Here is a 56,473-nt window from a genome sequence, read left to right as displayed (position 1 = left end):
TGGCCACTCGGGCACACCGCCTCGAACGACGCGTCGGATCTCCACTGGTGAGCTCCTTGGCGACGACGTAAACAATACCTGATGGCCAGGGGTGCTCCGCCACCTCATTGATCAGCAGCCGGAGGGTGCGGCGGTGGCTAGGCTTTGCGCTGTATCCCACGCACATTCGACGCAAGGAGCCACACGTCATGGCCGACTCCAGTTTCGACATCGTCTCGAAGGTCGAGCGGCAGGAGGTCGACAACGCCCTCAACCAGGCCGCCAAGGAGATCTCCCAGCGTTACGACTTCAAGGGCACGGGCGCCTCGATCTCGTGGTCCGGCGAGAAGATCCTGATGGAGGCGAACGGCGAGGAGCGGGTCAAGGCGATCCTCGACATCTTCCAGTCCAAGCTGGTCAAGCGGGGCATCTCGCTGAAGTCGCTGGACGCCGGTGAGCCGCAGCTCTCCGGCAAGGAGTACAAGATCTTCGCCACCATCGAGGAGGGCATCTCCCAGGAGAACGCCAAGAAGGTGGCGAAGGTCATCCGCGACGAGGGCCCGAAGGGCGTCAAGGCGCAGGTCCAGGGTGACGAGCTGCGCGTCAGCTCGAAGAGCCGCGACGACCTCCAGGCCGTACAGACGCTGTTGAAGGACAAGGACCTCGACTTCGCCATCCAGTTCGTGAACTACCGCTGAGGAAACCCCCTGCCCGTGGCACTCCCGCTGGGTGCCGGGTCAGCTTGACGCGCACAACGAGGGCGCAATCGTCGAGGCAGCCTCGATGGTTGCCCTCGTTGTGCCCTCGTCAGGCCCGACGGCGCTGTCGGTGGCGCTCATTACGCTTCCCGCATGGCCACTCATCGCACCAAGGTGCCCCGTCCGTTAGCCCGGCAACTCTTCGTCGAGGTCGGCCACCGGTGCGCGATACCGACGTGTCGCGCGACTCCTCTGGAGATCGCGCACATCGTGCCCTGGCACCGCGTCCAGAGGCACGACTTTCAGAACATGATCGTTCTGTGCCCGAACTGCCACACCCGCTTCGATCGCGGAGACATCGACCGCCAGGCCATGTTCCACTACAAGGAGCTGCTGCGGCTCCCGAACCCCAACCGTGTGGCGCCCGACGACCCTTCCCCCAGAGCCGGTCTCATCCGGGCGTACCGGATGTTCCAGAGCGAGACGATCAGATGGGAAGAGTCCATCTCCCTTCTGGTCTCGGCAGTCTGTCTTTCCTCCTTCGGCTTTCCCACCGGCAATCTGGGGCCCGTCCGCATCGCGGCGTCCGTCGCCCGCGCGGCCACCGACAAGCTGGGCGAACTAGGGGATGAGGACGTCGCCGAGGCGGCGAACAACGTCTTCGACTGGTACCGGTGCTGGGCAAGCGATGTGTTCGACCTCTTGCCTTCCGCCTTCAACGCGACCGAAGACGACTATGAGGACCGACGGGAGGAGAGGTTCATGCTCTTCGCCGATCTCCATGAGGAGGTCTGCGCCGCGCTGGACCTGGACCCCACGGAGCTGGACTTCTTCGAAGCCAGGAGAGACGACCAAGAGCTCCCCAAGGTCTCCCTCGGCACCCGCGGCTTCTGGGAGGCGGACGAGTGACCGTGCCGCAGCCGGGCCTCCCGGCTCCTGGGCCTACCAAGCCCTGAGCGTGATGTCCGAATGCCGCCAGCCGTCGGGCGGCGGACGGGCGCAGACTGGGTTGTGGGCGGGGGATCGAAGAAGCTCGGGGAAGAGCGGGAAAGCAGGCGGTCGTGACGACGGTGTACACGCGGGTGGCCAGTCCGCTGGGCCAGTTGCTGCTGGTGGGCGAGTCGGACGGGACGGCCGACGGACTGCGGCTGGTGTCGTTGTCCGTGCCCGGGCAGAAGGGCGGTGCGGTCATCCGGGACGGGTGGTCCGAGGCGCCCGAGCTGTTCGCGGGGATCGTCGCGCAGGTGGAGGCGTACTTCGCGGGGCGGTCGGCGCGGTTCGACGTGCCGTTCGCCGAGGGCGCGGGTACGGAGTTCCAGCGGCGCGTCTGGAAGGTGCTGGAGTCGATTCCGTACGGTCAGACCCTGTCGTACGGGGAGGTCGCCGCGCAGGTCGGGGCCTCCGGTGCGGGGGTGCGGGCGGTGGGGACGGCGATCGGGCGCAACCCGTTGCTGGTCGTGCGGCCGTGTCACCGGGTGATCGGGGCGGACGGGGCGCTGCGGGGGTACGCGGGTGGCCTGGAGCGCAAGCAGGTGCTGCTGGGGCTCGAAGGGGCCGCGTGCGTGGAGGGCGTTGCGGGGACCGACGGCGCCCCGCGGGTGCGGGCCGACGGCTGAGGGTGGTGTGACGAATGGCTTCGCGTGGGGTTCCGGCCACTTCGGGCGGGCTCTTTCCGCGGCCCCGGCAGGTGGTCGCGCCGGGTGCCGTGCACGTGCCCGAGTGGCTCCCGGTGGAGCGCCGGCGGGAGTTGGTGGCGGCGTGCCGGGAGTGGGCGCGGGGGCCGGTTCCCTTGCGGCACACGGTGTTGCCGGGCGGCGGCGTGATGTCGGTGCGGACGGTGTGCCTGGGGTGGCACTGGCAGCCGTACCGGTACACGCGCACCGCCGACGATGTGAACGGCGCCCCGGTGGCCGCGATGCCACGGTGGCTGGTCGAATTGGGGCGTGCGGCGGTGGCGGAGGCGTACGAGGACGAGGGCGCGGCGGAGGCGTTCACTCCGGACACCGCGCTGATCAACTTCTATGACGACGCGGCGCGGATGGGTATGCACCAGGACAGGGAGGAGCGTTCGGGTGCTCCTGTGGTGTCGTTGAGCATCGGGGCGGCGTGCGTGTTCCGCTTCGGGAACACCGAGGGTCGCGGGCAGCCCTACACGGACGTGGAGTTGGTCTCCGGGGACCTCTTCGTCTTCGGCGGTCCGTCGCGCTTCGCGTTTCACGGGGTGCCGAAGGTCCACGTCGGAACAGCCGACCCGGCCGCGGGGATGCGGGCGGGCCGGCTGAATGTGACGTTGCGGGAGACCGGGCTGAGTTGAGCCCCGGGAGCGGTCAGCGCCGTTCGCGGGAGTTGCCGAAGAGCAGCCGGTAGAGGATCAGCAGGACCAGGGAGCCGGCGATGGCGGCGATCCAGGTCGCGGTGTCGTAGAAGTCGTTGCTGATGGGACGGTCGAGGAACTGACTGGAGAGCCAGCCTCCGACGAAGGCACCGGCGATCCCGATGAGGGTGGTCCCGACGATGCCGCCCGGGTCGCGGCCCGGGAGCAGGATTTTGGCTATGACTCCGGCGAGCAGCCCAAGAATGATCCAACCGACAATGCTCATGTCGCTGCTCCTACCCCTTGCTTGGTCTTGGAACACAAGACGCAGCGAGCGTGCGTTCGGTTGCGAGGGCTGCCGTCGGCGGGCGGGGCGGGGACGGGGCGATGGGCGGGCGGGGAACGGGGCGGCGGGCAGGTCAGCGGTCACGGCGGCTATCGCGGTGTGCCGCCCGGCCGCTCCCGGTCCGGCCGACCACCGTCGCGTAGGGCCGTCTCCAGTACGCGGATGTCCTCGGCGTCCTTGGCCCGGCGCGGGCGGCCCGGGATCCAGACCGGCGTCATCCGCTTGATCTCCATCTGGACGGCCGGGCTGATGACCGGACAGGCCGTCGGGCCGATGCGGCCGAGCGGGCCTTCGAGCATGCCGTCCGGCCACCGTTCGCCGGCCCAGGGCCCGCCCGCGACCACGGCATGGCCGGAGCCGCCCTCCTCCAGCAGGGCGAAGCTGCTCTCCTCGCCCTGCCTCTCGAAGTCGCGCTGCTGGTCGGCGGGTGGGCCGGGGAGATGCTCCCAGCCCGACCGCAGCAGCTCATCGGTGAGCGGGGCGGCGTCCCGCTTCCGGGCGAACCAGTCGAGGTCCGTGTGGTCGCGGGTGAGCGAACCGAGGAAGAAGTCCACGGACCGGCCGCCCGGAGCCAGAGCTCCACGCCGAGCGCGCCGGCGATCCGGACCGTCCCGGCGATCAGCCGGAGCTGTCGCTCCGTGCGCTGCCTGGCCAGGAGCCCGGAGCGTACGCGGTCGCTCCGGGCTCGTCAGCTGCTTTCCCGGGTCCTAAGGGGCGACGAACGGCTGGTCCGTGGGGACGATCTCCTTGCCGAAGGGCATCAGCGAGACGGGGATCAGCTTGAAGTTGGCGATGCCCAGGGGGATGCCGATGATCGTGATGCAGAGGGCGATGCCGGTGGTGATGTGGCCGAGCGCGAGCCACCATCCGGCGAGGATCAGCCAGAGGACGTTGCCGGCGCAGGAGGGCGATCCGGCGTCCCTGCGGTCGACGACCGTGTAGCCGAAGGGCCAGAGCGCGTAGATGCCGATCCTGAAGGCGGCGACGCCGAACGGGATACCGATGATCGTGATGCAGAGCAGAACGCCTGCGAGGAGATAGCCGAGGAACATCCAGAACCCGCACAGCACGAGCCAGATGATGTTCAGGATGGTTTTCATGGGCGGCGACCTGCCATCTGTTCCAGTCGGGCGATGCGCTCCGCCATCGGCGGATGGGTGGAGAACATCTTGGCCATCCCCTGTCCGGGACGGAAGGGGTTCGCGATCATCATGTGGCTCGCGGTCTCGATCCTGGGCTCCGGGGGCAGCGGAAGCTGTTTCGTTCCTGCGTCCAGTTTGCGCAGGGCGCTGGCGAGGGCGAGCGGGTCCCCGGTGAGCTGCGCTCCGGACGCGTCGGCCTCGTACTCACGGGAGCGGCTGACGGCGAGCTGGATGACGGAGGCGGCGAGCGGGCCCAGGATCATGATCAGGAGCATGCCCAGGAGGCCGGGGCCTTCGTCGTCGTTGGAGCGGCCGATGGGGATGAGCCAGGCGAAGTTGACCAGGAACATGACGACGGAGGCGAGGGCTCCGGCGACGGAGGAGATGAGGATGTCCCGGTTGTAGACATGGCTCAGCTCGTGGCCCAGGACGCCGCGCAGCTCCCGCTCGTCGAGGATCTGGAGGATGCCCTCGGTGCAGCAGACGGCCGCGTTGCGCGGATTGCGGCCGGTGGCGAAGGCGTTGGGCGCCTGGGTCGGGGAGATGTACAGGCGGGGCATCGGCTGACGGGCCGCGGTGGAGAGCTCGCGGACGATCCGGTAGAGCTGGGGCGCCTCGAACTCGCTGACGGGGCGGGCCCGCATGGCGCGCAGGGCCAGCTTGTCGCTGTTCCAGTAGGCGTACGCGTTGGTGCCGACGGCCACGACGAGAGCGATGACGAGGCCCGTACGTCCGAAGAAGCTGCCGATGATGATGATGAGTGCGGACAGGCCCCCGAGGAGTACGGCGGTTTTCAGCCCGTTGTGCCGGCGGTGCACGGTACGCCCTCCAAGTGGTGCGGCAGGGGAACCCTTTGCATGGTGGTGCTCCACTCCCCCAGTGGAGCCTCCCGTACTGGTCAACGCCAGGCGAGGGGAGCTAGTTCCCTTGTGCGTGCGGGTGGAGGGCGGAGCCTCTCCGGCGCGATCCGGCCGGTTCCGGCTCCTGGCCCGTACGGCGCGGCACTGGGCCGTACGGGTGTCGGGGCGTGCGGGTGTCAGCGCTGGGCCGGGAGTGCAGCTCGGCGTGAGGCGGGCGGTCGGCTCAGCGCTGGACGGGCAGCTTGGCGAGGGAGAGCGCCTCGGGGTCGGGCTCCACCTCGCTGGTGCAGTGGGCGCAGCGGGAGGCGACGGCGGGGATCGCGCTGAAGCAGCGCGGGCAGTCGCGGAGGGCGGCCTTGATGTCGACCTCCTCCTCCTTGGCGAAGCGGTTCTGCACCTTGGCCATGGGGACCACGACACAGAAGTAGAGGACCGCGGCGGTGATGAGGAAGGCGATGGCGGCGCTGAGGAAGAGACCGTAGGGGAACTCGACCCCGTCGGCCTTGAAGGTGGCCTTGCTGAAGTCGCCGGTGCCACGGGTGATGACGCCGATGAGCGGAACGATGAAAGCGTTGCTGAAGCCGGTGACCACGGCGGTGAAGGCTGCTCCGACGGCGAGGCCGATCGCCATCGAGATGACGTTTCCGCGCAGGATGAAGTCCTTGAACCCGTTCAGCACTGCTCTCTCTCCTCTATGGATTTCGTACGTCTTCGCCGTGTACGTGACGTGGGCAGCCACGACCTTGCCCTGTGGCGGCCGCCCTGGGCAAACCGATCTTTCGCCTTCGGAGAGCCTCAGAAGAGGGCGACGGCGGCGAACCTCAGGATGAGCTGCGGGGCCCCGGAGAGGAGGATTCCGGCGGCGGCGGTGAGGGCGATGGCCGTGGTGAGCGGGGCAGGTGCCCGGAATCGGTGCGTCGGCTCGGCGGTCGGTGTTCCGGCGGTCGCTTCGGCGGTGTCCGGGCCCCTGAAGAGGATCGCGGTCCACTGAAGGTAGTAGTAGAGAGCGATCACCACGTTGACGGCCATGACGACGGCGAGCCAGCCGAGCCCGGCGTCGTCGGCCGCCGAGAAGACGGTGACCTTCGCGAAGAGCCCGATGATGCCGGGCGGCAGTCCGGCCAGGCAGAGCAGGAAGAAGCCGAGCGCGAGGGCGGCGAGCGGCCGGGTGGCGTACAGGCCCCGGTAGTCGGCGACGCGGTTGCCGGGCTTCGTACGGGCGACGAGGGCCGCGACGGCGAAGGCGCCCAGGTTCACGACGGCGTACATGAGGGCGTACGCGACGGTGGAGCCGATCTGTTCGTCGCTGGAGTACGCGGCGGCGGCGATCGGGACGAGCAGATAGCCGGCCTGGGCGACGGAGGACCAGGCGAGGAGCCGTACGGCGCTGCGCGCGCGGTCGGCCCTCTGGCGGATCGCGGCGACGTTGCCGACGGTCATGGTCAGGGCGGCCAGGACGGCGACGGCGGGTCCCCAGACATCGGCATAAGAAGGGAACGCGACAACGGTGACGAGGATGAGGCCCGAGAAACCGACGGTCTTGCCGACGACGGAGAGGTAGGCGGCGATCGGCAGGGGCGCGCCCACATAGGTGTCGGGGACCCAGAAGTGGAAGGGGGCCGCGGCGGTCTTGAAGGCGAAGCCGACGAGGGTGAGGACGACGCCGGTCTTGGCGAGGGTGTCCAGGGCCGGAGGTACGTCGTCCAGATGGGCGGCGATCTCCGTGAGGTGGAGGGTCCCCGTGGTCGCGTACACGAAGCTGACGCCCAGGAGCATCACGGCGGTGGCGACGACGGAGGAGAGGAAGAACTTGAGCGCGGCTTCGGAGGAGCGCCGGTCGCCGCGCTTGATGCCCACGAGGGCGAAGGCCGGCAGCGAGGCGACCTCCAGGGCGACGACGAGGGTGGCGAGGTCGCGGGAGGCGGGCAGGAGGGCGGCGCCCGCGGCGGAGGCGAGGAGCAGGAACCAGTATTCGCCCGCCGGGAGCTTCCGCGTGTCGTCGAGGGAGAGCAGCGCGGTGAGGAACGCCCCGCCGAGCACGAGGGCCTGGATCACCAGGGCGAAGTGGTCGGCGGTATAGCTGCACGCCTGGGCGCCGGTCGTGACGCAGAAGGTGGCGCGGTCTCCGGCGCGCAGCGGGATGAGGAGGGCGAGTGCGGCGGCGAGCGCGGTGAGGGTTCCGTAGCCGAGGACCTTCTTGCGGTGCCCGGGGAGGAAGAGATCGGCGACGAGGACGAGCAGGGCGGCCAGCGCGGTGAGGGTGGGGGGTGCGATGGCGAGCCAGTCGACGGTCTGGACGACGCGGGGGGCGGCGTCGGCCGCCGTGGTGAAGGCGGCGGTGCTGAGGTCCGCGGTCACGACTTGCCTCCTGCGAGGAGCTTCTGCACGGCCGGGTCGGTGAGGCCGAGGAGGACGGCGGGCCAGAGTCCGGCGAGAACGGTGAGGGCGGCGAGCGGGGTCCAGGCGGCGGCTTCGTAGCGCTGGATGTCGGCGAGCTGCGGGGGGCTTCCGGCAGCCGTGGGCCGTCCGGGGGCAGGCGCCGGGGCCGGGGTGCGGTCGTCGGGCGAGAGCCGGGAGTGGGGCGTGTGCTCGCCCATGCAGACGCGGCGGACCACGATGAGCATGTACGCGGCGGTGAGCAGGGTGCCGGACGCGCCGATGGCCATGAAGGTGCGGAACGCCGGGCGGCTGAGGCCCTCGGCGGGGCTGTAGGCGCCGAACAGGGTGAGCATCTCGCCCCAGAAACCGGCGAGCCCGGGCAGTCCGAGCGAGGCGACGGCGGCGAAGGCGAGCAGGGCGCCGAGGCGGGGGGCCCGGCCGTAGAGGGCGGCTCCGGTGGCGCCGGCGAGGGTGTCCAGATCGGCGGTGCCGTAGCGGTCCTTGATCGCGCCGACCAGGAAGAACAACAGGCCGGTGATGAGGCCGTGGGCGATGTTGGCGAAGAGCGCGCCGTTGACTCCGGTGGGCGTCATGGTGGCGATGCCGAGCAGCACGAAGCCCATGTGGCCGACGGAGGAGTACGCGATGAGCCGCTTGAGGTCGCCCTTGGCACCGTTACGGGCCAGGGCCAGGCAGGCGAGCGATCCGTAGACGATGCCGACGACGGCGAAGGCGGCGAGGTACGGCGCGAAGGTACGCATCCCGTCGGGCGCGATGGGGAGCAGGATCCGGACGAACCCGTACGTTCCCATCTTCAGCAGGACGCCCGCCAGGAGCACGGAGCCGACGGTCGGGGCGGCGGTGTGGGCGTCGGGGAGCCAGCTGTGCAGGGGCCACATCGGGGTCTTCACGGCGAGTCCGAGGCCGATCGCGAGAACGGCGATGACCTGCACGGATGTGGTGAGGCCACGGCCGTTGTCAGTGGCGAGTGCCACCATGTCGAAGGTGCCGCTCCTCAGCCCGATGAGGAGCAGGCCCAGCAGCATGACGACCGAGCCGAGCAGCGTGTAGAGGATGAACTTCCAGGCGGCGGCCTGCCGCTGGTCACCGCCCCAGCGGGCGATGAGGAAGTACATCGGGATGAGGACCATCTCGAAGGCGAGGAAGAAGAGCAGCAGGTCGAGGACGGCGAAGGTGGCGAGGGTGCCGGATTCCAGGACGAGGACGAGGGCGGTGAACGCCTTCGCCGAGGGGCCCGCGGGCAGCTTGAAGTAGCTGTACAGCGCGCAGAGGAAGGTCAGCAGCGCGGTCAGGAGCAGGAGGGGGAGCGAGATGCCGTCGATGCCGAGGTGGATGCGGACGTCGAGTGCCGGGATCCAGCTGATGTCGGTGGTCGCCTGCATCGTGGCGGGGTGGTCGTGGTCGAAGCCGACGGCTAGGACGATCGCGGCGAGGAGGACGGCGCCGGTCACGGTCACGCCGTGGCGCAGCACGGCCTGGTCGGGGTTCCTGCCCCTGAGTCCGGGCGGGGCGGGGAGCAGGGCCGCGACGGCGCCGAGCAGCGGGGCGACGACGATGAACGCGAGAAGGAACTGCATCACGGACGGGCTGATATCGATCACGGTCACGACCCCGCGTTGACGTTGGCGAAGACGACGGCGGCGATCGCCAGGACGAGGGAACCGGCGAGCAGGACGCTGAGATAGGTCTGCACGTTGCCGGTCTGGGCACGGCGTACGGCGGTGCCGAGGAGCCGGGTGGCGGCGCCCGATCCGTTGACATAGGTGTCGACGACCGAGCGGTCCAGGAAGCGCACGAGGCGGGCGGCCTGCTGGACGGGCCGGACGAACACCGCCGTGTACAGGGCGTCGAGGTGGAAGCCGGTGACCGCGTGGCGGTGGAGCGGGCCCAGGAGGAGGCGTCCGGGGTCGGCCGGGTCGACGGCGTCCGCGATGGTGCCGTAGGCAGCGGTGTGCGACGTCATGGCCTCGGCTTCGACGAGGGCGGGTTCGGCGCCGGGGTGGGCGGCGACGGCCCCGATGGGGGTGCGGGCGGCGAGCGCCGTGGTGTGGCGCCAGGCGCCATAGGTGACGAGCCCGCCGACGAGGCCGACGCCGGTGGAGAGGACGGCCGTGGTGAGGGACGGGGTGAGGGCGTGGCCGTCGAACCAGTCGCCCAGCACGCCCGCGGTCAGCCCGAAGGCGATGGTGGGGACGGCCAGGATCCACAGGACGGAGGTCATGGCGAGCGGCTGGCGGCCGTGGTCGGGTACTTCGGCGCCGCGCCCCTTGAAGGCGAGGAGCCAGAGGCGGGTGGCGTAGGCGGCGGTGAGGACGGCGGCCAGCAGCCCGGCGACGAGGATCGTCCAGCCCGCGGCGGCGGGGGCGGCGGTCCGGTCCCCCATGGCGGTGTGCTCGGCGGCGACGAGGACGGCTTCCTTGGAGAAGAAGCCGGCGAACGGCGGGATGGCGGCGAGCGCGAGGAGGGCGACGGTCATCGTCCAGTAGGCGTCGGGAATCCGGCGCGCGAGGCCGCCCATGCGGGACATGGCGGCGAGTGAGTTGGTGCCGGCGGCGTGGATGACGACGCCGGCCGCGAGGAAGAGGACCGCTTTGAACGCACCGTGCGAGATCAGGTGGAAGACGGCGGCACCCCGGTCGGCGACGGCCAGGGCACCGGACATGTAGCCGAGCTGGCCGATCGTCGAGTAGGCGAGGACGCGTTTGATGTCGTCCTGGGCGAGGGCGGCGAGCCCGGAGCCGACCATCGTCACGGCCGCCATCACGGCGAGGACGACCAGGGCCGCGCCGGAGGCGGCGAAGACGGGGAGCAGCCGGGCCACGAAGTAGATCCCGGCGGCGACCATCGTCGCGGCGTGGATGAGCGCGGAGACGGGGGTGGGGCCGGCCATCGCGTCGGGCAGCCAGGTGTGCAGGGGGAACTGGGCGGACTTTCCGGCGACGCCTGCCAGGAGCAGCAGGGCGATGAGGGTGGGGTGGTCCAGGCCGCCGTTGGTGACGGCCGCCAGGATCTTGGTGATCCGGAAGCTGCCGGTGTCGGCGGCCAGGGCGAACAGGCCGATCAGGAAGGGGACATCGCCGAGCTTGGTGACGAGGAAGGCCTTGAGGGAGGCGGCACGCGCTTCGGGCGTCTCCCAGTAGTGGCCGACCAGGAAGTACGAGCAGATGCCCATGATCTCCCAGCCGACCAGGAGCACCATCAGGTCGCCGGAGTAGACGACGAGCAGCATCGCGGAGGTGAAGAGGGAGACCAGGGCCGCGTAGGAGGGGTAGCGGGCGTCGTCGCGGAGGTAGGCCGTGGAGTAGAGCTGTACGCAGGTGGCGACGAGCCCGACGAGGACGGCGACCAGGACCGCGAAGCCGTCCAGGTGCAGGGCCAGGTCGATGGGGACCGACCCGGTGGGGGTGAGCTGGGTGGCCGCGTCGATGGCACGGCCGCCGCCTTGGCGGACGGCGACGATCACGGCGAGGACGGCCGCGGTGAGCGTCGGCAGGATCGCCAGGGGGCGGACGAAGCCGGGGGCGGTGCGGCCGAGCGCGAGTCCGGCGACGGCGCCGAGGAAGGGCAGGAGCGGGACGAGGGCGGCGAGGGTCGTCGTGGTCACGAGGTGGCCTCTGCGTTCTTGGTGGTCCCTGCGTTCGTGGTGTTCCCCGCGCTCGCGGCTTGCGCTGCCTTTTCGGCGTGGCCGTCGGCTGCGGCGTCGGCGGTGTCAGCGGCGGCGGCCTCGGCGTCGAGGATCTCGGCGTCGTCGGTCTCGGCGGTGTCGCGGAGGCGGTCGATGTCGGAGGAGCCGCGGTTGCGGTGGACGGCCAGCACGATCGCGAGGCCGATACCGATCTCGGCGGCGGCGATGGCGATGGTGAAGAGGGTGAGGGCCTGGCCGGAGTGGAGGGTGTCGCGGAGCCAGACGTCGAAGGCGACGAGGTTGAGGTTGACGGCGTTGAGCATCAGCTCGACCGACATCAGGACCAGGATCGCGTTGCGGCGGGCGAGGACGCCGTAGAGGCCGGTGCAGAAGAGGAGGGCGGCGAGTACGGCGGGATAGGCGAGGTGCATCAGCTCCGCTCCTCCGTTCCGCGGCCTTGGCCCTTGCCCCGAGCCTCGCTCCGGTCCTTGTCCTGTCGGGTGGAAGAGACCGAGGCCGACCGGATCGCCGTGTCCTTGTCGTGCTTGCGGGACAGCACGATGGCGCCGACGAGGGCGGCGAGCAGCAGGACGGAGAGCGCCTCGAAGGGGAGGACCCAGTTCCGGAAGAGGAAGGCTCCGGTGACGGCGGTGGAGCCCTGGGCCGGTCCTTCGAGGTCGATCCAGGTGGTACGGAAGGCGTCCACGACGACCCAGACGAGCGCGGCCGCCGAGGCGAGGGCCACCCCCAGGGCGACCCACCGGTTGCCCGAATCGGCTTCCGGGGAGCGGCCGATGGGGGCCCGGGTGAGCATCAGGCCGAAGAGGAGGAGGACGACGATGGAACCGACGTAGATCAGTACCTGCACCCAGGCGATGAACTCCGCGGTGAGCAGGAGGTATTCGACGGCCAGTCCGCCGAGCGCCACGACGAGCCAGAGGGCGGCGTGCACCAGTTGCCGGGTGGTGACGGTGATGACGGCGGCGCCGAGGGTGGCGAGGCCGACGAGGACGAAGGCGATCTCGACGCCGGTCGGGGAGAGGAAGCCGGGGTGGTCGGCGGCGGCTGCGGCGAGCACGGTGGGTGCGGTGTGCGGCGTCACGGGGTTCCTCCCTTCGCGTCGGAGGCAGGGTCGGGATCGGGGTTCTTCCGGGGTGCCTGGGCGGCGAGTTTGTCGGCCGTCTTGCGGGCGGCGGCGATCTCCTTCGGCTCCTCCGCCCCGGGGTCGAGGGCGGGCGGCTCCGGCACGGTCCACATCCACTCGCGGAGCTTGTCCCGCTCATGGGTGAGCTCGTGGATGTCCGTCTCCGCGTACTCGAACTCGGGTGACCAGAAGAGGGCGTCGAAGGGGCAGACCTCGATGCAGATACCGCAGTACATGCAGAGGGAGAAGTCGATGGCGAAGCGGTCGAGGACGTTACGGCTGCGCTCGCGTCCGCCGGGCGCGGCGGGCGGCACCGTCTCCTTGTGGGAGTCGATGTAGATGCACCAGTCGGGGCACTCACGGGCGCAGAGCATGCAGACCGTGCAGTTCTCCTCGAACAGCCCGATGACACCACGGGAGCGGGGCGGGAGTTCGGGCTGGGTGTCGGGGTACTGCGCGGTGACGGTCTTCTTCGTCATCGTGCGCAGGGTGACGGCGAGGCCCTTGGCCAGGCCTGATCCGGGGATCGGGGGCATCAGCTGATCGCCACCTTCACGATGCCGGTGAGCGCGATCTGCGCGAGGGCGAGGGGGACGAGGGTGGTCCAGGCGAGTCTCTGCAACTGGTCCTCACGCAGACGCGGGTAGCTGACGCGCAGCCAGATGACGACGAACGCGAGGAGGGCGGTCTTGAGGAGGGTCCAGAGCCAGCCGAGTCCGTCGGCGCCGAACGGGCCGTGCCAGCCGCCGAGGAAGAGGACGGTGGTCAGGGCGCAGAGGATGACGATGCCCGCGTACTCGGCGAGGAGGAACAGGGCGAAGCGCAGCCCCGTGTACTCGGTGTAGGCGCCGAAGATGATCTCGGAGTCGGCGACCGGCATGTCGAAGGGAGGGCGCTGGAGTTCGGCGAGACCGGCGACGAAGAAGACCAGGGCTCCGACGATCTGCCAGGGCAGCCACCACCACTCGAAGGCGTCGAGGATGCCGGTGAGCGAGACCGTGCCGGCCGCCATGGCGACGGAGGCGGCGGCCAGGAGCATCGGGAGTTCGTAGGAGAGGAGCTGGGCGGCGGTACGGAGACCGCCGAGCAGGGAGAACTTGTTGGCCGAGGCCCAGCCGGCCATGAGCGAGCCGAGGACGCCGATGCCCATGACGGCGAGCACGAAGAAGATGCCCGCGTCGATGACCTGGCCCACCGCGCCGTCGCCGGGGCCGATGGGGATGGCCACGAGGACGAGGAGGTACGGGAGGAGGGCGACGGCGGGGGCGAGCTGGAAAACGCGGCGGTCGGCGGCGGCCGGGACCACGTCCTCCTTCTGCGCGAACTTCACGCCGTCCGCGACGAGCTGGGCCCAGCCGTGGAAGCCACCCGCGTACATGGGGCCGAGGCGGCCCTGCATGTGGGCCATGACCTTGTGTTCGGTCTGGCCCACGAGGAGGGGGGCGACCAGGAACACGACGAAGATGACGGCCAGGCGGAGGGCGACGTCGGACACGTCGTTCACTCGGCATCGCCTCCGGCGGGGTGGTCGGGGTCGGGCTTGGGCTGGGACGGAGGTTCGGGCTTGGTGGGGGTGGGCTCGTCCGTCGGCGGGCGGTCGGGGTCAGGGGCGGTCCTGGGCTCGGTGGGGGCGGAGGTGGGGCCGCTGCGCGGGGCCTCTCCCCTACCCGCCCCTTCCCGAACCGGGGGCTCTGCCTCCGGACCCCCGCTCCTCAAACGCCGGAGAGGCTGGGAATCGGGGTCTCCGCCCTCCGAATGCTTCGGGGAATGGGAGGGGGGCTCGGGGCCGTCGCTCTCGGAAGGAAGCTGAGGCTGGGAGCGGGCGTTGTCTGACCCCGCAGACCGCCGGGGCTCGGGGCGGGCGTCGCCCGTCCCCGAAGACCGCCGGGACTCGGACGCATCGGGGCGGCCCGATGCGGCGTCCGGTGCGGTGTCCGGCTCATCGAACGCCGGTTGGGCGTCGTGCCAGGGGGCGTCCGTGGAGCGGGCGCGCTGGCTCGCCGAGCCCTGAGAGGCCGAGCGGGAGCGGCGCGGCGGGCGCGGCGTGGCTGCTTCCGGGCCCTGCTGCTGGCTCGCCGAGCCGTCCGACGCGGAACGGGAGCGGCGCGGGCGCGCGGCCGGGGACTGTTCGGGCGGTACGTCGCCGGACGACGCGCCTCCGGGAGGCGCGGGCGCGGACGGAGGCTGTACGGCATCCGGCGAGGCGGCATCCGACGATGCGGGCGCGGGAGCCCCGGCCACGGCGCCGCCTGGAGCGGGAGGCGCGGACGCCTCAGGCGCGGGCACCCCGGCCCCACGAGCCCCCGACGTGGGAGCCCCGGAGTCCGCAGACCCCGGGCCCGAGGGCTCGGGCGGGCCCGTTCGGGGGCGTTGCGCGGCTGAGCCGTCGCTCGCGGAGCGGGTGCGGCGGGGCGGGCGGTCGGCCGTCGCCGCCGGGCGGGACGCACGGCCCGGGCGGGGTGCGGCGGGGGGCAGCTGGCCCTTGAGGGGGCCCCATTCGTTGGGGTCCGGAACGCCGGGGGGCAGCATGGTGCGGCGCTTGGGGCCGCCGTGTTCGGACTCGCCGGGCTCCTTCGCGCCGGGCCAGGCCTTGGCGACCCGGGCGGCCAGGACGAAGTCCTTGCGGAGCGGATGGCCCTCGAACCCTTCCGGCAGCAGGAGCGGGGCGAGGCCGGGGTGGTCCTCGAAGGCGACCCCGAACATCTCGTGCGTCTCGCGCTCGTGCCAGGCCGCGCCCGCGTAGACGTCGATCGCACTGGGCAGGGTGGCCGCGTCGTGCGGGACGGTGGTGCGCAGCATGAGCCGGCGGACCGTGCCGTCGCCGAGAGCGGCGACGTGCGCGCAGACGCGGAAGCCGGTGCCCGGCTCGTCCACGGCGCTGAGCCAGTCGAAGTAGGTGCAGCCGAGTCCGTCGCGGGCGGTCCGCAGCGCGGTGATCCACTCCGTGGCGGGGATGTCGACGGTGAGCAGGTCGTAGGCCGACTCCGCCGTCGCGCCCTCCCCGAACAGCTCCGTGACGGCGTCCGGCAGCCGGTCGTACGGGTGGTGGGCCTCGTGTCGACGCTCGCTCACCGCTGCTCCTCCCCCGGTTCCGTCCCCGGAGCCTTCGCCGGTGGCGTCGGTGCGGTGACCAGTCCGCTGCGCAGCGCCGCCGTGGAGGGGGTGCCTCCGGAGGGGCCGGGCGCGTACCGGTCGGCCAGGGACTCGCGCGCGATCTTCTCCTGGAGCTTGAGAATGCCCTGGAGCAGCGCCTCGGGCCGGGGCGGGCAGCCGGGTACGTACACATCGACGGGGATGATCTGGTCGACGCCCTTGGTGACGGAGTACGAGTCCCAGTAGGGGCCGCCGCAGTTGGAGCAGGCGCCGAAGGAGATGACGTACTTCGGTTCGGGCATCTGCTCGTAGAGGCGCTTCACCGCCGGGGCCATCTTGTCCGTCACCGTGCCGGAGACGATCATCAGGTCCGCCTGGCGAGGGCCGGGCGCGAAGGGGATCACGCCGAGCCGGATGAAGTCGTGGCGCGCCATGGAGGCGGCGATGAACTCGATGGCGCAGCAGGCGAGTCCGAAGTTGAAGACCCAGAGGCTGTAGCGGCGGCCCCAGTTGAGGACGACCTTCATCGGTTCGGGCGCGAGCCGGGAGAGGAGGCCGAGGCGCTGGGGCTCCGGAAGGAGCACCGGCTCCGGTGCGGCATCCGCCTGCGGTTCGGGCTGTTGTCCTGCGGGGGTCGGCCGGCTCGTCAGGCCCATGCGAGGACGCCCTTCTTCCATGCGTAGAGCAGTCCCACGGCGAGGAAGCCGAGGAAGATGAACATTTCCACCAGCGTGGTGGCGCCGTATCCGGGTGCCGCGAAGACCGTGGCCCACGGGAACAGGAAGATGGAGTCGACGGCGAAGATGACATAAAGGAACGCGTAGACGTAGTAGCGGACCTGGGTGTGGGCCCAGCCCTCACCGACCGGGTCGACGCCGCACTCGTACGTCAGGAGCTTCTCCGGCGTCGGGACCACGGGCCGCAGGAGTCGTCCCGCGCCGAACGCGACGGCGACGAACAGGACGCCGACCAGGGCGAGCAGGCCGACCACCGAGTAGCTCTGGAAGTAGTCGGAGGCGAGGGTGGTCTGGTGGTGGACCGGCACGTACGTCACGTGCGGCGCTTCCGGCACGTACGCCACGTCCCTCACGTCCACCCCTTGTTCCTCGTCATCCGGTTGTAGCCCCGTACGTATCCGAGGCCCCTGCTGTACGCACGGGAGTCTAGGCCCTGATAAACGCACCGTAAGCAGCCGCGTCGCACACAGGTGGGGTTATCCCTACTTCACGCCACCTACGAGCCCCATGGCGAGCGCGGACACGGCCCGGCAGGCTGGTGCCATGACCATGAGCCCTTCCGTACCGGACCCCGACCGGCCTCTGCCGCCCGCCCGCCTCGCCCTCGACCGGTCGGCCTGGCGGGAGGTCGCGCACCTGCTGGTCAATCTGCCGCTGGCCGTCGCCGGTTTCGTCTACGCCCTGCTCGTGATCGCCGTCGGTGTGGGCCTCTCGGTCACCGTGGTCGGGCTGCCGGTGCTGGTCGGCGGGGTGCGGGGGGCGCGGTGGCTGGGCCGGGTGGAGCGGGGCCGGGCGCGGTCGTTGCTCGGGTTGCGGATCGAGGAGCCGAGCCCGTTGCCGCGCGGCCGCCGGGACGACGGGGTCTTCACCTGGCTCTGGTCGGGGCTGAAGGACCCGGTGGGGTGGCGCTCGCTGCTGTACGGCTTCATCCGGCTGCCGTGGGGGGTCCTGACGTTCGCGGTGACGCTGGTGAGCCTGGTCGTCCTGTGGCCGGTGCTCCCGTTCATCGCCCGGGGGCTGACGACGGCCGACCGGGCCATGGTGCGGGGGCTGTTGTCGCCCTCGGACGAGCTGGAGCGGCGGATCGCGGAGCTGGAGTCGGACCGGGGCGTGGTCGTGGACACCGCCGCCGCCGACCTCCGCCGTATCGAACGGGACCTGCACGACGGTGCGCAGGCCCGGCTCGTCGCCCTCGCCATGGGGTTGGGGCTGGCGAAGGAGAAGCTGACGGACGACCCGGAAGCGGCCGCACGGATGGTGGAGGAGGCCCACGGGGAGGTGAAGGTCGCACTTCAGGAGTTGCGCGACCTCGCCCGGGGTATCCATCCCGCTGTTCTGACCGACCGCGGCCTCGACGCCGCACTCTCCGCCATCGCCTCCCGCTGCACCGTCCCCGTCAAGGTGTCGGTGGATCTGCCGGGGCGTCCGGCGGAGGCGATCGAGGGCATCGCCTACTTCACCGTGTCGGAGCTCCTGCAGAACGTCAGCAAGCACAGCGGTGCCCGGTCGGCCGCGGTCGACGTGCGGCGTGCGGCGGACCGGTTGCTGATCCAGGTCACGGACGACGGTTCGGGCGGGGCGCGGATGGACGGCGGTACGGGGATGGCGGGGCTGGCCGAGCGGCTGGGTGCGGTGGACGGGCTGTTCGTCCTGGACTCCCCGGTGGGTGGGCCGACGTCCGTCACCGCGGAGCTGCCCTGGCGCGACCGGGTCCCGGCGGACAGCCGGGCCTCCTGAGCACGCGGAGGACGTGCCGGGGGGCCGAGGACGTACGAGGGTGGGGAAAACCCCCGTACGGATACGGAGACCGGCCACATGGTGCCGGAGAGGACAGCCCAGCACCCTGGAAGTAGACATTTCGAGCAGCACAGTTCGAGCAGCACGGTTTGAACAGCACGGTGGAACAGCAGGCCCGCGGCGGACGAGCACGGGCGCGGAGCAGGGACGCGGGACACCTCGCCGATCGACAGAAGAGACGGAACGGACGGGCACTCATGGCCACGGCATACGGACCGGACACCCGGGACCACAAGGGATCGGGCGGGCGCGGCCACACAGGTCTGGGCGCGGGCCCCCAGGGACAGGCCCCGGCGGAGCACTTCCTCCCGGCGGCGCTGCGCGCGCCGCTGGAGGCCCGCAGCTGGCGCGAGCTCCTCTATGTCCTGCTGAGCCTGCCGTTGAGCACGGTGATATTCGTCTTCGCGATCGCCATGACGTCGGTCAGCGCCGGTCTGCTCGTCACCTTCATCGGGATTCCGCTTCTGGCCGTGGGCCTGGCCGCCTGCCGGGGGTTCGGGGTGATGGAGCGGGCCCGGGCGCGCGGGCTGCTGAAGCTGGACGTGGCGGAGCCCGTGCGGGTGCGGGGGAAGAGCGGCGGCCCGATGTCGTGGATCGGCGCCGTCCTCAAGAGCGGCGTCTCCTGGCGGCACCTTCTCTACGCGCTGCTGCACTTCCCCTGGGCCGTGTTCACGTTCTGCGTGTCGGTGACGTTCTGGTCGTACGGCCTGGCGGCGTTGACGTACCCGCTGTGGCAGTGGGTCTTCCCGGTCTTCGTCGGGGCCGACGGCATCCAGCTGTACGGGGACCGCAGCCACGCGCACTACCTGGACTCCCCCGCCGAGCTGGCGGCGACGAGCGCGGTGGGCCTGGTGCTGGTGCTGCTCTCACCGTGGATCGTGCGGGGGCTGGTCTCGGTGGACCGGCTGATGGTGTCCGGTCTGCTGGGCCCGTCCGCCCTCTCTGCCCGGGTCACCGAGCTGGAGTCGGACCGGGGCGTGGTCGTGGACACCGCCGCCGCCGACCTGCGCCGGATAGAGCGGGACCTCCACGACGGTGCGCAGGCTCGGCTCGTCGCCCTGGCCATGGATCTGGGGCTGGCGAAGGAGAAGCTCACGGACGACCCCGAGGCAGCCGCGCGGATGGTGGACGAGGCGCACGGCGAGGTGAAGGTCGCACTTCAGGAGTTGCGCGACCTCGCCCGGGGTATCCACCCTGCCGTTCTCACCGACCGCGGCCTCGACGCCGCGCTCTCCGCCATCGCCTCCCGCTGCACCGTCCCCGTCACGGTCGAGGTGGACCTGGACGCCCGGCCCGCGCAGGCCATCGAGGGCATCGCCTACTTCACGGTGTCGGAGCTGCTGCAGAACGTCAGCAAGCACGCGCGGGCGACCCGGGCCACGGTCGATGTGTGGCGGACGTCCGACCGGCTGATGCTCCAGGTCACGGACAACGGCCGAGGCGGCGCCTCCGCCTCGTCCGGCAGCGGCCTGGCAGGGCTGACGGAGCGGCTGGACGCGGTGGACGGGGTCCTGGTGGTGAACTCCCCGGCCGGCGGCCCGACAACGATCACTGCCGAGCTCCCTTGGCGAGGCTGACCACTCCTGGCCCGCCCGAGCACCCCTCGCCCGGCGGCCCATGGCTCGGGGCACCCGCCCGGCCGCCTCACTCTGCCCCGTGGCTCAGGCATCCCGCCCCAGGCCCGGCCCCGCCACCGTCACCCGCCCCAGGCCCGGCCCCGCCCCGGCCTCGCCACCGTCACCCGCCCCCGCCCCGGCCTCGCCACCGTCACCGGCCCCACCACCGTCACCGGCCCGGCCCCGTCTCCGGACCCTGTCCGGGGACCGGGGGCTCCCGGCTGGGTGGCCAGGCCGCGAGGTCCGTGGCCGGCCGATCAGGTGCCCGGGTGGCCTGATCGGGCGCGTTATCCACAGGCTCCCCATCCCAGGCCCGGGCCTGGGATGCTGAGGGTGTCGGGTGCGGATGCGCCCGAGGGCACAGCAACTCGGAGAGCCGGAGTGTCGGAGAGCCAGAGGGTCAGGGGCTCTTCGGCTCGGGGCTCAGGACAGCGGGGGACGCAGCGTCGTGGAGCACGTGGAGAACAGAGTGCGGGTAGTCATCGCCGAGGATTCGGTCCTGCTGCGGGAGGGGCTCACCCGTCTGCTCACCGACCTCGGGCATGACGTGGTCGCGGGGGTGGGCGACGCCGAGGCCCTGCTGAAGACCGTGGCGGACCTCGGGGCGGAGCGGGCGCTGCCCGATGTGGTGGTGGCCGATGTACGGATGCCGCCGACCCACACCGACGAGGGCGTACGGGCGGCGGTGCGGCTGCGGAAGGAGTATCCGGGCATAGGGGTGCTGGTCCTCTCGCAGTACGTGGAGGAGCAGTACGCCACCGAGCTGCTGGCGGGCAGCAGCCGGGGCGTGGGGTATCTGCTCAAGGACCGGGTGGCCGAGGTCCGCGAGTTCGTGGACGCGGTCGTCCGGGTGGCGGGTGGCGGGACGGCGCTGGACCCGGAGGTGGTGGCGCAGCTGCTGGGCCGCAGCCGAAAGCAGGACGTGCTGGTGGGGCTGACTCCGCGCGAGCGGGAGGTCCTGGGTCTGATGGCCGAGGGCCGGACCAACTCGGCGATCGCCCGGCAGCTCGTGGTGAGCGACGGGGCGGTGGAGAAGCACGTCAGCAACATCTTCCAGAAGCTGGGGCTCTCGCCCAGCGACGGGGACCACCGGCGCGTCCTCGCCGTACTCACCTACCTGAACTCCTAGCCGTCTGACACCCTGTCAGCCAACCGTCCGATCCGGCGGTGGACGCCCGGTGAGCAGCCGGCGCACACCCGGCGGATCTCCCTCAGGGGTGTCCGGCGGGCCTCCACCGGGCAGTCCTGGGCGGAAGGGCCTAGCACGAAAGACCTACGAGCAGAGCGCTTCCATCCAGCGATCGGGGGGCTTGAGAAAGATGTCAAAACGGCATAAAAGGGTGTCTCAAAACAGCGTCCACCATATGATCGGCCCCTGGAGGGCGAACCGCACGGACGTAGGGTTGCCTCTGGAGCCGCCGGCTGGCCGGAAGGTTCCGAACCGCCGCCCCAAGGGAGGTCCAGTTCAGTGACGAGCCAGGTCAGTAGCGCGGCAGAGAAGGCCGATGAGGCCAACGACGCCGTCCTCGGGGGTCAGCGCGCCCCCCTGTCAGGTACGACGGGAACGACCGGCGGCGACGGGAAAGAGGTCCGCCGCCTGGACCGGGTGATCATCCGCTTTGCGGGTGACTCGGGTGACGGGATGCAGCTCACGGGTGACCGGTTCACCTCGGAGACGGCATCGTTCGGGAACGATCTCTCGACCCTGCCGAACTTCCCGGCCGAGATCCGGGCCCCCGCAGGCACGCTGCCTGGGGTTTCTTCCTTCCAGCTGCACTTTGCCGATCATGACATCCTCACGCCCGGCGACGCCCCGAATGTTCTGGTCGCGATGAATCCCGCCGCTCTGAAGGCGAACATCGACGATGTGCCGCGTGGCGCGGAGATCATTGTGAACACCGATGAGTTCACCAAGCGGCCGATGGCGAAGGTCGGGTATGCCACCAGTCCGCTGGAGGACGGGTCGCTGGAGGCGTACAACGTCCATCCGGTGCCGCTGACGACGTTGACGATCGAGGCGCTGAAGGAGTTCGGGCTCTCCCGCAAGGAGGCCGAGCGATCGAAGAACATGTTCGCGCTCGGGCTGCTGTCGTGGATGTACCACCGGCCGACCGAGGGGACGGAGACGTTCCTGCGGCAGAAGTTCGCGAAGAAGCCGCAGATCGCCGAGGCGAACGTGGCCGCGTTCCGGGCCGGGTGGAATTTCGGCGAGACGACCGAGGACTTCGCCGTCTCCTACGAGGTCGCTCCGGCCTCGCAGGCCTTCCCCACCGGCACCTACCGCAACATCTCCGGGAACCTGGCCCTGTCCTACGGCCTGATCGCCGCCGGTCAGCTGGCGGACCTGCCGCTGTATCTGGGCTCGTACCCGATCACCCCGGCCTCGGACATCCTGCACGAGCTGTCCCGCCACAAGAACTTCGGTGTGCGCACCTTCCAGGCGGAGGACGAGATCGCCGGGATCGGGGCGGCGCTGGGGGCGGCGTTCGGCGGGGCGCTGGGGGTGACCACGACGTCGGGGCCGGGGGTGGCGCTGAAGTCGGAGACGATCGGGCTCGCGGTCTCTCTGGAGCTGCCGTTGCTGATCATCGACATCCAGCGCGGCGGGCCCTCCACCGGGCTGCCGACCAAGACCGAGCAGGCCGACCTGCTCCAGGCGATGTACGGCAGGAACGGGGAGGCCCCGGTGCCGATCGTGGCCCCGCAGACCCCGGCCGACTGCTTCGACGCCGCGATCGAGGCGGCCCGGATCGCCCTGACCTACCGCACCCCGGTCTTCCTGCTCTCCGACGGCTATCTGGCCAACGGCTCCGAACCCTGGCGTATCCCGGCGACGAGCAGCCTGCCCGACCTCACCACCCCTTTCGCCACCGGCCCCAACCACACCCTGGCCGACGGCACCGAGGTCTTCTGGCCCTACAAACGCGACCCGCAGACCCTGGCCCGCCCCTGGGCGGTCCCCGGCACCCCCGGCCTCGAACACCGCATCGGCGGCATCGAGAAGCAGGACGGCACCGGCAACATCTCCTACGACCCCGCCAACCATGACCTGATGGTCCGCACCCGCCAGGCCAAGGTCGACAACATCACCGTCCCCGACCTCGTCGTCGACGACCCCGCCGAAGCCCGCACGCTGGTGCTGGGCTGGGGATCGACGTACGGGCCGATCACCGCCGCCGTCCGCCGCCTGCGCGCCGCCGGACAGCCCATCGCCCAGGCCCACCTCAGACACCTCAACCCCTTCCCCGCCAACCTCGGCGAGATCCTGAAGAGGTACGACAAAGTCGTCATCCCGGAGATGAACCTGGGACAGCTCGCCATGCTGCTGCGGGCGAAGTATCTGGTGGACGCCCACAGCTACAACCAGGTCAACGGCATGCCGTTCAAGGCCGAGCAGCTCGCCACAGCTCTCCAGGAGGCCATCGATGCCTGACACCCAGGAACTGCACCACAACGAACTGCTGCAACTGGTGCCCAAGGCCGGGGCGAAACAGTCCATGAAGGACTTCAAATCCGACCAGGAAGTGCGCTGGTGCCCCGGCTGCGGCGACTACGCCGTCCTCGCCGCGGTCCAGGGCTTCATGCCCGAACTCGGCCTGGCCAAGGAGAACATCACCTTCGTCTCCGGCATCGGCTGCTCCTCGCGCTTCCCGTACTACATGAACACCTACGGGATGCACTCCATCCACGGCCGCGCCCCCTCCATCGCCACCGGCCTGGCCACCTCCCGCCGCGACCTGTCGGTCTGGGTCGTCACCGGCGACGGCGACGCACTCTCCATCGGTGGCAACCACCTCATCCACGCCCTGCGCCGCAACGTCAACCTCAAGATCCTCCTCTTCAACAACCGGATCTACGGGCTCACCAAAGGCCAGTACAGCCCCACCTCCGAGGTCGGCAAGATCACCAAGTCGACGCCGATGGGCTCCCTCGACGCGCCTTTCAACCCGGTCTCCCTCGCCATCGGCGCGGAGGCCACGTTCGTGGCGCGGACGGTCGACTCCGACCGCAAGCACCTCACCAGCGTGCTGCGGGCGGCGGCCGAGCACCCGGGCACGGCTCTCGTGGAGATCTACCAGAACTGCAACATCTTCAACGACGGCGCCTTCGAGGTCCTCAAGGACAAGGAACAGGCCGCCGAAGCCGTCATCCGCCTGGAGCACGGGGAGCCGATCCTCTTCGGGGCCGACGGTTCCAAGGGTGTCGTCCGCAACCAGGCCACCGGTGATCTGGAGGTCGTCGCCGTCACCGACGACAACCGCTCGCAGGTCCTCGTCCACGACGCCCGCGCCGACTCCCCGACCACGGCCTTCGCGCTCTCCCGCCTCGCCGACACCGACACCCTCCACCACACCCCATCGGTGTGCTGCGCAGCGTGGAGCGGCCCGTCTACGACACGTTGATGTCCGACCAGGTGGACGCCGCCGTGGAGCGCGACGGCAAGGGCGACCTCGACGCACTCCTCACCGGAACCGACACCTGGACCGTCGTCGGCTGACCCTCCGGAGAGCCACGGCGAAGGCCCGGACCCGATCCCCCGCCCGGAACGACCAGGACGACCAGGACGACCTGGACGGCCTGGGCGGGCTGGAGGATCAGGTCCGGGCCTCGTCGTATGCCTCGCGTGCCGCCTGGACCGCGTCCACCCGGCGTTCGGTCCAGCGGGCGAGCGCCCACACCTGTTCGGCGGCCTCGGTGCCGAGCGGGGTGAGCGAGTAGTCCACGCGGGGCGGGATCACGGGCTTCGCGTCCCGGTGGACGAAGCCGTCGCGTTCCAGCGTCTGGAGGGTCTGGGCCAGCATCTTCTCGCTGACCCCGCCGATCGTGCGGCGCAGTTCGCTGAAGCGGTACGAGCGCTCCAGCAGGGCCGCCAGGACCAGGACGCCCCAGCGGCTCGTCACATGCTCCAGCACCAGACGTGACGGGCACATCGGCTGGTTGACGTCCTGGACCGGTTTCGGCAGACCCACCAGACCGAGCGGAGCCGCGGTCCCCGTTCCACCGTTATCACTCACTCCCATGCCAGTACCTTACTTCAAAGTGGGTACTTTCCCATAGTTAGCGCTCACCGTAGGGTCGGCAAGGAAGGCAACCACAGAGACAACGCCCCGAACAGGAGCCCCCCATGAGCATCGTCGTCACCGGCGCCACCGGAGAACTCGGCCGCCTCGTCATCGACGAACTGCTGGCCACCGTCCCGGCCGGCGAGATCGTCGCGGTCGTCCGCAACAAGGAGAAGGCCGCCCCGCTCGCGGCCAAGGGCGTCGAACTCCGCATCGCCGACTACGACCGCCCCGAGACCCTCGCCGAGGCGTTCCGGGCCGGCGACCGGGTGCTGCTGATCTCCGGCAGCGAGGTGGGCAAGCGGGTCGCCCAGCACTCCGCGCTCATCGAGGCGGCCAAGGCGGCGGGCGTGGCACAGCTCGCGTACACCGGCATCCTCGGCGGACCGGACGCGGACTTCCAGCTGGCCGACGAGCACAAGGCCACCGAGCAGCTGATCCTGGACTCCGGGCTGCCGTACACCTTCCTCCGCAACGGCTGGTACACGGAGAACTACACCGCCAACCTCGCCCCCGTCCTGGAGCACGGCGCGGTCGTCGCCAACACGGGCGAGGGCAGGATCGCCTCCGCCTCCCGGGCCGACTACGCCGCAGCGGCGGCGGCCGTGGTGACCGGTGAGGGCCACCTCGGCAAGGCCTACGAGCTGAGCGGCGACACCGCCTGGTCGCTCGCGGAGTACGCGGCCGTGGTCTCCGAGGCGACCGGCAAGGAGATCGCGTACAAGGAGGTCCCGGCCTCCGTGCACCAGGAGATCCTGGTCGGCGCGGGCCTGCCCGAGGGGTTCGCCGCGATCCTCACCGACGTGGACGAGGCCATCGCGCGCGGGCGGCTCGCGGGGACGAGCGGTGACCTGGCCCGGCTGATCGGCCGCCCGACGACTCCCCTGGCCACGACCGTACGCACGGCGCTCGCCACCGCCTGACAGCCCTGCCCCCCCATGACCCGCCCCCACCCCTCCCGGGACGAGTGTCATGAGTGTTTTCCCGATACGGCTATGACACGAGGCCCTTCCGGCGTTACCGTCATCCCGTCGGGCAGACGCGCCGGCACAGGTAGTCCAGGAGGGGCCCGTGAAGGGGAAGAACGAGCAGCGGGCCGGCCTGCTGTACGGGGTCGGCGCGTACGGGATGTGGGGCATCGTCCCCTCTTCTGGCCGCTCCTGAAGCCGTCCGGGGCGATCGAGATCCTCGCCCACCGGATGGTCTGGTCGCTGGCGGTCGTCGGGGGCGCCCTCCTCGTGGTCCGGCGCTGGGCCTGGATCGGGGAGCTGGCCCGCGACCGGCGGAAGCTGGGCCTCATATCGGTGGCCGCGGCGACCATCACCGTCAACTGGGGCCTCTACATCTGGGCCGTGAACAACGGCCAGGTCGTCGAGGCCTCGCTCGGCTACTTCATCAACCCGCTGGTCACCATCGCCATGGGGGTCCTCCTGCTCGGTGAGCGGCTGCGGCCGGTGCAGTGGACCGCGGTCGCCACCGGCCTGGCCGCCGTACTCGTGCTGGCGATCGGATACGGGCGGCCGCCGTGGATCTCGCTGATCCTGGCGTTCTCGTTCGCCACGTACGGCCTGGTGAAGAAGAAGGTCGACATGGGCGGCCTGGAGTCGCTGGCCGCCGAGACCGCCGTCCTCTTCCTGCCCGCGCTCGGCTTCCTGCTCTGGCTGACGGCCACCGGCGGCTCGACGTTCACGGCCGGGGGCGCGGGCCACGGGGTGCTGCTCGCCGCGACGGGCATCATCACGGCGGTCCCGCTGATCTGCTTCGGCGCGGCGGCGGTCCGGGTTCCGCTCTCCACGCTGGGGCTGCTCCAGTATCTGGCGCCGGTCTTCCAGTTCGGGCTGGGCATCCTCTACTTCCACGAGGAGATGCCGCCGGAGCGGTGGGCCGGGTTCGCCCTGGTCTGGCTGGCCCTCTCGCTCCTGACCTGGGACGCGCTGCGCAACGCCCGCCGCAACCGGATCCTGGCGGCGAAGCTGCTGGCAACCGCGGCGACGGCCCCCGCAGCCGGCACGGTGGACGCGGTGCGGCAAGGCTGATTGAGTGCCCGGATGGGGACTGTCCTGGGCGAGATGAGGAACGTGCGGTGGCACGAGTTGCAGCACGCGTACGGCTCCGCGTCCCAGGTTCCGGGCATGCTGTCGCGGATCGCCTGGGGTGACGGCCCGACCACCGAGGACGCCCTGAGCGACCTGGCCCAGTGGATCGGTGCCCCGGCCGTGTTCGACGCGACGGTGGCGGCGGTGCCGTTCCTGTGGGAGCTGGCGGCGACGGAGACGGTCAGGGGCCGGGCGGGCGTGCTGGACCTGCTCGCCACGATCCTGACCGCCGACCACGCCCAGGACCCCGGGTGGACGCGCTCGGCGCACGAGGCGGTGGCGGAGGGCCGCCCGACGGCGGCTCTGCTGGCCACGGACACCTCGCCGCCGCGGCCCCAGACCGTACGGGATGCCGCCGCGCGGCTCCTGGCGGCAACCGACGGGCACACCTGCGCGGCCTGCCTCCCTCGTACGGACTGAGGTCGCCCCGCGACCACGAGCGGCCCCGACCACGAGCAGCCCCGATCACGAGTGGCCCCGTGAACGCGTGGACCCGTGAACGCGTGCGCTCCTGAACGCGAACGTAACGTACGGACACATTCAAGTGCCCTGTGGGCAAGGACAGTTCAAGAGTTCACCAAGACTTGGCCGACGCAAGAGGCCAGTAACGACAGAGGAGTTACCGTCCGTGCGTGAAAACGACCACACATGATCAAACACGGGTGGCCACCAGCCGCCGCGCACTGCTCCGCGCCTCCGTCGCCACCGCGGCGGTAGCCGCCGGAAGCGGCCTCGTCACCGGCGCCTCCCCGGCCGGAGCCACCGCTCCCAGACGGCCCTCCCCCAGACCCGAAACCCCTGCCGCCGCGCTGGCGGAGCTCTCGGCGGGCAACCGGCGGTGGCGCACGCTGCACCAGCGGCACCCGCACGAGGCGCGCCCGCTGCGCCAGTCGCTGGTCTCCGGCCAGCACCCGTTCGCCCTCATCCTCGGCTGCATCGATTCCCGCGTTCCGCCCGAGCTGGTCTTCGACCAGGGGCTCGGCGACCTGATGACCGTACGTTCCGCCGGTGAGGTCCTCGACGAGGCGGTCCTCGGCAGCATCGCGTACGGCGTCCTGGAGTTGGGCATCCCCCTGGTCGTGGTCCTCGGCCACCAGGCGTGCGGGGCGGTAGCCGCCGCCGTGGAGGCGGAGGAGACGGGGGCGTCGCTGCCCGCCCACATCCAGTACATAGCCGACCAGATCAAGCCCGCGATCGACCACACGCACCACGGTGACGCACGGGTGGACGCGACGGTCGACGCGCAGGTGCGGCTGGTGCGTTCGCGCCTGGCCCGTGAGGCCGATCTCGCCGCCAAGGTCAAGGCGGGCAAGCTGGCGATCGTGGGCGCACGCTACGAACTGGGCACGCAGTCGGTGCACCGGGTGGGGTGATCCCGCCGACCCGCCTCCCGCCAACCCGCCTCCCGCCGACCCGCCTCCGGCCGACCGGGCCCTCCCAGCCCGGCCGGGCCCCCTCGGGTCAGCCCCGTTCGTCGGCCGTGGTCATCCGGGCGCGGTGGGCCCGGACCTTGTGGCGGTTGCCGCACCGCTCCATGGAGCACCAGCGCCGCCTGCCGGGCCGTGAGGTGTCGACGAACAGCAGGCGGCAGTCGTCGCCGCCGCACGTACGGATCCGGTGGGCGTACGCCCCGGTGAACAGGTCGACGGCGTCACGCGCGACGGTGGAGAGCAGCCCGCTCCCGGTCGCGCCCGCCGCCCACTCGCGCGCCCCCGCGCCGGTCAGCCGGGCGGCCAAGGGCGGATGCGCCGCCGCGTCGTTCACGGCGGCGAGGTCCTCCGGCGCCGGCGGCAACCCGGTTGCACGGGCCTCCGCCAGCCGCCGGAGCGCGTCCCGCAGACGGCGCGCCGCCGCCACCTCGGCCGGGCTCACGGCGAGGTCCAGCCCACCGGCCAGCCGGCTCTCCCCCGCCCAGCGCACCAGAGCCTCGGGCCCGTGCAGCACCTCGAAGTACGCCAGGGGCCCCGGTCCACCGGTCGGCAGAAGCTCCAGACACAGGGCGCCCGGGTCGAACCGGAACGAGCTGCCGTCCGGATGCACCAGCAGCATCCCTGGAAGCCCCTGCCGTCCCGGCGTGTCCATTGCGCTCGCACTCATGTAACCACTATGAACGGTTTCCATGACACGCACCCTGTCCTGGAAGCTCGTCATCGACAGCGCCGATCCGCACGCCCAGGCCGGCTTCTGGGCCGAGGCTCTCGGCTACCTCGTCGAGGACAACAGCGCGCTGGTGGAGCAGTTGCTCGCCGCCGGGGCCGTCCCCGAGGCCATCACCACCCACGCCCACGGCCGCCGCGCCTGGCGCGACCTCGCGGCGGCACGGCACCCGGACGACCCCTACGACGAGACGAGCGGTACGGGGCTGGGGCGGCGGCTGCTCTTCCAGCGCGTGCCGGAGCCGAAGACGGTCAAGAACCGCCTCCACATCGACGTGCACACGGGCCCCGGCGAGCGCGACGCGGAGGCGGAACGACTGGTGGCGCTGGGTGCGCGCATCCTGCGCGCGGTTGACGAACCGGGCGGGAGCTGGCTCGTACTCGCGGATCCTGAGGACAACGAGTTCTGCGTCAACTAGCCGGCTCATGAGTCACGCTGGTCAACCAAGAGGCCACGTCAACCCATAGGTCACGCGTGAGCTTCAAGAGCGTCAAGAGCACTCCCGCTCACTCTTCAACCAGGAGAACCCCTTGAAGATCCACCTGACCAGCGTCTTCGTCGACGACCAGGAGAAGGCCCTGCGCTTCTACACGGACGTGCTGGGGTTCGTGAAGAAGCACGACGTGCCGTTGGGCGGTGAGGACCGCTGGCTGACCGTGGTCTCGCCGGAGAACCCCGACGGCACCGAACTCCTGCTGGAACCGGACCGCCACCGCGCCGTCGGCCCGTACAAGACGGCCCTGGTCGAGGACGGCATCCCGGCCGCCGCCTTCGCCGTGGACGACGTACGGGCGGAGTTCGACCGGCTGCGCGGGCTCGGGGTGCGGTTCACGCAGGAGCCGCTGGAGATGGGCCCGGTGACGACGGCGGTCCTGGACGACACGTGCGGCAACCTGATCCAGATCGCGCAGGGCGGATAGGCGGCCGGGGCGAAGCAAGGCAAGGACGTGGCGGGCCGGAACGGGACAGGGCGGGGCTGGGCTGGGCGGGACGGGGCGCGCGGTTAACCGGAGGGCGTAACACCGGCACCACCCCCGTTCGCGTCCCCCTCACCCTCCCCACCCCCCTCTCCCTCTCCCCCTCCGCCCCTCTCCGCGCCCCCGTCCGACGCCCCTCCCCGCTCCCGCTCCACCTCCTGCCGCAGCCGCTCCGCCATCAGGTCCCCCAGCGGATCGGTCACGTCCCAGGAGTGCGGGGCGGAGTGGCGGTCGAACAGGACGCACACCTCCCGCTCGCCGGTGGCCAGGGTGCGCATGACGGCGGGGCACGGGGGCAGTTCGGCGAACCGGAACCTGCGCCGGCCGTCCGCATCGGCCCAGAACATCCACAGGTCCCGCGAGGCGGCCATCTCGCCCGCCCAGAGCTGTGCGGCGTGCTCGGTCCTGTCGTCGTGCTCGCCCAGTTCGCACAGCAGAACATCGTCCAGTTCGGGCAGTTCCGGTACGCCGGGTGCCCCGGGGGTCCGGCCGGGTTCGGGGTTCATGGCGGTGAGCACGACGAGTGTGCCCATCTCGGGGACTTCGGCGAAGGCGGTGCACTGCAACACGTCGGTGATTCCTTGGTGATTAGGAGAAAAGGCTTCTCGGGCTACCGGCTCATCGGACGGACGACGAGCCCGTACCAGGCCAGGGCGTCGCGGGCGACGAACTCGTACGGCAGCCCGTCCGCGAGCCGCAGCAGCGCGTAGTCGTGCTCCCGCAAACTGCCCGCCCAGGCACGGAGTTCGGCCGGGGCATCGCGCGGAGCGCGGGTGACCGGGTGCAGGGCGTGCGCCGGCACCCAGGGGGCGTACGGGTCGGGATCCAGCGCGTCCGCGAACCGCCGCGCCTGCCGCCGCAGCCACCGGAGCGCCAGCCGTCGGGTCGGAGCGGTGACCCCGCCGAGCCGGACGGAGCTGACGGCATCGCCCGCGCGGCTCTCGGCGACGTACCAACAGGTGGGCGCCTGGGCGGGGTTCACAGCACCTCTCCCCGGCTGCGGGCGTTGAGGCGGGCGGTACGGGCGCGGAGCTGTTCCATGAGGAGCGCGGGGCGTACGTAGCGGGGCTCCACCTCCCACTCGATGCCACCGCCCACCGGCCGCAGCGACCAGTAGAAGCCGGCGACCCCTCGGAACTCCCCCACGCGGTCCCTACGGCTGGTATCCACCAGGAGAGTTCCGGGATCGGGGACGCGAGGGCATCGCTCGTGATTCGGGCAGACGTTCTCGCCGTACACCAAAAGACTCCTCTCTGTAGCCATACGACTACCGGGGAGGCTCAGCGTGACCTACCGTCGAAGTGTCTTCAACATGGCCGTACGGGAGGGCACGTTCATGTATCGCAAGGAACTGAGTCCTGAGGCCAGTCCGCAGGCGGCGTACGGTGCGCGTCTGCGCCAGTTACGGGACGCGCGGGGCTGGACGCAGGACGAGCTGGGCGACCAGGCCGGATGCAGCGGCAGGCATATCTCGGCGATGGAAACCGGCCGTAAGTCCGCAACCCTGCCCTTCTCACGGAGAGCCGATAAGATCTTCGGCCTGATCGGCAGCCCCGAGTCCTTCGAGCGCGAGTGGCGGGAGATCAAGCAGGGCAGCCTGCTGGCGGGCTTCCCGGAGTTCCTCGGCCTGGAGGGCCGGGCGGCGGAGATCCGGCTGTACGAGGTCGGTGTCATGCCGGGGCTGCTCCAGACCCAGCAGTACGCGACGGTCCTCGCGGAGAGCGCCGTCCGGCGCGGGACCATCACTGCCGAGCAGGCCCAGGAGCGGGTCGCGGTCACCGCGCAACGACAGGAGGCGGTCTTCGCGGGCCGGGAGACGATGGTCTTCGCGATGCTGGACGAGAGCTGTCTCCGTCGGCCCATCGGCGGTCCGGAGGTCATGAAGGCGCAGTACGACCACCTCATCGACTTCGCCGAACTGCCCAACACGATCCTTCAGGTGGCCCCCTTCGACCTGGGAGAGCGCCGCCCGTTCGACCTGCCGGTCTACATCCTGACCATGGTGGACCGGTCGATCGTCTCGTACGCCGAATCCGCACAACAGGGCTACGTCGAAAGGGAAACCACCGGTGTCCTCCCCCTGCTCGCCGACTACCATCGGCTGCAGGCGGTAGCACCCTCACAGGCGGCCTCCGTCGACATCGTCCAGCAGTTGCGAAAGGGCATCACGTGACAACCGAGACCCCCCGCTGGTTCACGTCCTCGTACAGCAACAACGGCGGCGCGTGCGTCGAGGTCGCCACCAACCTCGCCGCCCCGCACGGGATCGTCCCCGTCCGCGACTCCAAGAACGACACCACCACCGGCCCGGTCCTCACCGTCCCCGCCACCGCGTTCACCACGTTCGTCGCGGGCGTCCGCGCCGGGGAGTTCGGCGCCGTCTGAGCAGCCGTCCGGCCGCGCGCGGACGCCTGGCAGGGAAGCCCCACCGCAGGTGTGCGGTGGGGCTTCCTGTTGCCCGAGTCATGGATCGTGCAGTCGGGCACGGTGGTGCGGCCGTCAGGGATGTGCTGGGGCAGCAAGTCCTGGTCGCCCGTCTCCACACGGGCTCCGCTGACGTCGAGGACCGTGGCGCCGTGCATGCAGTACGTGTGCGGCCTGACGTCCGTCGGGCCCCGGAACTCGCCGTTCGCCCGGTCCCAGGAGCCGTGGCCGCTGAGGACGATCCCGTCCGTGCGGCCGGCCGTGTTGTGGACCTCCCACTCATCGTTCGTGCCTGCGTTGACCGTCTGGCGGGCGGCGGGCATGCGCTGTCGAACGGCTCCTGGACGAGCACGCCACCGCCACCGCCGCCGAGGCCGGTCTCGGGTCGGGCGGGCGCGCGATCGGTATGCGGCGGCTGCTCGCGGGGGGGGTTCGGCGAGCGGGCGGGCGGCCGGGCGGAGCCACCGGCCGTGCCCCCACGCGTACCGCCTAGCGGATGCTCCCCTCCCGCGCAAGCGGCCCTCCGGGCCCTTCTAGGCTGTGCCCCATGCCCACGCCACCCGCATATGCCCTCGTCGCCACCGACCTGGACGGCACCCTGCTGCGCCCGGACGACACCGTCAGCGCCCGCTCCCGCGCAGCCCTCGCCGTCGCCGTCTCCGCCGGGGCCCGGCACCTGATCGTCACCGGGCGGCCGGTCCCCGGGATACGGGCGCTGGTCGCGGACCTGGCGTACAGCGGGCTCGTCGTCTGCGGTCAGGGCACGCAGCTGTACGACGCCGACAGCGCGCGGCTCCTGCGCTCGGTGACCCTGGACCGGGAGGCCGCCGACACCGCGCTCGGCAAGCTGGAAGCTGAGGTCGGGGCGGTGTTCGCGGCCGTGGACCAGGACGGGGCGGACGGCGTCACCCTGATCGAGAACGGCTACCGGATGCCGAATCCGACGCTCCCCGCCCTCCGCGTGGACTCCCGCGACGCCCTGTTGGAGCGGCCCGTCATCAAGGTGCTGGTCCGCCACCCGGAGCTGGGTGACGACGCGCTGGCCGCCGCCGCGCGCGGGGCGGTGGGGGATCTGGCGAGCGTCAGCATGGCGGGGCCCGGGACGGTGGAGCTGGCGCCGTACGGGGTGGACAAGGGGACCGGGATCGCGGCGGCGCACGAGCTGCTGGGGATCGGGGCGGAGGGAACGATCGCGTTCGGTGACATGCCCAACGACCTGCCGATGTTCCGCCGTTCCGGCCACCGGGTGGCGATGGGCAACGCACACCCCGAGTTGCGGGCGGCGGCGGACGAGGTGACGGCGACGAACGCGGAGGACGGGGTGGCGGAGGTGCTGGAGCGACTGTTCGGCTGAGGCCGCGTCGCCGTGGACACCGCGTCGCCGTGGTTGCCGCGTCACCAACCCCGCGGGTCAACACACCTGGTGCGCACCGCCGCCCGGAAGGTCCTGTTCCGTCCACAGCACCTTGCCGTCCGGTCCGTGCCGGGCTCCCCAGTGGGCGGCGAGGCGGGAGACGATGAACAGGCCCCGGCCGCCCTCGTCGACCGTGTGGGCGTGGCGCAGGTGCGGGGAGGCCGTGGAGCCGTCGTGGACCTCGCAGGTGAGGCTGGTGTCCAGCAGGAGGCGGAGGCGGAGCGGCGGGGTTCCGTAGCGGACGGCGTTGGTGACCAGTTCGCTGACGATCAGCTCGGTCGCGTCGACGGTGTCCTCGTCCAGCCCCCAGCCCTGGAGCCGGTCGCGTACGAGCAGGCGCGCGGTGGCGGGGGTGGCGCGGTCCTGGGCCAGGTCCCAGGTGGCGACCCGGTGGTCGGAGACCGTACCCGTACGGGCCAGGAGCAGCGCCGCCCCGGCGGACCGGGTGTCATCGGGGAGGGCGTACACGATGTCGTCGCCCAGCTGCTGGAGGCTGCGGCCGGGGCGGGCCAGGGCCCGTGTGATGCGTTCCTCGGCGTGCTCGTCGGCGAGCAGTTCCGCCGTGCAGAACGCGAGGAGGCTGCCCTCCTCCAGGGTGACGGTGGCGGGTGCGAAGAGGGCGCTGTCGTCGGCGAAGAGACCGGGGCCCTCGGGGGCGTCGACGGTGATCCGCTGCCCGTCGGCGCCGACGATCAGGGGCGCGGGGTGCCCGGCCCGGGCGACCGTGCAGGTGCGGGTGAACGGGTCGTAGACCCCGTACACGCATCCCGCCCGCAGCTCCTCGCCCTGAAGGGAGTCGCCCGGGGGCAGGGCCGCGCGCTCGTGGGCGAGCCGGTCGGCGGTCTCCTTGAGACGGGCCAGTACCTCCTCCGGCTCCAGGTCGAGGCCGGCGAGTGCCTGGATGACGGTACGGAGCTGGCCCATGGCGATCGCCGACTGGAGCCCCTCCCCCGCGACCCCGCCCACGACGAGTGCCGTACGGGCGCCGGAGAGCGCGATCGTGTCGAACCAGCAGCCGCTGTCCCGGCCCGGCAGCAGCACGTGGGCGGTCTCCACGGCGGCCTGGTGGCGTTCGGCCTGCGGGAGGAGGCGGCGCTGGACGGTGGAGGCGATGACGTGCTCGCGCTCGTACCGGCGGGCGTTGTCGATGGCGAGGGCCGCGCGGGTGGCCGCCGTACGGGCGAGGGACACGTCCTCCTCGTCGAACGGCTCGGCGGCCCCGCAGCGGTAGAGGCTGACCAGCCCGAGGACGGCTCCCCGCAGGGTGAGGGGCACGACGATGAGCGAGTGCGCGCCGGTCTCCGCGAGGGCGCGGGAGCCGTCCGGGTCGGCGTCCAGCCAGGAGGTCTCCGCGGTGAACTGGACGAGCCGGGGGCGCAGGTCGGCGACGGCGAGCGCGTACGGCGTACGGGGAGGGAGGCGGCGGGTCCCGCCGACCGGGTGGCCGCGGATCACCTCATCCCTCTCGACGGTCTCGCAGCGGCCGCTCGCCGCGCGGCGCAGCGGGGTGTCGGGCGGCAGCGGGCCCACCGGCGGGTCGGCCCCACGCAGGACCTCGTCCACCACCTCGATGACGGCGAGATCGGCGAACCGCGGCACCAGCGCGTCGGTGAAGGCCCGGCAGGTGGTGGCCACGTCCAGCGAGCCGCCGACCGCGTCGCGTACGGCACCCAGCGCTGCCCGCCTGGCCCGGGCCCGCTCCCGCTCGGTGACATCGACGACGGCGCTCAGCAGCCCGAGCACCGGGCCGTCGGGGCCGTCCGGGCCGTCGAGGCGGTAGGCGGAGACCAGAAAGGTCCGGCCGCCGGGGACGTAGCGGAGCCGGCCGCGTACGAGATGCTCGCGTACCGGCCCCTCACCTGCGAGGACACGTTCGAGGAGCTGTTCGCAGCCGGTCGGGTCGTCGAGCCGGAAGGCCTCGGTGAAGGGGAGCCCGATGTACTCCTCGGTCCCGGCGCCCTCGACGAGGGAGCTGGCGCGGACGAGCCTGAGCTGCGGGTCGAGCACGAGAAGGCCTACGGCGCTCTGGGCGAACAGCACCTTCAGCAGGGCGTCGTCCAGGCCGCCCGGAGGGGTTCCGGGTCCGGCCGGGGTCTCGGCGTACGACACGGCTCCACCCACCCTCCGGCTCCGGCGCACCGATGCACCGGAGCACCGGCACGTGCCGGTCCAGCATCACCCTGCATGGCTGGAGCGGCCACCGGTGAGGGGCGGAGGTGTGACGGTCAGCCGTCGAGGACGACCTTGGTCGTGACGGCCGGAGCGGCGCTCCGCGACGCGGTCTTCTTGCCCTTGCCCGGGTTCATCGCGTACTTGAAGGAGAATCCGACGGTGGCCTTGCCGGGCTTGCCGGCCACTTCCACCTTGAACACACAGGTTCCGGAGAGGGTGTAGACCTTCTTCTTCTTGTGCGGGCGCTTCTTGCTGCCGACCTTGGAGTGCCACTCGTAACCGACCGGGATGGCGGGGTGGTTGTCGTGGTACTTACCGTTGAGACCGGTGGCCGTGCAGTTCATCTTGGAACGCGCGATGGCCTTCAGCTTCTTGTTCGTGACCTTGAAGGACCAGGCCATCGGGTAGTAGGTCGGGTACTTGCCCGTCAATTTGACCTGGGCGTTGAGAATTCCGGCCTTCTGCTTCTTCTTGGGCGTCTTGTAGCTCTGCTTCTTCGGCGTGAAGACGGTCGTCTCCTGGGCCGCCGGTGACGGCGCCGCCTGTGCGACACCAAGCGTGCCGAGCACCAGCGCTCCGGCCACACCGGCCACGAGGGCCACGCGCCCTGCCCGCCTCCCCACGTTCACGCTTCGCGCCGAAGTCGGTGCCACGTCCAAGGGCTGGATCAGTTCGTTCCGTTCTTTCCGCAAGACTTCCCCGTTTCGGATGTGAGCAGCAACAGGTGCCGCTCGGTCACCTTGAGCCCATCATCCGAATCGCGCACAACGCCAGTGATTTTAAAGAGATTTGATCTTTTCGATCATGGGCGATAAAAAGGTGGGGCCGCATCCTCGGCAATCACCAGGTCCCGCCCGCAGGGGGAATCATCAGCAATCATCCGGTGCGCGGCACCGTCCGTTCCTGGGACGACGAATCCGGCTGGGGCGTCCTGGTCTCGCCCGAGGTCCCGGGCGAGGTCTGGACCCACTTCTCGGCCGTCCGTACACCGGACCCGGATGCGTTCGCCTCCCTGGACCCCGGCGAGACCGTCCTCTTCACCTGGGAGGAGGCCGAACAGGACGGCTACTCCTATCGCGCACTGCGGGTACAGCAGCCCGGCGACCCGGGCACCGGCTGGGACGACGCCGAGGACGAGGACGAGGACGACGAGGAGGCGGATGTGGACGCGCTGTCCGATGTCCGCATCGAGTTCGACTCGGGCTCCTGACCTCCCGGGCGGTCAGCGCGTCAGTACCCCGGTGCCCCCAGCGCCCGCAGCACATGGGCCACGAGGTCGGCGATCGTCTGCTCGTCCTGGACCGGCTTGCGCAGGACATGGCGGTAGTAGACGGGGCCGTACAGCATCTCCACGGCCAGCGGGAGGTTCGCGCCGGGCGGGATCTGGCCCTGGGCCTGGGCGCTGCGCAGCCGGGCCACCGCCTCCTCGACGCGTGGGTCGACCAACTGGTCCCTCAGCGCCTGGGCGAGGACGTCGTCGTGGTGGAGTTCGGAGAGGATGCCCGCGTAGGCCGGGCCGAAGGGCGGCACGGTGAGCAGCTTGACCGCGCCCGCCACGTGGGTGCGCAGGTCGGCACCGATGTCGCCCGTGTCCACGAACGGCGTGGCGTCCACCAGGGCGTCCGTGAACGCCTCCAGCAGGACCGCCCCTTTTGACGGCCACCAGCGGTAGATCGTCTTCTTGCTCACCCCGGCGCGGGCCGCGATGGCCTCTATCGTCACGCGCCCGTACCCCTTCTCCGTACAGAGATCGAGGGCGGCCCGCAGCGTCGCGCGGCGCGCCCTCTCGCTGCGGCGCAGGCTACTGGGCGGTGTGATCATCCGGTGAGCATAGGACGGTTTGAGCCATTCCTTATTGACAGGTCGTCGTCATAGGCCGAACAATACCCAAGCGGAAACGGAACGTACCGTGTCGTGTTGTTCCCATCTCTCCGCACCGTTCGTGCCGTTCGTGCCGCGACGAGCCGATCGGGGGACGGCTCGCCCGGCCGACGGCATGGACGACCGCCCGCCGATCCGATCCGGCCAGGTGACGGACTCCGTGCGCCCGCTCAGGCCGTGATGTCCTTCGCCGTGAAGCGGGCCCAGGCCGCCGAGCCGAACACCGCCACGTACAGGCCCTGGAGCTGGAAGTTCCGGCTCAGCTCCTCCCAGTGGACCGGCTCCCGCAGGACGTCCGCGAACGACATCCAGTAGTGCGGGAACAGATAGGGGTGGACGGCGCTCAGCTGCGGGATGCTGTCCAGGATCTGCACCGTGATCAGCAGCCCGACCGTCGCCGCCATCGCCGCGATCCCGCTGTTGGTCAGCGTCGAGACGAACAGCCCGAGCGCCGCGAACCCCGCCAGCGACGCCGCCACGACCGCCGCCGTCAGCCCGGCCCGTACCAGACCCTCGCCGAAGCTGATCCGCGTACCGGAGATCGTCGTGACCTCCCCCACCGGGAAGAGCAGCGCCCCCACCACCAGCGCCGAGGCCGCCACCACGAAGGTCGCGACCAGGCAGAAGGTGAGGACCGAGACGTATTTGGCCAGAAGCAGCCGGGTCCGACCCGCCGGAGCGACCAGCAGATAGCGCAGGGTTCCGGCGCTCGCCTCACCCGCGATTGCGTCGCCCGCGACCACCCCGACGGCCATCGGGAGGAAGACCGGGAGCGTGGCGGCGAGGGCGGCGAAGACGAGGAAGAGGCCGTTGTTGGTGACCTGCGTGAGGAACGCCGGACCTCCCGCGCCGTCCGGCCCGCCCCCGGAGCCTCCGCCGCCACCCGTCTCGATGCGGACCGCGATCCCGATGAGTACGGGGACGGCGGCGAGCACCGCGAGGAGCGCGTAGGTGCGGTGGCGGCGGAGCATGGTGGTGAGGATCTCGGAGCGGAGGATTCCGAGGGTCCAGAGGGGGTTGCGGCGGTTGCGGGGGTGGGGCCCGGTGCTCTCCGGAGCCGTGGGGGCCTCAGCCTGCGACATCGAATCCCTCTCCCGTCAGTGCCACGAACGCGTCCTCCAGCGACCCGCCCTCGATCCCGAACCACCGCACCCGCACCCCGCCGCCCACCAGCGCCGCGTTGAGGTCCGCGAGGTCCACGGTGGCGGGCGGGGCATCGGCCGTCAGCCGGTCGCCCGCCACGCTCAGGCCGGTGAGGCCGTGCCCGTCGAGGATGCGGGCGGCCTCGGCCGCATCCGGGGTCGTGACGGCGAGCCGGCCACGGGTCCGCGCGGCGAGTTCGGCGACCGGGCCCTGGGCCAGCAGCCGGCCACGGGCCATCACCGCCGCGTGCGTACAGACCTGTTCGATCTCGTCCAGCAGGTGCGAGGAGAGGAACACCGTGGTCCCCTCGGCCGCCAGCTCCCGGACCAGGGAGCGGATCTCCCGCATGCCCTGCGGGTCGAGGCCGTTGGTCGGCTCGTCCAGGACGAGCAGGCGGCGGGGCCGCAGCAGGGCGGCGGCGAGCCCGAGGCGCTGTTTCATGCCGAGGGAGTACGCCTTCGCCTTCTTGCCCGAAGCGGCGGCGAGGCCGACCCGGTCCAGGGCGTGCGCGACGCGGGCCCGGCGGGTGCGCGGGTCGGCGGTGGGGTCGGCCCGGTCGTACCGGAGAAGGTTGTCCCGGCCGCTCAGGTAGCCGTACAGCGCGGGCCCCTCGATCAGCGCGCCGACCTCCGGGAGGACCGTACGGGCGGCCTGGGGCATGGGGCGGCCGAGGACGCTGGCCGTGCCGGAGGTGGGGTCGATGAGGCCCATGAGCATCCGGATGGTGGTGGTCTTGCCGGAGCCGTTGGGGCCGAGGAAGCCGAAGACGCTGCCGCCGGGAACGGTGAGGTCGAGGCCGTCGACCGCGGGCTGACCGCCTCGGTAGCGCTTGGTGAGGCCGCGCGTCTCGATCACGGGGGCGGTGGGGCCCGGGTCCGTGCGCGGCGGGGCCGCCGCTGTGTCCGTCATGCCGGTCGCACCTCTCAGCACATGCGGGGGCCGTTCCGCCCCGCCGCGCGGGTGCACGGCGGGGCGGAACGGCCAGGGGGTGACCCCGGGACGGCCCAGAGGCCCGGGACGGCCCGGGGGTGATCCCGAAGGCCTACTTGGCGCCGTCGGCCGCCCGTACCAGCGCGTCCTTCGTCACCGCACCGACATATACCTTGCCGTCGTCCGTCACCAGGGCGTTGACGAGGCGGGTCTTGAAGACCGTGCCCGAGCCGAACTTCCCGGTGACCTTGTCGCCGAGCGCGTCCAGGAAGCCCTGGGCCTCGGCCGGGACGTCGCCCGAGCCCGCCGTGGGCAGGCCCTTGCCGCCGGGGATCTCGATGGCGGCGACCGACGTCCAGCCCTTGCCGATGACGTTGACGCCCTCGGAGTCCGCCAGCCCCTCCAGGCCGGGGATCTGCCCGGAGAACTGCTCCGGGAGCGCCTTGCGCGCCGCACCCTTCTCGTCCTTGCCGGTCTCCAGCTCGTCGGCCTCCGTCACCTTGGCGCCCTTGGGCGGGGTGAAGTCGAACGAGGAGGCGGCGGGCTTGGCGAAGTCCACCTTGGTGAAGCCCGCGTCGACCACGGCCTTGCCGCCGCTCGCCGCGGACAGCGTGAACTTCAGCGGTACGCCGTTCTCGGCGTCCACCGCGATCCGTACCGAACCGACCGTGGAGCCGTCCTGCTTCGGCTTGATGACCAGCTGGTACGCGTCACGGCCCGCCACCTGCGCGGTGCCGTCCACGGTGACCGACGTGGTGTCGCCGACCGCCGCGAGCGCCTGCTCGGCGAAGTCCTTCGGGGTGGCCGACAGGTCCTTGGGCGCCTTCGAGGCACCCTTCCCGGCGTCCGCGCCCTCGGGCGCCTCGGCGTGGTAGACCTCGTCGGACTTCGAGTCGTACGCCCAGACCTCGCCCTGGTTGTGGATGACGCTGTACTCGGAGGCCTTGCCGAGGATGGAGAGCCGCTGCTTCTCCGGGCCGTCGACGGCCACCCGCAGTGTGTGCGTGCCGGACGTCAGCTCCATGAGCTTGTCCTGCGGTGCGGCGGTGCCCGCGCCCTTGCCGTCGCCGTCGGCGCCGGGCAGGAACGAGCCCGCGAGGCCGTCGAGAGGCAGACCGAGGTCCGTGCTGATCTTGAAGGTTCCGGAGAGCTGCTCCTCGTCGGAAGCGGCGATCTTCTCGATGAGTTCCTGTGCGCTGATCTTCGGCAGGTCCGGGTCGCCGGCGTTGGCGAGTGCCGGGACGAGCCCGATGGTCGCGGCCGCCACTCCCGCGACCGCGACGGGGACGATGTAGCGCGCCGCCTTCCGGCGGCCCACGACAGTGCCCGTGGCCTCGCCGGTGGTCTCCGCGCTGTCGTTCGGTGCCATGTGTGCCCTACCTCCGTGGTCGGCGGCTTCCGTCCGGTTGCTCGTCCACTCCCTGCCGCCATGCTCACCCGATGTGGTCAGAAGTGGTTGGTATCCATCTGACCAAATCGGGCCGCCTGAAGCGTCAGCCCGGGGGATCAACCTGACTACTGCTCCGGTATGACAACCGGACGGACCACATCAGCCATCCCGTAGGGGTAGGCCCCTGCGGCGTCCTATGGGGTGACGTGTCATCAACCAGGGGAGGGCAGCGCCTCGTGCTCTCAGCCCGCGCGGTGCACCACGGCGTCGCAGAGCTCCTCCAGCGCGGACTTCGCATACCCCTCGGGCAGCGGCGCCAGCGTGGCGCGCGCCTCCTGGGCGTAGCGGACGGTGTCCTGGCGGGCCTGCTCCAGCGCCGGGTGGGCGCGCAGCCGGCGCAGCGCCTCGGCGAGGGTGCCGTCGTCGCTGAGGTCGCCGTCGAGCAGCTCCACCAGCTCCAGGTCGTCGGGCTTGCCGTCGGCCGCCGCCTGGGCGCGCAGCCGCAGCACCGGGAGGGTGGGGATACCTTCGCGCAGGTCGGTGCCGGGGGTCTTGCCGGACTCGTGGGTGTCCGATGCGATGTCGAGTACGTCGTCGGCGAGCTGGAAGGCGATGCCGAGCCGCTCCCCGTACTGCGTGAGGATGTCCACGGTGCGCTCGTCGGCCCCGGCCATCAGGGCACCGAACCGGCCGGAGACGGCGACCAGCGAGCCGGTCTTGCCGCTGAGCACGTCAAGGTAGTGGTCGACCGGGTCGCGCCCGTCGCGCGGGCCCGCGGTCTCCAGGATCTGGCCGGTGACGAGCCGCTCGAACGCCTCGGCCTGGATGCGTACGGCCTCGGGGCCGAGGTCGGCCAGGATGTGCGAGGCGCGGGCGAACAGGAAGTCGCCGGTGAGGACGGCCACCGAGTTGCCCCAGCGGGTGTTGGCGCTCTCCACCCCGCGGCGTACGTCGGCCTCGTCCATCACGTCGTCGTGGTACAGCGTGGCCAGGTGGGTCAGCTCCACGACGACGGCCGAGGGGACGACACCCGGCGCGTCCGGGTCGCCGAACTGTGACGCGAGCATGACCAGCAACGGGCGGAACCGCTTGCCCCCCGCCCGCACCAGGTGCTGGGCGGCCTCCGTGATGAAGGGCACATCACTCTTGGTGGCTTCGAGGAGCCCTGCTTCGACAGCGGCCAGGCCCGTCTGGACGTCGGCCTCAAGAGCCTGGTCCCGCACGTGCAGTCCGAACGGCCCGACGACGGTCACGAGGGCATCTCCTGTCTGCTGACGATCACACTCATTGTCGATGTGTCGCTGTCTCTCGAATCAACTCAGCGTATCCGGTCTCGTATGGATCACCGTGGGCGGCTTCCCACCACCGCCGGTATGTTCGGGATCAGCTCATACGATCAGGAGTCTCCGCTTTGTCCCACACCACCGCCGACACCGAGCCGGCCCAGCCGCCGCCCGAGGACGACCGCGCCTTCTTCGGCCAGCCGCGGGGCCTGATGACCCTGTCCGGCCTGGAGGTCTGGGAGCGGTTCTCGTTCCTCGGCATGCAGGCGATCCTGGTGCTGTTCTTCGCCGACAAGGTGGCCGACGGCGGCATGGGGATGGACCCCGGCACCGCCGCCTCCGTCTCCGCCGCGTACGGCACCCTCGTCTACCTGGTCTCCGTGGCCGGCGGCTGGCTGGCCGACCGGATCCTCGGCTCGTACCGGGCCGTGCTGTACGGCGGCATCCTCATCGCCTGCGGCCACTACTCCATGGCCGTGCCCACCGACGCGATGACCTGGGTCGGGCTCGGCCTGATCAGCGCCGGAACGGGCCTGCTCAAGCCCAACGTCGCCTCCATGGTCGGCAAGCTCTACCGCACCGACGACGAGCGGCGCGACGCGGGCTTCGCCCTCTACTACATGGGCATCAACATCGGCGCCTTCGCCGGACCACTGATCACCGGCTGGCTCGGCGACCACGCGAGCTGGCACTGGGGCTTCTCGGCCGCCGCGATCGGGATGACCTTCGGTCTGATCCAGTACGTGGCGGGCCGCCGTCACCTGGTCGGACGCAAGGAGGGCGCCGAATTCGCCCTCGCCCCGGCCGCCATGCGCCGCGCGGTGCGGCTGATCATCGGCGGGGCCGTCCTGGCCGCCCTCGTCGCCACCGCCCTGGCGCTGGCGGGCTGGCTCACCATCGACCGGTTCGTGGACGTGCTCACGGTGGTCTCGATCATCGCCCCGATCGCGTACTTCGTGGTGATGTTCCGCAGCCCCCGGGTCACCGCGGAGGAGCGCGGCAGGCTGCGGCCGTACGTCGTGCTCTTCCTGGGGTCCGTCGTCTTCAACTTCATCCTGTTCCAGGCGTACTCGACGATGATCCTGCTCGCCTCGACCAACGCCCGCACCGAGGTCCTCGGCTTCACCTTCCCCGCCAGCTGGTACGCCTCCGCGCTCGGCGCCTTCGAGGTGGCGCTCGCGCCCGTGGTGGCCGCCACCTGGGTCAGGATGGGCCGCCGCCAGCCGCACGCCTCCAACAAGATCGCCTTCGGGGTGATCCTGGGCGGCCTGTCGTTCCTGCTGATGGTCCTGCCGACGTCCGGGCACGCGGACGACACGTACAAGATGGCCGCCTGGTGGATCGTCGGCTCCTACCTGCTGCTCGGCCTCGGTGACGTACTGCTGGAGACCTCCGGGCTCTCCGCCAGCAGCAAGCTCGCCCCGAAGGCGTTCGCCAGCCAGACGATGGCCCTGTGGTTCCTGTCCCTGGCCGTCGCCAACGGCATCCAGGCCCAGATCGTGAAGCTGTACGGCCAGGTCTCCAACCCGGCGTACTTCGGCGTCAACGGGGCGATCGCGGTGGCGGCCGGGATCGCGATGATCGCCGCCGCGCCCTGGCTGAAGCGCACGATGCACCCCGTCCACTAGCGCCGTGCCGAAAGAAGGCGCCGCGTCCCCATAAGAAGGCGTCCCCCGTCCCCCACCGAGGTGACCCATGAACATCACGACCGAGTTCCCGTACGAGACCATCCGCGAGGACGTGTACATCCCGCTGCCCGGCGGTACCCGGCTCTACGCCCGGATCTGGCGCCCCCTGACCGACGAACCGGTCCCCGCGCTGCTGGAGTACCTGCCCTACCGGCTCGGCGACTGGACCGCGCCCCGCGACTGGCAGCGCCACCCCTGGTACGCGGGCCACGGCTACGCCTCCGTACGGGTCGACGTACGCGGCCACGGCAACAGCGAGGGGCTGCCGGGCGACGAGTACGACGCGCAGGAGCTCCAGGACGGGGTGGCCGTCATCCACTGGCTGGCCCAGCAGGAGTGGTGCTCGGGCCGGGTCGGGATGTTCGGCATCTCCTGGGGCGGCTTCAACTCGCTCCAGATCGCGGCGCTCGCCCCAGAGCCGCTGAAGGCGATCGTCACCGTCTGCTCGGCCGACGACCGCTACGACAACGACGTCCACTACATGGGCGGCTCCGTCCTCGCCGTCGACATGCACGCCTGGGCCGCCACCATGCTCGCCTTCGTCTCCCGCCCGCCGGACCCGGCGCAGGTCGGCGACGAGTGGAAGGAGATGTGGCTCGAGCGGCTGGAGGCGGTGGAGCCGTTCATCCACACCTGGCTGGCCCACCAGAGCCGCGACGGCTACTGGAAGCACGGCAGCGTCTGCGAGGACTACGGCGCGATCAAGGCGAACGTGCTCGCGGTCGGCGGCTGGCACGACCCGTACCGCGACACCGTCCTCCGCCTGGTCGAACACCTCGGCCCGGGGCAGGTCCGCGGGATCATCGGCCCCTGGTCGCACCAGTACCCGGACCGGGGACTGCCGCCGGGGCCCGCGATCGGCTTCCTCCAGGAGACGCTGCGCTGGTGGGACCAGCACCTGAAGGGCAAGGAGACGGGGGTGATGCGGGAGCCGCTGCTGCGGTCCTGGATCAGCGGCTCGCACCTGCCCGCCACGGTGTACGAGACGCTGCCCGGGCGCTGGGTCGGGGACGCGAGCTGGCCCTCGGAGAACGTGAACCCGGTGGCGTACGCGCTCCAGGGCGGCGAGCGGATCGTCGCCTCGCCGCAGCAGACGGGCCTGGACGCGGGACGCTTCTTCCCGTTCGGCAACGACGCGGACCTGCCGCCGGACCAGCGGGACGAGGACGCGAAGTCGGTGTCGTTCGAGTTCCCGGTCGAGGAGGCGCCGATCGAGATCCTCGGCCGCCCCCGGGTCAAGCTCCGCATCCGGATGGACGTCCCGCGCGGCCAGGCCATCGCCCGGCTCTGCGACGTGGCGCCCGACGGCTCCTCCACCCTGGTCACCCGGGGCGTCCTCAACCTCGCCGCCCGGCACGGCCGCGACCGCATCGACGACTGGACACCGGGCGAGACGGAGTCCGTCACCTTCGACCTCAACGGCATCGGCCACACCTTCCCGCCCGGCCACCGCATCCGGCTCGCGGTCTCCTCCTCGTACTGGCCCTGGATCTGGCCGCAGGCCGGCTCGGCGGGGTTCACGCTGGACGCGGACGGCAGCTTCGTGGAACTGCCGGTGCGCCGCCACACGGAGGACCCGGGGATCACCTTCGGCGAACCGGAACAGTCCGAACCGCTCGGGGTGGTCCACCCGGTCACCCTGGAGGAGCCGCGCCCCGAACGGCTCGTCGTCCGCGATGTCGCCAAGGGCGAGTGGCGGCTGGAGGTGGACCCCCGTTACGGCGGTACGCGGGTCTACCCCGACGGCCTCGAATTCACCGAGGACGCGCTGGAGACGTACACGATCCAGCAGGACGACCCGCTCTCCGCACGCACCCGCAGCGACTGGCGGATCCGGCTGCACCGGCCGGAGATGGCCTGGGACGTGGAGATCGAGACGAGCTCCGAGATCGCCGCCGACGACAACGACTTCATCACCTCGAACGAGGTGATCTGCAAGGACGGCGGCGAGATCGTCTTCCACCGCACGTGGGAGAAGCGCATTCCGCGCACGGCGGGCTGAGCCGGCCGAAGGCCGCACCGGAGGGTCCCCCCGGATTTCCGGGGGGACCCTCCGAACTTTCCGGGCAATACGTGCAGTTGGTGATAGTCAGGGCACTGCCGTGGGGCAGGGCCTCCGACGTAACGTGTCCTCCACACGACCTGGAAAGCGAGGCAGCAACACATGCCCGAGCAGAGCAGCCCGCTCGACCTGCCCGAGGGCGACCCCTTCGGCCCGCACAACCTCCCCTACGGTGTGTTCTCCACCCCCGACCACCCCGAGGACCGCCGGGTCGGCGTCCGCATCGGCAACCACGTGCTGGACGCCGGCGCCGCCGCCCACGCGCTCGGCTCCCCGTACGCCGGGCTGCTGGCCCAGCCGAGCCTGACGCCGCTGCTCGCGGCGGGCCGCACCGCCTGGCGGGATGTGCGCCGCGCGCTCACCGCCTGGCTGACGGTCCCGGGCCACCGCGCGGACATCGAACCGCTGCTGCACCCGGTCGACGCGGTGACCCTGCACCTGCCGTACGAGGTCGCGGACTACGTCGACTTCTACGCCAGCGAGCACCACGCCACCAACGTCGGGCAGATCTTCCGGCCGGACGGCGACGCGCTCACCCCCAACTGGAAGCATCTGCCGATCGGTTACCACGGGCGCTCCGGCACCGTCGTGGTCTCGGGTACGGACGTGGTGCGCCCCAGCGGCCAGCGCAAGGCGCCCACCGACCCGGCACCCGTCTTCGGGCCCTCGGTGAAGCTGGACATCGAGGCCGAGGTCGGCTTCGTCGTCGGCGTCCCCTCCGCCCACGGCACCCCGGTCCCGCTCGCCGACTTCCGCGAGCACGTCTTCGGGCTCTCGCTGCTCAACGACTGGTCGGCGCGCGACCTCCAGGCCTGGGAGTACGTGCCGCTCGGCCCGTTCCTGGGCAAGTCCTTCGCCACCTCCGTATCGGCGTGGGTCACCCCGCTGGAGGCCCTGGACGCGGCCCGCACCACCCCGCCGGCCCGGGACGTTCCCCTCCTCCCCTACCTCGACGACGCGAACGAGGAGGAGCACGGCGGCTTCGACATCCGGATCACGGTCGAGATCAACGGCCAGGTCGTCGCCGAGCCGCCGTTCGCCTCGATGTACTGGACGGCCGCCCAGCAGCTCGCCCACACGACGGTGAACGGCGCATCGCTGCGGACCGGTGACCTCTACGGCTCCGGCACGGTCAGCGGCCCCGAGACCACCCAGCGCGGCTCCCTCCTGGAGCTCACCTGGAACGGCCGCGACGCGCTGGAACTCCCCGAGGGCAAGCGGACGTTCCTGGAGGACGGCGACACGGTCACGCTGACCGCCTGGGCCCCCGGCCCGCACGGCACCCGCGTGGGCCTCGGCGACGTGACCGGCAGGATCGTCACGGCACCATGACGTACGAGGCTCCTGTACTGACGCTCCCCGAGGAGCTGATCCTGCTCACCCTGGACCCGGGGAGCGGCAAGCCGTTGTGCAAGGCCGCGTTCCTGGCGTACGGGACGGCCGGCGCCGCCCTCGCGGAGCTGGAGCTCCAGGGGCGCATACGCGAGGAGCACGGCCGGGTCCAGGTGGTGAACCCGCTGCCCCCGGCCGACCCGCACCTCGCCGGCCTGCTGCGGACCCTGCCCCAGTCCAAGGGCCGCCGCTCCGGGATGCGCGCCCGGCAGTGGGTGGACGACTTCGACCGGCATGTCCGGGAGAGGTACCTGGACTCCCTGGTGGAGCGCTCCCTGCTGTCCCGGGAGACCCGCCGCTTCCTCGGCCTGTTCCCGTACCACCGCCACTTCCCGGTCCACCCGGACCTCGTACCGGGCATCCGCAGGCGGTTCACCCTGGCCGAGGAGGCGGGCTACCCGGATCACCGAGACCAGGTCCTGGCCGCCCTGGTCTCCGCGATCGGCCTCGCCGGCCGACTGACCCGCAACGGCCGCCCCGGCCGCACGGCGATGAAGGTCCTGCGCCGCTCCCAGTGGACGGCGATGGCCGTCCACCACAACGTCAAGAAGCACGAGTCCGGCAGCGGCGGAGACGACGGCGGGAGCGGCGACAGCGGGAACAGCGGGGATAGCGGGGACAGCGGCGGGGGCGGCTGCGGCAGTGGCTGCGGCGGGGGCGGCGACTGATGGGCCCGGGGGATGTGTTCCGGTCAGCAGTGCGTGAGGCGTTCTCACGCTCAGGGGAGCGTGATCCGTTCCCGGCGGTGGGGCCGGTCCGGGCCGCGAGACTTCCCGGCAGGCCGACACCGACGTACGACGACGCCGAGGGGCCCGAGCCGTCGTGGACGGTCCCGCCCGAAGGCGGCCGGACCGCCGATGACCTGGACATCCGCCCAGGCCCCACCGCCCGGGCGCACCTCACTGGTACTCGGGCGGCTCCTCGTCCCAGGCGAACTCGGGGTCGCTGTGGTGCGGGGCGGCCGGGGCCGCGGGAGTCTTCGTGCGGGCCGGGGGCGTTGCCGTGCGGGGTGCGGGGGGCGTCGGCGCGGAGGGTTCCGGAGCTGCCGCTCCGGGAGCCGCCTCCGCCAGGACCTCCAGCACGCCCTCCCCGTACGTCGCGAGCTTCTTCTCGCCCAGGCCGCTGATGCCGCCCAGCTCCGCCAGTGACGTCGGGTGGACCGTCGCGACCTCCCGCAGCGTCGCGTCGTGGAAGATCACGTACGCCGGGACGCCCTGTTCCTTGGCCGTCGCTCCGCGCCAGGCGCGCAGCGCCTCGAAGACCGGGACGGCGGAGGCGGGGAGGTCGGCCACCGCTGCCTTGCCCTTGGCGGACTTGGAGCCGCCTGGCGAGGACGACGAGCGGGTCGTGGGCTTCTTCGGCTCCTTGCGGAGCAGGACCTCGCGCTCGCGGCCGAGGACCGTGGCGCTCTCGTCGGTGAGGACCAGCGTGCCGTACTCGCCTTCCACCGCGAGCAGGCCCTGCGCCAGCAGCTGGCGGACCACGCCGCGCCACTCCGCCTCGGCCAGCTCCTCGCCGATGCCGAAGACCGAGAGCTGGTCGTGGTCGAACTGGATGACCTTGGCGGTCTTGCGGCCGAGCAGGATGTCGATGATCTGGCCGGCGCCGAACTTCTGGTTCCGCTCGCGCTTGAGGCGCACCACCGTGGAGAGCAGTTTCTGCGAGACGACCGTGCCGTCCCAGGTCTCCGGCGGGGTCAGGCAGGTGTCGCAGTTGCCGCAGTTGGCGGCCGTGGGCTCCTGGCCGAAGTAGGTGAGCAACTGGGACCGGCGGCACTGGACCGTCTCGCAGAGCGCCAGCATCGAGTCCAGGTGGGCGGCGGCCCGGCGGCGGTGGGCCTCGTCGCCCTCGCCGCCCTGGATGAGCTTGCGCTGCTGGACGACGTCCTGGAGTCCGTACGCCATCCAGGCCGTCGACGGCTCCCCGTCCCGGCCCGCGCGGCCGGTCTCCTGGTAGTACCCCTCGACGGACTTCGGGAGATCCAGGTGGGCGACGAAGCGGACGTCCGGCTTGTCGATGCCCATGCCGAAGGCGATGGTCGCGACGACGACGAGGCCCTCCTCACGGAGGAAGCGCGCCTGGTGCGTCGCGCGCGCGGAGGCGTCGAGGCCCGCGTGGTACGGCACGGCGTTGATGCCGTTGCGGGTCAGATACTCCGCGATCTTCTCCGTGGAGGCGCGCGAGAGGCAGTAGACGATGCCCGCGTCCCCCTCGTGCTCCTCCTGGAGGAAGGTGAGGAGCTGCTTCTTGGGGTCGGACTTCGGGACGATCCGGTACTGGATGTTGGGGCGGTCGAAGCTGGCGACGAAGTGCTTCGCGTCCGGCATGCCGAGGCGGCGGGTGATCTCCTGGTGCGTGGCGTCCGTGGCGGTCGCCGTCAGGGCGATGCGCGGGACGTCGGGCCAGCGCTCGCCGAGCACGGACAGGGCCAGATAGTCCGGGCGGAAGTCGTGGCCCCACTGGGCGACGCAGTGCGCCTCGTCGATCGCGAAGACGGAGATCTCGCCCCGGGCCAGCAGCGAGAGCGTGGAGTCCAGCCGCAGCCGCTCCGGCGCCAGGTAGAGCAGGTCCAGCTCGCCCGCGAGGAACTGCGCCTCCATGGAGCGGCGCTCGTCGAAGTCCTGCGTGGAGTTCATGAAGCCGGCCCGCACACCGAGCGCGCGCAGGGCGTCGACCTGGTCCTGCATGAGAGCGATCAGCGGGGAGACGACGACCCCGGTACCGCGCCTGACCAGGGACGGGATCTGGTAGCAGAGGGACTTTCCGCCGCCGGTCGGCATGAGCACGACGGCGTCCCCGCCGCCCACCACATGCTCGATGACCGCGCCCTGCTCACCGCGGAACGCGTCGTATCCGAAGACCCGGTGCAGCGTCCGCTGCGCCTCGGTCTCCGAGCTGTCAGCGGTGTCGGTCCCGTCGCCGGTCGCCGTCCCGGTCACATCCATGGTCACGCTTTCCAATGCTCTGTCCCCCGAGGCCCCCGGCCGTCCGGTCCGTAAGACCTGCCGTCCGCGCCGTCCGGCCCTTGTCCGTCCGCTCTCCGTCCCCGACCACGATAGGCGCCTCCTACGACAACGCCGGACGGTCTGTGGATAAAGACCGTCCGGCGCTGTCCGAGGAGTGTTCCGCCTACCGCACGAAGACTCCCGCCTGGCCCGCGAGGTCCAGGAAATACTGCGGAGCCAGGCCCAGCACCAGCGTGACCGCCACCCCGACCGCGATCGTCGTCATGGTCAGCGGGGACGGGACGGCGACCGTGGGGCCGTCCGCCTTCGGCTCGCTGAAGAACATCAGGACGATCACGCGGATGTAGAAGAAGGCCGCGATCGCCGACGAGATCACACCGACGACGACCAGCGCACCCGCTCCGCTCTCCGCCGCCGCCTTGAAGACCGCGAACTTGCCGGAGAAGCCCGAGGTGAGCGGGATCCCGGCGAAGGCGAGCAGGAACACCGCGAAGACCGCCGCGGTCAGCGGCGAGCGGCGGCCGAGCCCGGCCCACTTCGACAGGTGCGTGGCCTCGCCGCCCGCGTCCCGTACCAGCGTGACGACGGCGAACGCGCCGACCGTCACGAAGGAGTAGGCGCCCAGGTAGAAGAGGACCGAGGAGACCCCCTCCGGGCTGGTCGCGATGACACCGGCGAGGATGAACCCCGCGTGCGCGATCGAGGAGTAGGCCAGCAGCCGCTTGATGTCGGTCTGGGTGATCGCGACGACCGCCCCGCCCAGCATCGTGATGATGGCCACGGCCCACAGCACCGGCCGCAGGTCCCAGGTGAGCCCGGGGAGCGCCACGTACAGCAGGCGCAGCAGCGCACCGAACGCGGCGACCTTGGTCGCGGCGGCCATGAAGCCGGTGACCGGGGTCGGGGCGCCCTGGTAGACGTCCGGGGTCCACATGTGGAACGGGACGGCACCGACCTTGAAGAGCAGGCCGACCAGGATCAGCGCGCCGCCGATGAGCAGCAGCGCGTCGTTGCCCATGGTCCCGGCGAGGGCCGGGTCGATCTCCAGCACCGAGCCGTCGACGACGTTGGCGATGGTGGCGTACGAGAGGGAGCCCGCGTAGCCGTAGAGGAGGGCGATCCCGAAGAGCAGGAACGCCGAGGAGAACGCGCCGAGCAGGAAATACTTCACGGCCGCCTCCTGCGACATCAGCCGCTTGCGGCGGGCGACGGCGCACAGGAGGTAGAGCGGGAGCGAGAAGACTTCCAGCGCGATGAAGAGGGTCAGCAGGTCGTTGGCGGCGGGGAAGACGAGCAGGCCCGCCACCGAGAAGAGGGTCAGCGGGAAGACCTCGGTGGTGGCGAAGCCCGCGCGGACGGCGGCCTTCTCGGCGTCGCTGCCGGGGACCGTACCGGCCTGGGCGGCGAAGGAGTCGACCCGGTTGCCGTGGGCCGTGGGGTCCAGCCGCCGCTCGGCGAAGGTGAAGACGGCCACCACGGCGACCAGGAGAATGGTCCCCTGGAGGAACAGGGTGGGGCCGTCGATCGCGATGGCGCCCATGGCCGCGATCTGGGCCTTCGTGGTGGCGTACCCGCCGGCCGCGAGGGAGACCACGGCGGCGAACGCGGCGGCCAGCGCCACCACGCTCAGCAGGAGCTGGGAGTGGTAGCGGGCCTTACGCGGGACGAAGGCCTCCACCAGGATGCCCAGGACCGCACCGATCACGATGATCAGGACGGGTGCGAGCTGGGCGTACTCGATCGTGGGCGCCGTGAAGCGGTCCCCCGGAGCTGCCGATGTCACCCCGCTCGCCGTCGTCCACAGGCTGTGGACAGCTGTTGCGCTCACTTGGCGGCCTCCACCTCGGGCTGGGGGTCCTTCTTCTGTACGTCGGACATGGTGTGCTCGACCGCCGGGTTGACGACCTCGGTGAGCGGCTTCGGGAAGACGCCCAGGAAGAGCAGCACCGCGATCAGCGGCACGGCGACCACCAGCTCACGCGCCTTGAGGTCGGGCATGGTGCGGACCGACGCGTTGACCGGACCGGTCATCGTCCGCTGGTAGAGGACCAGGACGTAGATCGCGGCGAGCACGATGCCGGTGGTGGCGATGATCCCGGCCACCGGATAGGCGCTGAACGTGCCGACCAGCACCAGGAACTCACTGACGAACGGGGCGAGCCCCGGCAGCGACAGCGTCGCCAGACCGCCGATGAGGAAGGTGCCCGCCAGCACGGGGGCGACCTTCTGCACCCCGCCGTAGTCCGCGATGAGCCGCGAACCGCGCCGGGTGATGAGGAATCCGGCGACCAGCAGCAGCGCGGCGGTGGAGATGCCGTGGTTGACCATGTAGAGCGTGGCGCCCGACTGGCCCTGGCTGGTCATCGCGAAGATGCCCAGGATGATGAAGCCGAAGTGCGAGATCGAGGCGTAGGCGATGAGCCGCTTGATGTCGCGCTGGCCGACCGCGAGCAGCGCTCCGTAGACGATGGAGACGAGCGCCAGGGCGATGACGACCGGGGTCGCCCACTTGCTGGCCTCCGGGAAGAGCCCGAGGCAGAAGCGGAGCATCGCGAAGGTGCCGACCTTGTCGACGATCGCGGTGATGAGGACGGCGACCGGTGCGGTCGCCTCGCCCATCGCATTGGGCAGCCAGGTGTGCAGCGGCCAGAGCGGGGCCTTGATCGCGAAGGCGAGGAAGAACCCGAGGAAGAGCCACCGCTCGGTGGAGGTCGCCATCTCCAGGGTGCCGTCGGCCCGGGCCGCCGCGATCTCGGAGAGCGAGAAGCTGCCCGCGACCACGTAGAGCCCGATGACGGCGGCCAGCATGATCAGGCCGCCGGCCAGGTTGTAGAGGAGGAACTTGACCGCCGCGTACGAGCGTTGCTTCGCGGCGTTCTCGTCGGTGCCCGCGTGGGCCCGGTCACCGAAGCCGCCGATGAGGAAGTACATCGGGATGAGCATGGCTTCGAACAGGATGTAGAAGAGGAAGACGTCGGTCGCGAGGAACGACAGGATCACCATGGCCTCGACCATGAGGATCAGCGCGAAGAAGCCCTGGGTGGGGCGCCAGCGCGAGGACTTCGTCTCCAGGGGGTCGGCGTCGTGCCAGCCGGCCACGATGACGAACGGGATCAGCAGCGCGGTGAGCCCGAGCAGGGCCACCCCGATGCCGTCCACGCCCAGTTCGTACCGGACACCGAAGTCGGCGATCCAGGCCTTGGACTCGGTCAGCTGATAGCGGTCGCCGCCCGGCTCGAAGCGGGCGAAGACGACGCCCGCCAGCACGAGCGTGGAGAGCGAGAAGAACAGCGCGACCCACTTGGCCACGGTGCGCTGTGCGGCGGGGACGGCGGCGGTGGCGATGGCTCCGATGGCCGGGAGCGCCGCCGTCGCGGTCAGGAGGGGAAAGGACATGTGATCAGACCGCCCTCATCAGCAGGGTCGCGGCGATGACGATGGCCGCGCCGCCGAACATCGAGACCGCGTAGGAGCGGGCGTAGCCGTTCTGCAGCTTGCGCAGCCGGCCGGAGAGCCCGCCGACCGACGCGGCCGTGCCGTTGACGACTCCGTCGACCAGGGAGTGGTCGACGTAGACGAGCGAGCGGGTGAGGTGCTCGCCGCCGCGGACCAGGACCACATGGTTGAAGTCGTCCTGGAGCAGGTCGCGGCGGGCCGCCCGGGTGAGCAGCGAGCCGCGCGGGGCCACGACGGGCACTGCCTTGCGCCCGTACATCCCCCAGGCGATCGCGACGCCGATGACCAGGGCCACCACGGTGGCTCCGGTGACGGCGGCCACGCTCAGCGGGGAGTGCCCGTGCTCGTAACCGGTGACCGGCTCCAGCCAGTTGACGAAGCGGTCACCGATGGCGAAGAAGCCACCGGCGAAGACCGATCCGACGGCCAGCACGATCATCGGGATCGTCATGGACTTCGGGGACTCGTGCGGGTGCGGCTCGTGGCCCTCGGCGTCGGGCTGCCAGCGCTTCTCGCCGAAGAAGGTCATCAGCATCACGCGCGTCATGTAGAACGCGGTGATCGCGGCGCCCAGCAGGGCGACGGAGCCGAAGATCCAGCCCTCGGTGCCGCCCTTGGCGAAGGCCGCCTCGATGATCTTGTCCTTGGAGAAGAAGCCGGACAGGCCCGGGAAGCCGATGATGGCGAGGTAGCCGAGGCCGAAGGTGATGAAGGTGACCGGCATGTACTTCCGCAGGCCGCCGTACTTGCGCATGTCGACCTCGTCGTTCATGCCGTGCATCACCGAACCGGCCCCCAGGAAGAGCCCGGCCTTGAAGAAGCCGTGCGTCACCAGGTGCATGATCGCGAAGGCGTACCCGATCGGGCCGAGGCCCGCGGCGAGGATCATGTAGCCGATCTGCGACATCGTGGAGCCCGCGAGCGCCTTCTTGATGTCGTCCTTGGCGCAACCGACGATCGCACCGAAGATCAGCGTCACCGCACCGACGATGGCGACGACCAGCTGGGCGTCCGGAGCACCGTTGAAGATGGCACCGGAGCGGACGATGAGATAGACACCGGCGGTGACCATGGTCGCGGCGTGGATGAGGGCGGAGACCGGGGTCGGGCCCTCCATCGCGTCGCCGAGCCAGGACTGCAGCGGCACCTGGGCCGACTTGCCGCACGCGGCGAGCAGCAGCATCAGGCCGATCGCCGTCAGCTTGCCCTCGCTCGCCTCGCCGGTCGCCTCCAGCACCGGTCCGAAGGCGAAGGTGCCGAAGGTGGTGAACATCAGCATGATGGCGATCGACAGGCCCATGTCGCCGACGCGGTTGACCAGGAAGGCCTTCTTCGCGGCGGTGGCGGCGCTGGGCTTGTGCTGCCAGAAGCCGATGAGCAGGTACGACGCCAGACCGACGCCCTCCCACCCGACGTACAGCAGAAGGTAGTTGTCGGCGATGACCAGGATCAGCATCGCCGCGAGGAACAGGTTGAGATAGCCGAAGAAACGGCGCCTGCGCTCGTCGTGCTCCATGTAGCCGATGGAGTAGATGTGGATCAGCGTGCCCACACCGGTGATGAGCAGGACGAAGGTCATCGACAGCTGGTCCAGCTGGAAGGCGATGTCGGCCTGGAAGCCCTCCACCGGAATCCAGCTGAACAGGTGCTGGTGCAGGGCCCGGTCCTCGGCACCCTTCCCCAGCATGTCGGCGAAGAGGACGGCGCCGACGACGAACGAGGCGGCGGCGAGCACGGTGCCGAGCCAGTGCCCGGCCTTGTCCAGCCGCCGGCCGCCGCAGAGCAGGACCGCCGCTCCGAGCAGGGGCGCCGCGACGAGCAGCGCGATCAGGTTCTCCACGATTCCGGTCCCCTTACAGCTTCATCAGGCTGGCGTCGTCGACCGAGGCCGAGTGGCGGGAGCGGAACAACGACACGATGATCGCGAGCCCGACGACGACTTCCGCGGCGGCGACGACCATCACGAAGAAGGCGACGATCTGCCCGTCGAGGTTTCCGTGCATCCGGGAGAACGTGACGAGCGCCAGGTTGCACGCGTTGAGCATCAGCTCGATACACATGAAGAGCACGATCACGTTCCGCCGGATCAGCACCCCGGAGGCGCCGATCGCGAACAGCAGGGCCGCGAGATAGAGATAGTTGACCGGGTTCACTGGGCGGCCTCCGAATTCTCCGCCGCGGAGGCGGGGTTGCTCCCGCGTGCCACGGCGTCCGCGTCCTCACGTCCG

At 71.0% G+C, this 56,473-nt stretch carries 54 protein-coding genes, 1 tRNA gene and 3 pseudogenes (2 of these 58 cut by a window edge); 23 read left to right on the top strand and 35 right to left on the bottom strand.

The annotated features are described in order from the left end of the window. Nucleotides 1–21, bottom strand: a tRNA-Tyr gene (locus tag D6270_RS20470) (it extends 61 nt beyond the left edge of the window). Nucleotides 22–188: 167 nt separating this feature from the next. On the opposite strand from D6270_RS20470, the gene D6270_RS20465 reads away from it, so the two are divergent. The 4 genes from D6270_RS20465 (at nt 189) to D6270_RS20450 (ending at nt 2,991) form a co-directional block, all read left to right on the top strand. Further along, nucleotides 189–677 (top strand): YajQ family cyclic di-GMP-binding protein, encoded by a 489-nt coding sequence (locus D6270_RS20465; RefSeq protein WP_109164118.1) that lies wholly within the window; start codon nt 189–191, stop codon nt 675–677. A gap of 153 nt (nt 678–830) precedes the next feature. Next, entirely contained in the window at nt 831–1,586 is a 756-nt protein-coding gene (locus D6270_RS20460) for an HNH endonuclease (RefSeq protein WP_109164119.1), read from the top strand. Nucleotides 1,587–1,738: 152 nt separating this feature from the next. Then, nucleotides 1,739–2,293, top strand: a complete 555-nt coding sequence (locus D6270_RS20455; RefSeq protein ID WP_109164120.1) for a methylated-DNA--[protein]-cysteine S-methyltransferase — start codon at nt 1,739–1,741, stop codon at nt 2,291–2,293. Between the two features lie 14 nt (nt 2,294–2,307). After that, nucleotides 2,308–2,991 (top strand): alpha-ketoglutarate-dependent dioxygenase AlkB family protein, encoded by a 684-nt coding sequence (locus D6270_RS20450; protein WP_109164121.1) that lies wholly within the window; start codon nt 2,308–2,310, stop codon nt 2,989–2,991. A gap of 13 nt (nt 2,992–3,004) precedes the next feature. Here D6270_RS20450 and D6270_RS20445 read toward each other — a convergent pair whose 3' ends face one another. The 15 genes from D6270_RS20445 to D6270_RS20375 all read right to left on the bottom strand — a co-directional run bounded on the left by D6270_RS20445 (nt 3,005) and on the right by D6270_RS20375 (nt 16,697). After that, complete coding sequence (locus tag D6270_RS20445) at nt 3,005–3,277, bottom strand: GlsB/YeaQ/YmgE family stress response membrane protein (RefSeq protein WP_109164122.1); 273 nt, start codon at nt 3,275–3,277, stop codon at nt 3,005–3,007. A gap of 149 nt (nt 3,278–3,426) precedes the next feature. Further along, nucleotides 3,427–3,891 (bottom strand): aminoglycoside adenylyltransferase, encoded by a 465-nt coding sequence (locus D6270_RS20440; protein ID WP_225976915.1) that lies wholly within the window; start codon nt 3,889–3,891, stop codon nt 3,427–3,429. Nucleotides 3,892–4,044: 153 nt separating this feature from the next. Next, nucleotides 4,045–4,437, bottom strand: a complete 393-nt coding sequence (locus D6270_RS20435; protein ID WP_109164123.1) for a YccF domain-containing protein — start codon at nt 4,435–4,437, stop codon at nt 4,045–4,047. Next, the gene (gene htpX / locus D6270_RS20430) at nt 4,434–5,297 is read right to left on the bottom strand and encodes a zinc metalloprotease HtpX (protein WP_109164124.1); all 864 of its coding nucleotides are present in this window, start codon (nt 5,295–5,297) and stop codon (nt 4,434–4,436) included. The genes D6270_RS20435 and htpX overlap by 4 nt, the downstream gene beginning before the upstream one ends. A gap of 265 nt (nt 5,298–5,562) precedes the next feature. After that, nucleotides 5,563–6,018, bottom strand: a complete 456-nt coding sequence (gene mscL / locus D6270_RS20425; protein ID WP_109164125.1) for a large conductance mechanosensitive channel protein MscL — start codon at nt 6,016–6,018, stop codon at nt 5,563–5,565. A gap of 116 nt (nt 6,019–6,134) precedes the next feature. Beyond that, a complete protein-coding gene (locus tag D6270_RS20420; RefSeq protein WP_109164126.1) occupies nt 6,135–7,697 on the bottom strand; it encodes an NADH-quinone oxidoreductase subunit N in 1,563 nt (520 codons plus the stop codon). Beyond that, nucleotides 7,694–9,346, bottom strand: a complete 1,653-nt coding sequence (locus tag D6270_RS20415; RefSeq protein ID WP_204117079.1) for an NADH-quinone oxidoreductase subunit M — start codon at nt 9,344–9,346, stop codon at nt 7,694–7,696. The genes D6270_RS20420 and D6270_RS20415 overlap by 4 nt, the downstream gene beginning before the upstream one ends. Then, the gene (locus D6270_RS20410; RefSeq protein ID WP_109164127.1) at nt 9,343–11,343 is read right to left on the bottom strand and encodes an NADH-quinone oxidoreductase subunit 5 family protein; all 2,001 of its coding nucleotides are present in this window, start codon (nt 11,341–11,343) and stop codon (nt 9,343–9,345) included. The genes D6270_RS20415 and D6270_RS20410 overlap by 4 nt, the downstream gene beginning before the upstream one ends. Further along, entirely contained in the window at nt 11,340–11,795 is a 456-nt protein-coding gene (gene nuoK, locus D6270_RS20405) for an NADH-quinone oxidoreductase subunit NuoK (RefSeq protein WP_109164128.1), read from the bottom strand. Before nuoK (D6270_RS20405) ends, D6270_RS20410 begins: the two co-directional genes overlap by 4 nt. Then, nucleotides 11,795–12,466 (bottom strand): NADH-quinone oxidoreductase subunit J family protein, encoded by a 672-nt coding sequence (locus tag D6270_RS20400; protein WP_204117080.1) that lies wholly within the window; start codon nt 12,464–12,466, stop codon nt 11,795–11,797. The genes nuoK (D6270_RS20405) and D6270_RS20400 overlap by 1 nt, the downstream gene beginning before the upstream one ends. Continuing rightward, on the bottom strand, nt 12,463–13,044 hold the full coding sequence (locus D6270_RS20395; RefSeq protein WP_109164129.1) for a NuoI/complex I 23 kDa subunit family protein: 582 nt from the start codon (nt 13,042–13,044) through the stop codon (nt 12,463–12,465). The genes D6270_RS20400 and D6270_RS20395 overlap by 4 nt, the downstream gene beginning before the upstream one ends. Beyond that, nucleotides 13,044–14,012 (bottom strand): complex I subunit 1/NuoH family protein, encoded by a 969-nt coding sequence (locus D6270_RS20390; protein WP_109164130.1) that lies wholly within the window; start codon nt 14,010–14,012, stop codon nt 13,044–13,046. Before D6270_RS20390 ends, D6270_RS20395 begins: the two co-directional genes overlap by 1 nt. Beyond that, a complete protein-coding gene (locus tag D6270_RS20385) occupies nt 14,009–15,580 on the bottom strand; it encodes an NADH-quinone oxidoreductase subunit C (RefSeq protein WP_109164131.1) in 1,572 nt (523 codons plus the stop codon). The genes D6270_RS20390 and D6270_RS20385 overlap by 4 nt, the downstream gene beginning before the upstream one ends. After that, on the bottom strand, nt 15,577–16,257 hold the full coding sequence (locus D6270_RS20380; RefSeq protein WP_109164132.1) for an NADH-quinone oxidoreductase subunit B: 681 nt from the start codon (nt 16,255–16,257) through the stop codon (nt 15,577–15,579). The genes D6270_RS20385 and D6270_RS20380 overlap by 4 nt, the downstream gene beginning before the upstream one ends. Next, nucleotides 16,248–16,697, bottom strand: a complete 450-nt coding sequence (locus tag D6270_RS20375) for an NADH-quinone oxidoreductase subunit A (protein ID WP_376198160.1) — start codon at nt 16,695–16,697, stop codon at nt 16,248–16,250. Before D6270_RS20375 ends, D6270_RS20380 begins: the two co-directional genes overlap by 10 nt. 184 nt (nt 16,698–16,881) lie before the next feature. Here D6270_RS20375 and D6270_RS20370 point away from each other — a divergent pair, with 184 nt between their 5' ends. The 5 genes and pseudogenes from D6270_RS20370 (at nt 16,882) to D6270_RS20350 (ending at nt 24,249) form a co-directional block, all read left to right on the top strand. Beyond that, entirely contained in the window at nt 16,882–18,075 is a 1,194-nt protein-coding gene (locus tag D6270_RS20370) for a sensor histidine kinase (RefSeq protein ID WP_109167348.1), read from the top strand. A 257-nt stretch (nt 18,076–18,332) separates the two neighbouring features. Continuing rightward, nucleotides 18,333–19,712, top strand: coding sequence for a sensor histidine kinase (locus D6270_RS20365; protein WP_109164133.1), 1,380 nt, complete (start codon nt 18,333–18,335; stop codon nt 19,710–19,712). A 508-nt stretch (nt 19,713–20,220) separates the two neighbouring features. Next, on the top strand, nt 20,221–20,880 hold the full coding sequence (locus D6270_RS20360; protein ID WP_109164134.1) for a response regulator transcription factor: 660 nt from the start codon (nt 20,221–20,223) through the stop codon (nt 20,878–20,880). A 339-nt stretch (nt 20,881–21,219) separates the two neighbouring features. Further along, a complete protein-coding gene (locus tag D6270_RS20355) occupies nt 21,220–23,184 on the top strand; it encodes a 2-oxoacid:acceptor oxidoreductase subunit alpha (protein ID WP_109164135.1) in 1,965 nt (654 codons plus the stop codon). Further along, nucleotides 23,177–24,249 (top strand): annotated as a pseudogene (locus D6270_RS20350) (2-oxoacid:ferredoxin oxidoreductase subunit beta). The gene D6270_RS20355 and the pseudogene D6270_RS20350 overlap by 8 nt, the downstream one beginning before the upstream one ends. Nucleotides 24,250–24,346: 97 nt before the next feature. Here D6270_RS20350 and D6270_RS20345 read toward each other — a convergent pair. Further along, the gene (locus tag D6270_RS20345; RefSeq protein ID WP_109167349.1) at nt 24,347–24,682 is read right to left on the bottom strand and encodes a winged helix-turn-helix transcriptional regulator; all 336 of its coding nucleotides are present in this window, start codon (nt 24,680–24,682) and stop codon (nt 24,347–24,349) included. Between the two features lie 194 nt (nt 24,683–24,876). Between D6270_RS20345 and D6270_RS20340 the strand changes: the two genes are divergently transcribed. The 4 genes and pseudogenes from D6270_RS20340 to D6270_RS20325 all read left to right on the top strand — a co-directional run bounded on the left by D6270_RS20340 (nt 24,877) and on the right by D6270_RS20325 (nt 28,283). Beyond that, nucleotides 24,877–25,737, top strand: coding sequence for an SDR family oxidoreductase (locus D6270_RS20340; RefSeq protein WP_109164137.1), 861 nt, complete (start codon nt 24,877–24,879; stop codon nt 25,735–25,737). A 148-nt stretch (nt 25,738–25,885) separates the two neighbouring features. Beyond that, nucleotides 25,886–26,850: pseudogene (rarD, locus tag D6270_RS20335) on the top strand (EamA family transporter RarD). Between the two features lie 12 nt (nt 26,851–26,862). Next, complete coding sequence (locus tag D6270_RS20330; RefSeq protein ID WP_109164139.1) at nt 26,863–27,330, top strand: hypothetical protein; 468 nt, start codon at nt 26,863–26,865, stop codon at nt 27,328–27,330. Between the two features lie 242 nt (nt 27,331–27,572). Continuing rightward, nucleotides 27,573–28,283 (top strand): carbonic anhydrase, encoded by a 711-nt coding sequence (locus tag D6270_RS20325; RefSeq protein ID WP_225976914.1) that lies wholly within the window; start codon nt 27,573–27,575, stop codon nt 28,281–28,283. An 88-nt stretch (nt 28,284–28,371) separates the two neighbouring features. Here the strand turns inward: D6270_RS20325 and D6270_RS20320 are convergent, their stop codons facing one another. Continuing rightward, a complete protein-coding gene (locus D6270_RS20320) occupies nt 28,372–29,007 on the bottom strand; it encodes a CGNR zinc finger domain-containing protein (RefSeq protein WP_225976913.1) in 636 nt (211 codons plus the stop codon). A gap of 22 nt (nt 29,008–29,029) precedes the next feature. Here D6270_RS20320 and D6270_RS20315 point away from each other — a divergent pair, with 22 nt between their 5' ends. Beyond that, nucleotides 29,030–29,485: a VOC family protein gene (locus tag D6270_RS20315; protein ID WP_109164142.1), complete on the top strand. Its 456-nt coding sequence runs from the start codon at nt 29,030–29,032 to the stop codon at nt 29,483–29,485. A gap of 112 nt (nt 29,486–29,597) precedes the next feature. Beyond that, on the top strand, nt 29,598–29,987 hold the full coding sequence (locus D6270_RS20310; protein ID WP_109164143.1) for a VOC family protein: 390 nt from the start codon (nt 29,598–29,600) through the stop codon (nt 29,985–29,987). 83 nt (nt 29,988–30,070) lie between these two features. Here the strand turns inward: D6270_RS20310 and D6270_RS20305 are convergent, their stop codons facing one another. The 3 genes from D6270_RS20305 to D6270_RS20295 are packed head-to-tail and all read right to left on the bottom strand — an operon-like array spanning nt 30,071 to nt 31,283. Beyond that, nucleotides 30,071–30,613 (bottom strand): hypothetical protein, encoded by a 543-nt coding sequence (locus D6270_RS20305; RefSeq protein ID WP_109164144.1) that lies wholly within the window; start codon nt 30,611–30,613, stop codon nt 30,071–30,073. A gap of 41 nt (nt 30,614–30,654) precedes the next feature. Then, nucleotides 30,655–31,026, bottom strand: a complete 372-nt coding sequence (locus tag D6270_RS20300; protein ID WP_109164145.1) for a hypothetical protein — start codon at nt 31,024–31,026, stop codon at nt 30,655–30,657. After that, nucleotides 31,023–31,283 (bottom strand): hypothetical protein, encoded by a 261-nt coding sequence (locus tag D6270_RS20295; RefSeq protein WP_109164146.1) that lies wholly within the window; start codon nt 31,281–31,283, stop codon nt 31,023–31,025. Before D6270_RS20295 ends, D6270_RS20300 begins: the two co-directional genes overlap by 4 nt. 73 nt (nt 31,284–31,356) lie before the next feature. Between D6270_RS20295 and D6270_RS20290 the strand changes: the two genes are divergently transcribed. Beyond that, nucleotides 31,357–32,217, top strand: a complete 861-nt coding sequence (locus tag D6270_RS20290) for a helix-turn-helix domain-containing protein (protein ID WP_391040143.1) — start codon at nt 31,357–31,359, stop codon at nt 32,215–32,217. Further along, nucleotides 32,214–32,429, top strand: coding sequence for a DUF397 domain-containing protein (locus D6270_RS20285; protein WP_109164147.1), 216 nt, complete (start codon nt 32,214–32,216; stop codon nt 32,427–32,429). The genes D6270_RS20290 and D6270_RS20285 overlap by 4 nt, the downstream gene beginning before the upstream one ends. Before the next feature lie 23 nt (nt 32,430–32,452). On the opposite strand, the pseudogene D6270_RS34040 reads toward D6270_RS20285, so the two are convergent. Then, nucleotides 32,453–32,791: pseudogene (locus tag D6270_RS34040) on the bottom strand (putative adhesin); the annotation flags it as partial. 224 nt (nt 32,792–33,015) lie between these two features. Here D6270_RS34040 and D6270_RS20280 point away from each other — a divergent pair. After that, complete coding sequence (locus tag D6270_RS20280; RefSeq protein ID WP_109164148.1) at nt 33,016–33,822, top strand: HAD family hydrolase; 807 nt, start codon at nt 33,016–33,018, stop codon at nt 33,820–33,822. A gap of 57 nt (nt 33,823–33,879) precedes the next feature. Here the strand turns inward: D6270_RS20280 and D6270_RS20275 are convergent, their stop codons facing one another. Then, complete coding sequence (locus D6270_RS20275) at nt 33,880–35,991, bottom strand: SpoIIE family protein phosphatase (RefSeq protein ID WP_109164149.1); 2,112 nt, start codon at nt 35,989–35,991, stop codon at nt 33,880–33,882. 116 nt (nt 35,992–36,107) lie between these two features. Beyond that, complete coding sequence (locus D6270_RS20270; protein ID WP_109164150.1) at nt 36,108–36,656, bottom strand: hypothetical protein; 549 nt, start codon at nt 36,654–36,656, stop codon at nt 36,108–36,110. 281 nt (nt 36,657–36,937) lie between these two features. On the opposite strand from D6270_RS20270, the gene D6270_RS33845 reads away from it, so the two are divergent. After that, a complete protein-coding gene (locus D6270_RS33845) occupies nt 36,938–37,264 on the top strand; it encodes a cold-shock protein (RefSeq protein WP_109164151.1) in 327 nt (108 codons plus the stop codon). A 20-nt stretch (nt 37,265–37,284) separates the two neighbouring features. On the opposite strand, the gene D6270_RS20260 is transcribed toward D6270_RS33845, so the two are convergent. From D6270_RS20260 to D6270_RS20240, 5 genes are all read right to left on the bottom strand, one after another. Then, a complete protein-coding gene (locus tag D6270_RS20260) occupies nt 37,285–37,875 on the bottom strand; it encodes a TetR/AcrR family transcriptional regulator (protein WP_109164152.1) in 591 nt (196 codons plus the stop codon). Nucleotides 37,876–38,105: 230 nt separating this feature from the next. Then, complete coding sequence (locus D6270_RS20255; protein ID WP_109164153.1) at nt 38,106–39,017, bottom strand: ABC transporter permease; 912 nt, start codon at nt 39,015–39,017, stop codon at nt 38,106–38,108. Further along, on the bottom strand, nt 39,004–39,987 hold the full coding sequence (locus D6270_RS20250; protein ID WP_109164154.1) for an ABC transporter ATP-binding protein: 984 nt from the start codon (nt 39,985–39,987) through the stop codon (nt 39,004–39,006). Before D6270_RS20250 ends, D6270_RS20255 begins: the two co-directional genes overlap by 14 nt. 133 nt (nt 39,988–40,120) lie before the next feature. Beyond that, nucleotides 40,121–41,377: a LolA family protein gene (locus D6270_RS20245; RefSeq protein WP_109164155.1), complete on the bottom strand. Its 1,257-nt coding sequence runs from the start codon at nt 41,375–41,377 to the stop codon at nt 40,121–40,123. 263 nt (nt 41,378–41,640) lie between these two features. Further along, nucleotides 41,641–42,651, bottom strand: coding sequence for a polyprenyl synthetase family protein (locus D6270_RS20240; RefSeq protein WP_109164156.1), 1,011 nt, complete (start codon nt 42,649–42,651; stop codon nt 41,641–41,643). A 158-nt stretch (nt 42,652–42,809) separates the two neighbouring features. Here D6270_RS20240 and D6270_RS20235 point away from each other — a divergent pair, with 158 nt between their 5' ends. The 4 genes from D6270_RS20235 to D6270_RS20220 all read left to right on the top strand — a co-directional run bounded on the left by D6270_RS20235 (nt 42,810) and on the right by D6270_RS20220 (nt 48,491). Next, a complete protein-coding gene (locus D6270_RS20235) occupies nt 42,810–44,309 on the top strand; it encodes a peptide MFS transporter (RefSeq protein ID WP_109164157.1) in 1,500 nt (499 codons plus the stop codon). A 67-nt stretch (nt 44,310–44,376) separates the two neighbouring features. Next, nucleotides 44,377–46,371, top strand: a complete 1,995-nt coding sequence (locus tag D6270_RS20230; RefSeq protein ID WP_109164158.1) for a CocE/NonD family hydrolase — start codon at nt 44,377–44,379, stop codon at nt 46,369–46,371. A gap of 162 nt (nt 46,372–46,533) precedes the next feature. Next, nucleotides 46,534–47,763, top strand: a complete 1,230-nt coding sequence (fahA, locus tag D6270_RS20225) for a fumarylacetoacetase (protein ID WP_109164159.1) — start codon at nt 46,534–46,536, stop codon at nt 47,761–47,763. After that, nucleotides 47,760–48,491 carry a GOLPH3/VPS74 family protein gene (locus D6270_RS20220; protein WP_109164160.1) on the top strand — a complete coding sequence of 244 codons (732 nt, stop codon included), beginning with the start codon at nt 47,760–47,762 and terminating at the stop codon, nt 48,489–48,491. The genes fahA and D6270_RS20220 overlap by 4 nt, the downstream gene beginning before the upstream one ends. A 231-nt stretch (nt 48,492–48,722) precedes the next feature. Here D6270_RS20220 and recQ read toward each other — a convergent pair whose 3' ends face one another. From recQ to D6270_RS20190, 6 genes are all read right to left on the bottom strand, one after another. Beyond that, entirely contained in the window at nt 48,723–50,768 is a 2,046-nt protein-coding gene (recQ, locus tag D6270_RS20215) for a DNA helicase RecQ (RefSeq protein WP_109164161.1), read from the bottom strand. A gap of 184 nt (nt 50,769–50,952) precedes the next feature. Then, nucleotides 50,953–52,617, bottom strand: coding sequence for an NADH-quinone oxidoreductase subunit NuoN (gene nuoN / locus D6270_RS20210; RefSeq protein WP_109164162.1), 1,665 nt, complete (start codon nt 52,615–52,617; stop codon nt 50,953–50,955). Continuing rightward, nucleotides 52,614–54,185, bottom strand: coding sequence for an NADH-quinone oxidoreductase subunit M (locus D6270_RS20205; RefSeq protein WP_109164163.1), 1,572 nt, complete (start codon nt 54,183–54,185; stop codon nt 52,614–52,616). Before D6270_RS20205 ends, nuoN begins: the two co-directional genes overlap by 4 nt. A gap of 4 nt (nt 54,186–54,189) precedes the next feature. Beyond that, nucleotides 54,190–56,085, bottom strand: a complete 1,896-nt coding sequence (gene nuoL, locus D6270_RS20200; RefSeq protein ID WP_109164164.1) for an NADH-quinone oxidoreductase subunit L — start codon at nt 56,083–56,085, stop codon at nt 54,190–54,192. A 13-nt stretch (nt 56,086–56,098) separates the two neighbouring features. Then, nucleotides 56,099–56,398 carry an NADH-quinone oxidoreductase subunit NuoK gene (gene nuoK / locus D6270_RS20195; RefSeq protein WP_031127582.1) on the bottom strand — a complete coding sequence of 100 codons (300 nt, stop codon included), beginning with the start codon at nt 56,396–56,398 and terminating at the stop codon, nt 56,099–56,101. After that, nucleotides 56,395–56,473 carry the final stretch of an NADH-quinone oxidoreductase subunit J gene (locus D6270_RS20190; protein ID WP_109164165.1) on the bottom strand. It continues 788 nt past the right edge of the window, so 79 of the gene's 867 nt are visible here — the last part of the coding sequence; its start codon lies off the right edge, out of view — the gene reads right to left on this strand; the stop codon is at nt 56,395–56,397. Before D6270_RS20190 ends, nuoK (D6270_RS20195) begins: the two co-directional genes overlap by 4 nt.

The organism is Streptomyces griseus subsp. griseus (assembly GCF_003610995.1).
Taxonomy (GTDB): Bacteria; Actinomycetota; Actinomycetes; order Streptomycetales; family Streptomycetaceae; genus Streptomyces.
This window is presented reverse-complemented; position numbering and strand designations above follow the sequence as displayed.

What these genes read in the sequence shown, in the direction of transcription:
- D6270_RS20465 (WP_109164118.1), top strand. Translation starts at nt 189, where the DNA reads ATGGCCGACTCCAGTTTCGACATCGTCTCGAAGGTCGAGCGGCAGGAG.
- D6270_RS20460 (WP_109164119.1), top strand. Translation starts at nt 831, where the DNA reads ATGGCCACTCATCGCACCAAGGTGCCCCGTCCGTTAGCCCGGCAACTC.
- D6270_RS20450 (WP_109164121.1), top strand. Translation starts at nt 2,308, where the DNA reads ATGGCTTCGCGTGGGGTTCCGGCCACTTCGGGCGGGCTCTTTCCGCGG.
- D6270_RS20445 (WP_109164122.1), bottom strand. Translation starts at nt 3,277, where the DNA reads ATGAGCATTGTCGGTTGGATCATTCTTGGGCTGCTCGCCGGAGTCATA.
- D6270_RS20435 (WP_109164123.1), bottom strand. Translation starts at nt 4,437, where the DNA reads ATGAAAACCATCCTGAACATCATCTGGCTCGTGCTGTGCGGGTTCTGG.
- nuoK (WP_109164128.1), bottom strand. Translation starts at nt 11,795, where the DNA reads ATGCACCTCGCCTATCCCGCCGTACTCGCCGCCCTCCTCTTCTGCACC.
- D6270_RS20395 (WP_109164129.1), bottom strand. Translation starts at nt 13,044, where the DNA reads ATGCCCCCGATCCCCGGATCAGGCCTGGCCAAGGGCCTCGCCGTCACC.
- D6270_RS20380 (WP_109164132.1), bottom strand. Translation starts at nt 16,257, where the DNA reads ATGGGCCTGACGAGCCGGCCGACCCCCGCAGGACAACAGCCCGAACCG.
- D6270_RS20370 (WP_109167348.1), top strand. Translation starts at nt 16,882, where the DNA reads ATGACCATGAGCCCTTCCGTACCGGACCCCGACCGGCCTCTGCCGCCC.
- D6270_RS20365 (WP_109164133.1), top strand. Translation starts at nt 18,333, where the DNA reads ATGGCCACGGCATACGGACCGGACACCCGGGACCACAAGGGATCGGGC.
- D6270_RS20345 (WP_109167349.1), bottom strand. Translation starts at nt 24,682, where the DNA reads ATGTGCCCGTCACGTCTGGTGCTGGAGCATGTGACGAGCCGCTGGGGC.
- D6270_RS20340 (WP_109164137.1), top strand. Translation starts at nt 24,877, where the DNA reads ATGAGCATCGTCGTCACCGGCGCCACCGGAGAACTCGGCCGCCTCGTC.
- D6270_RS20330 (WP_109164139.1), top strand. Translation starts at nt 26,863, where the DNA reads ATGGGGACTGTCCTGGGCGAGATGAGGAACGTGCGGTGGCACGAGTTG.
- D6270_RS20320 (WP_225976913.1), bottom strand. Translation starts at nt 29,007, where the DNA reads ATGAGTGCGAGCGCAATGGACACGCCGGGACGGCAGGGGCTTCCAGGG.
- D6270_RS20315 (WP_109164142.1), top strand. Translation starts at nt 29,030, where the DNA reads ATGACACGCACCCTGTCCTGGAAGCTCGTCATCGACAGCGCCGATCCG.
- D6270_RS20290 (WP_391040143.1), top strand. Translation starts at nt 31,357, where the DNA reads ATGGCCGTACGGGAGGGCACGTTCATGTATCGCAAGGAACTGAGTCCT.
- D6270_RS20280 (WP_109164148.1), top strand. Translation starts at nt 33,016, where the DNA reads ATGCCCACGCCACCCGCATATGCCCTCGTCGCCACCGACCTGGACGGC.
- D6270_RS20260 (WP_109164152.1), bottom strand. Translation starts at nt 37,875, where the DNA reads ATGATCACACCGCCCAGTAGCCTGCGCCGCAGCGAGAGGGCGCGCCGC.
- D6270_RS20255 (WP_109164153.1), bottom strand. Translation starts at nt 39,017, where the DNA reads ATGTCGCAGGCTGAGGCCCCCACGGCTCCGGAGAGCACCGGGCCCCAC.
- D6270_RS20250 (WP_109164154.1), bottom strand. Translation starts at nt 39,987, where the DNA reads ATGACGGACACAGCGGCGGCCCCGCCGCGCACGGACCCGGGCCCCACC.
- D6270_RS20245 (WP_109164155.1), bottom strand. Translation starts at nt 41,377, where the DNA reads ATGGCACCGAACGACAGCGCGGAGACCACCGGCGAGGCCACGGGCACT.
- D6270_RS20230 (WP_109164158.1), top strand. Translation starts at nt 44,377, where the DNA reads ATGAACATCACGACCGAGTTCCCGTACGAGACCATCCGCGAGGACGTG.
- fahA (WP_109164159.1), top strand. Translation starts at nt 46,534, where the DNA reads ATGCCCGAGCAGAGCAGCCCGCTCGACCTGCCCGAGGGCGACCCCTTC.
- D6270_RS20220 (WP_109164160.1), top strand. Translation starts at nt 47,760, where the DNA reads ATGACGTACGAGGCTCCTGTACTGACGCTCCCCGAGGAGCTGATCCTG.
- recQ (WP_109164161.1), bottom strand. Translation starts at nt 50,768, where the DNA reads ATGGATGTGACCGGGACGGCGACCGGCGACGGGACCGACACCGCTGAC.
- D6270_RS20205 (WP_109164163.1), bottom strand. Translation starts at nt 54,185, where the DNA reads ATGTCCTTTCCCCTCCTGACCGCGACGGCGGCGCTCCCGGCCATCGGA.